At 64.9% G+C, this 57,212-nt stretch carries 49 protein-coding genes (1 of these 49 cut by a window edge); 43 read left to right on the top strand and 6 right to left on the bottom strand.

Annotation, left to right across the window (positions count from 1 at the left end):
• The first annotated feature begins 116 nt into the window (after positions 1-116).
• Both AC5PZ0_RS13190 and AC5PZ0_RS13185 read left to right on the top strand, forming a co-directional pair.
• Positions 117-1,163 (top strand): class I SAM-dependent methyltransferase, encoded by a 1,047-nt coding sequence (locus AC5PZ0_RS13190; protein WP_027593492.1) that lies wholly within the window; start codon positions 117-119, stop codon positions 1,161-1,163.
• 100 nt (positions 1,164-1,263) lie between these two features.
• A complete protein-coding gene (locus tag AC5PZ0_RS13185; RefSeq protein ID WP_493855147.1) occupies positions 1,264-1,959 on the top strand; it encodes a tRNA (adenine(22)-N(1))-methyltransferase in 696 nt (231 codons plus the stop codon).
• 1 nt (position 1,960) lies between these two features.
• Here the strand turns inward: AC5PZ0_RS13185 and AC5PZ0_RS13180 are convergent, their stop codons facing one another.
• Positions 1,961-2,224, bottom strand: a complete 264-nt coding sequence (locus AC5PZ0_RS13180; protein ID WP_238213487.1) for a DUF2790 domain-containing protein — start codon at positions 2,222-2,224, stop codon at positions 1,961-1,963.
• A gap of 125 nt (positions 2,225-2,349) precedes the next feature.
• Here AC5PZ0_RS13180 and AC5PZ0_RS13175 point away from each other — a divergent pair, with 125 nt between their 5' ends.
• The gene (locus tag AC5PZ0_RS13175; RefSeq protein WP_027593489.1) at positions 2,350-3,282 is read left to right on the top strand and encodes a LysR family transcriptional regulator; all 933 of its coding nucleotides are present in this window, start codon (positions 2,350-2,352) and stop codon (positions 3,280-3,282) included.
• A gap of 64 nt (positions 3,283-3,346) precedes the next feature.
• On the opposite strand, the gene AC5PZ0_RS13170 is transcribed toward AC5PZ0_RS13175, so the two are convergent.
• Together AC5PZ0_RS13170 and AC5PZ0_RS13165 are read right to left on the bottom strand one after the other, a co-directional pair.
• Positions 3,347-4,498 (bottom strand): acyl-CoA dehydrogenase family protein, encoded by a 1,152-nt coding sequence (locus AC5PZ0_RS13170; RefSeq protein WP_099429168.1) that lies wholly within the window; start codon positions 4,496-4,498, stop codon positions 3,347-3,349.
• Positions 4,499-4,514: 16 nt separating this feature from the next.
• A complete protein-coding gene (locus AC5PZ0_RS13165; RefSeq protein WP_493855146.1) occupies positions 4,515-5,585 on the bottom strand; it encodes an enoyl-CoA hydratase/isomerase family protein in 1,071 nt (356 codons plus the stop codon).
• Positions 5,586-6,123: 538 nt separating this feature from the next.
• On the opposite strand from AC5PZ0_RS13165, the gene mdcA reads away from it, so the two are divergent.
• From mdcA to qhpG, 32 genes are all read left to right on the top strand, one after another.
• Positions 6,124-7,785 carry a malonate decarboxylase subunit alpha gene (mdcA, locus tag AC5PZ0_RS13160; RefSeq protein WP_027593486.1) on the top strand — a complete coding sequence of 554 codons (1,662 nt, stop codon included), beginning with the start codon at positions 6,124-6,126 and terminating at the stop codon, positions 7,783-7,785.
• Positions 7,785-8,741: a triphosphoribosyl-dephospho-CoA synthase gene (locus tag AC5PZ0_RS13155; protein ID WP_493855145.1), complete on the top strand. Its 957-nt coding sequence runs from the start codon at positions 7,785-7,787 to the stop codon at positions 8,739-8,741. Before mdcA ends, AC5PZ0_RS13155 begins: the two co-directional genes overlap by 1 nt.
• 1 nt (position 8,742) lies before the next feature.
• Complete coding sequence (locus AC5PZ0_RS13150; RefSeq protein ID WP_085272968.1) at positions 8,743-9,042, top strand: malonate decarboxylase subunit delta; 300 nt, start codon at positions 8,743-8,745, stop codon at positions 9,040-9,042.
• On the top strand, positions 9,035-9,883 hold the full coding sequence (locus AC5PZ0_RS13145) for a biotin-independent malonate decarboxylase subunit beta (RefSeq protein ID WP_027593483.1): 849 nt from the start codon (positions 9,035-9,037) through the stop codon (positions 9,881-9,883). Before AC5PZ0_RS13150 ends, AC5PZ0_RS13145 begins: the two co-directional genes overlap by 8 nt.
• Positions 9,880-10,671, top strand: coding sequence for a biotin-independent malonate decarboxylase subunit gamma (gene mdcE / locus AC5PZ0_RS13140; protein WP_027593482.1), 792 nt, complete (start codon positions 9,880-9,882; stop codon positions 10,669-10,671). Before AC5PZ0_RS13145 ends, mdcE begins: the two co-directional genes overlap by 4 nt.
• Position 10,672: 1 nt before the next feature.
• Positions 10,673-11,287 (top strand): malonate decarboxylase holo-ACP synthase, encoded by a 615-nt coding sequence (locus tag AC5PZ0_RS13135; RefSeq protein WP_493855144.1) that lies wholly within the window; start codon positions 10,673-10,675, stop codon positions 11,285-11,287.
• Positions 11,284-12,204, top strand: coding sequence for a malonate decarboxylase subunit epsilon (mdcH, locus tag AC5PZ0_RS13130; RefSeq protein WP_275744827.1), 921 nt, complete (start codon positions 11,284-11,286; stop codon positions 12,202-12,204). The genes AC5PZ0_RS13135 and mdcH overlap by 4 nt, the downstream gene beginning before the upstream one ends.
• 62 nt (positions 12,205-12,266) lie before the next feature.
• Positions 12,267-12,689 (top strand): malonate transporter subunit MadL, encoded by a 423-nt coding sequence (gene madL / locus AC5PZ0_RS13125; RefSeq protein ID WP_027593479.1) that lies wholly within the window; start codon positions 12,267-12,269, stop codon positions 12,687-12,689.
• A gap of 2 nt (positions 12,690-12,691) precedes the next feature.
• The gene (gene madM / locus AC5PZ0_RS13120; RefSeq protein WP_027593478.1) at positions 12,692-13,456 is read left to right on the top strand and encodes a malonate transporter subunit MadM; all 765 of its coding nucleotides are present in this window, start codon (positions 12,692-12,694) and stop codon (positions 13,454-13,456) included.
• 270 nt (positions 13,457-13,726) lie between these two features.
• A complete protein-coding gene (gene mnxG / locus AC5PZ0_RS13115) occupies positions 13,727-19,594 on the top strand; it encodes a manganese-oxidizing multicopper oxidase MnxG (RefSeq protein ID WP_493855143.1) in 5,868 nt (1,955 codons plus the stop codon).
• 18 nt (positions 19,595-19,612) lie between these two features.
• Complete coding sequence (locus AC5PZ0_RS13110) at positions 19,613-21,604, top strand: cytochrome D1 domain-containing protein (RefSeq protein ID WP_493855142.1); 1,992 nt, start codon at positions 19,613-19,615, stop codon at positions 21,602-21,604.
• Positions 21,601-22,293 (top strand): SCO family protein, encoded by a 693-nt coding sequence (locus AC5PZ0_RS13105; RefSeq protein ID WP_050580734.1) that lies wholly within the window; start codon positions 21,601-21,603, stop codon positions 22,291-22,293. Before AC5PZ0_RS13110 ends, AC5PZ0_RS13105 begins: the two co-directional genes overlap by 4 nt.
• Positions 22,290-22,955, top strand: coding sequence for an SCO family protein (locus AC5PZ0_RS13100; protein ID WP_027593475.1), 666 nt, complete (start codon positions 22,290-22,292; stop codon positions 22,953-22,955). The genes AC5PZ0_RS13105 and AC5PZ0_RS13100 overlap by 4 nt, the downstream gene beginning before the upstream one ends.
• 173 nt (positions 22,956-23,128) lie before the next feature.
• Positions 23,129-24,619, top strand: a complete 1,491-nt coding sequence (locus AC5PZ0_RS13095) for an ABC transporter substrate-binding protein (RefSeq protein ID WP_493855204.1) — start codon at positions 23,129-23,131, stop codon at positions 24,617-24,619.
• Between the two features lie 12 nt (positions 24,620-24,631).
• On the top strand, positions 24,632-25,273 hold the full coding sequence (locus tag AC5PZ0_RS13090; protein WP_265969958.1) for a SurA N-terminal domain-containing protein: 642 nt from the start codon (positions 24,632-24,634) through the stop codon (positions 25,271-25,273).
• Positions 25,274-25,521: 248 nt separating this feature from the next.
• Positions 25,522-26,055 carry a response regulator gene (locus AC5PZ0_RS13085; RefSeq protein WP_172960411.1) on the top strand — a complete coding sequence of 178 codons (534 nt, stop codon included), beginning with the start codon at positions 25,522-25,524 and terminating at the stop codon, positions 26,053-26,055.
• 61 nt (positions 26,056-26,116) lie between these two features.
• On the top strand, positions 26,117-27,787 hold the full coding sequence (locus AC5PZ0_RS13080) for a GspE/PulE family protein (protein ID WP_099429180.1): 1,671 nt from the start codon (positions 26,117-26,119) through the stop codon (positions 27,785-27,787).
• Positions 27,768-28,562: a hypothetical protein gene (locus AC5PZ0_RS13075; protein ID WP_027593470.1), complete on the top strand. Its 795-nt coding sequence runs from the start codon at positions 27,768-27,770 to the stop codon at positions 28,560-28,562. Before AC5PZ0_RS13080 ends, AC5PZ0_RS13075 begins: the two co-directional genes overlap by 20 nt.
• A gap of 1 nt (position 28,563) precedes the next feature.
• On the top strand, positions 28,564-29,106 hold the full coding sequence (locus tag AC5PZ0_RS13070; RefSeq protein ID WP_099429181.1) for a pilus assembly protein: 543 nt from the start codon (positions 28,564-28,566) through the stop codon (positions 29,104-29,106).
• Complete coding sequence (locus tag AC5PZ0_RS13065) at positions 29,093-29,656, top strand: GspMb/PilO family protein (RefSeq protein ID WP_027593468.1); 564 nt, start codon at positions 29,093-29,095, stop codon at positions 29,654-29,656. Before AC5PZ0_RS13070 ends, AC5PZ0_RS13065 begins: the two co-directional genes overlap by 14 nt.
• Positions 29,656-30,165, top strand: a complete 510-nt coding sequence (locus AC5PZ0_RS13060; protein WP_454243866.1) for a hypothetical protein — start codon at positions 29,656-29,658, stop codon at positions 30,163-30,165. The genes AC5PZ0_RS13065 and AC5PZ0_RS13060 overlap by 1 nt, the downstream gene beginning before the upstream one ends.
• Positions 30,162-32,027 carry a secretin GspD/PilQ domain-containing protein gene (locus AC5PZ0_RS13055; RefSeq protein WP_027593466.1) on the top strand — a complete coding sequence of 622 codons (1,866 nt, stop codon included), beginning with the start codon at positions 30,162-30,164 and terminating at the stop codon, positions 32,025-32,027. Before AC5PZ0_RS13060 ends, AC5PZ0_RS13055 begins: the two co-directional genes overlap by 4 nt.
• A complete protein-coding gene (locus AC5PZ0_RS13050) occupies positions 32,024-32,497 on the top strand; it encodes a type II secretion system protein (protein WP_033694024.1) in 474 nt (157 codons plus the stop codon). Before AC5PZ0_RS13055 ends, AC5PZ0_RS13050 begins: the two co-directional genes overlap by 4 nt.
• 5 nt (positions 32,498-32,502) lie before the next feature.
• Positions 32,503-32,877 carry a type II secretion system protein gene (locus tag AC5PZ0_RS13045; protein WP_085272959.1) on the top strand — a complete coding sequence of 125 codons (375 nt, stop codon included), beginning with the start codon at positions 32,503-32,505 and terminating at the stop codon, positions 32,875-32,877.
• Positions 32,852-33,379 (top strand): type II secretion system protein, encoded by a 528-nt coding sequence (locus AC5PZ0_RS13040; protein ID WP_085272958.1) that lies wholly within the window; start codon positions 32,852-32,854, stop codon positions 33,377-33,379. The genes AC5PZ0_RS13045 and AC5PZ0_RS13040 overlap by 26 nt, the downstream gene beginning before the upstream one ends.
• Complete coding sequence (gene csgE, locus AC5PZ0_RS13035; protein ID WP_085272957.1) at positions 33,376-33,777, top strand: curli production assembly/transport protein CsgE; 402 nt, start codon at positions 33,376-33,378, stop codon at positions 33,775-33,777. The genes AC5PZ0_RS13040 and csgE overlap by 4 nt, the downstream gene beginning before the upstream one ends.
• Entirely contained in the window at positions 33,774-34,187 is a 414-nt protein-coding gene (locus AC5PZ0_RS13030; protein WP_027593461.1) for a curli assembly protein CsgF, read from the top strand. The genes csgE and AC5PZ0_RS13030 overlap by 4 nt, the downstream gene beginning before the upstream one ends.
• Before the next feature lie 34 nt (positions 34,188-34,221).
• Positions 34,222-35,073: a CsgG/HfaB family protein gene (locus tag AC5PZ0_RS13025; RefSeq protein ID WP_027593460.1), complete on the top strand. Its 852-nt coding sequence runs from the start codon at positions 34,222-34,224 to the stop codon at positions 35,071-35,073.
• A 495-nt stretch (positions 35,074-35,568) separates the two neighbouring features.
• Positions 35,569-37,479: a sigma-54-dependent Fis family transcriptional regulator gene (locus AC5PZ0_RS13020; protein ID WP_493855141.1), complete on the top strand. Its 1,911-nt coding sequence runs from the start codon at positions 35,569-35,571 to the stop codon at positions 37,477-37,479.
• A 1-nt stretch (position 37,480) separates the two neighbouring features.
• Complete coding sequence (locus AC5PZ0_RS13015; RefSeq protein WP_493855140.1) at positions 37,481-39,214, top strand: ABC transporter ATP-binding protein; 1,734 nt, start codon at positions 37,481-37,483, stop codon at positions 39,212-39,214.
• Positions 39,204-39,881, top strand: a complete 678-nt coding sequence (gene qhpE / locus AC5PZ0_RS13010; protein ID WP_493855139.1) for a subtilisin-like serine protease QhpE — start codon at positions 39,204-39,206, stop codon at positions 39,879-39,881. Before AC5PZ0_RS13015 ends, qhpE begins: the two co-directional genes overlap by 11 nt.
• Positions 39,874-41,166, top strand: a complete 1,293-nt coding sequence (gene qhpG / locus AC5PZ0_RS13005; RefSeq protein WP_493855138.1) for a flavin-dependent monooxygenase QhpG — start codon at positions 39,874-39,876, stop codon at positions 41,164-41,166. The genes qhpE and qhpG overlap by 8 nt, the downstream gene beginning before the upstream one ends.
• 36 nt (positions 41,167-41,202) lie before the next feature.
• Here the strand turns inward: qhpG and AC5PZ0_RS13000 are convergent, their stop codons facing one another.
• Positions 41,203-42,516 carry an alginate export family protein gene (locus AC5PZ0_RS13000; protein WP_493855137.1) on the bottom strand — a complete coding sequence of 438 codons (1,314 nt, stop codon included), beginning with the start codon at positions 42,514-42,516 and terminating at the stop codon, positions 41,203-41,205.
• A gap of 144 nt (positions 42,517-42,660) precedes the next feature.
• Complete coding sequence (locus tag AC5PZ0_RS12995; protein ID WP_027593454.1) at positions 42,661-44,154, bottom strand: aldehyde dehydrogenase family protein; 1,494 nt, start codon at positions 44,152-44,154, stop codon at positions 42,661-42,663.
• Between the two features lie 547 nt (positions 44,155-44,701).
• Here AC5PZ0_RS12995 and peaA point away from each other — a divergent pair.
• The 5 genes from peaA to AC5PZ0_RS12970 all read left to right on the top strand — a co-directional run bounded on the left by peaA (position 44,702) and on the right by AC5PZ0_RS12970 (position 51,029).
• Positions 44,702-46,267: a quinohemoprotein amine dehydrogenase subunit alpha gene (gene peaA / locus AC5PZ0_RS12990; protein WP_493855136.1), complete on the top strand. Its 1,566-nt coding sequence runs from the start codon at positions 44,702-44,704 to the stop codon at positions 46,265-46,267.
• 47 nt (positions 46,268-46,314) lie between these two features.
• On the top strand, positions 46,315-47,745 hold the full coding sequence (peaB, locus tag AC5PZ0_RS12985; RefSeq protein ID WP_027593452.1) for a quinohemoprotein amine dehydrogenase maturation protein: 1,431 nt from the start codon (positions 46,315-46,317) through the stop codon (positions 47,743-47,745).
• Between the two features lies 1 nt (position 47,746).
• Complete coding sequence (gene qhpC / locus AC5PZ0_RS12980; RefSeq protein ID WP_008091708.1) at positions 47,747-48,070, top strand: quinohemoprotein amine dehydrogenase subunit gamma; 324 nt, start codon at positions 47,747-47,749, stop codon at positions 48,068-48,070.
• A gap of 32 nt (positions 48,071-48,102) precedes the next feature.
• Positions 48,103-49,224 carry a quinohemoprotein amine dehydrogenase subunit beta gene (peaD, locus tag AC5PZ0_RS12975; RefSeq protein WP_027593451.1) on the top strand — a complete coding sequence of 374 codons (1,122 nt, stop codon included), beginning with the start codon at positions 48,103-48,105 and terminating at the stop codon, positions 49,222-49,224.
• A gap of 131 nt (positions 49,225-49,355) precedes the next feature.
• Positions 49,356-51,029, top strand: coding sequence for a fatty acid CoA ligase family protein (locus AC5PZ0_RS12970; RefSeq protein WP_493855135.1), 1,674 nt, complete (start codon positions 49,356-49,358; stop codon positions 51,027-51,029).
• 36 nt (positions 51,030-51,065) lie between these two features.
• On the opposite strand, the gene uvrA is transcribed toward AC5PZ0_RS12970, so the two are convergent.
• Entirely contained in the window at positions 51,066-53,582 is a 2,517-nt protein-coding gene (gene uvrA, locus AC5PZ0_RS12965) for an excinuclease ABC subunit UvrA (protein ID WP_493855134.1), read from the bottom strand.
• Positions 53,583-53,741: 159 nt separating this feature from the next.
• Between uvrA and AC5PZ0_RS12960 the strand changes: the two genes are divergently transcribed.
• The 3 genes from AC5PZ0_RS12960 to AC5PZ0_RS12950 form a co-directional block, all read left to right on the top strand.
• Positions 53,742-54,578 carry an RHS repeat-associated core domain-containing protein gene (locus AC5PZ0_RS12960; RefSeq protein WP_493855133.1) on the top strand — a complete coding sequence of 279 codons (837 nt, stop codon included), beginning with the start codon at positions 53,742-53,744 and terminating at the stop codon, positions 54,576-54,578.
• Between the two features lie 188 nt (positions 54,579-54,766).
• Entirely contained in the window at positions 54,767-55,942 is a 1,176-nt protein-coding gene (locus AC5PZ0_RS12955) for a M20 aminoacylase family protein (protein WP_027593448.1), read from the top strand.
• An 80-nt stretch (positions 55,943-56,022) separates the two neighbouring features.
• Positions 56,023-57,212: the 5' portion of a citrate-proton symporter gene (locus tag AC5PZ0_RS12950; RefSeq protein WP_027593447.1), read on the top strand. 121 nt of this gene lie beyond the right edge of the window; 1,190 of the gene's 1,311 nt are visible here — the first part of the coding sequence; its start codon is at positions 56,023-56,025; the stop codon falls past the right edge of the window.

Genomic DNA, 57,212 nt, shown 5'->3' with positions numbered 1-57,212 from the left:
CTTACACAGCACATCACGGCGAATGTCGTGGTGAGCGAATTAATCACCGGACCACCGCCCCCTCGGACCCGGACTTCCCTCGTCGACGGTGGCCTTCTTGCAGAGGAGGGCAGGTCATGGACGAGGCACGGCTTCACGAATTCATGGGCAAGCTGGTGGGTGACATGGGCGCTGCGGCGACCCTGGCCAATGTCATTCTGGGCGACGAGCTCGGGCTGTACCGGGCGATGGCCGACAGCCTGCCGACCACCCCCGACGCGCTCGCGGCCAAGACCGGTTGCCACCCGCGCCTGGTGCGCGAATGGCTCAATGCCCAGGCGGCGTCGGGCTACATGGTGCATGACAAGGGCAGTTTCGTGCTGCCCGAAGAACAGGCCATGGCCCTGGCGCTGGAGGATTCGCCGGCCTACATGGCCGGTGGCGCCGCGGTGGTGGCGGCGCTGTTTCACGACAAAGACAAGCTGGTTGCGGCCATGCGTGGCGACGGCGGATTAGCGTGGGGCGACCACCACCCGTGCATGTTCAGCGGCACCGAGCGGTTCTTCCGGCCGGGTTATCGGACGTTTCTGGTGGCCGAGTGGCTGCCGGCGCTGGACGGGGTAGTGGCGAAACTGCAAGCGGGCGCCAAGGTGGCCGATGTGGGCTGTGGCCATGGCGCCTCGACGTTGGTCATGGCCCAGGCGTTTCCTGCATCGACCTTTGTCGGCTACGACTATCACGGGCCATCCATCGCCACCGCCAACCAGCGCGCCGAAGAGGCGGGGTTGGGCGCGCGGGTGCATTTCCAGCAGGCCACCGCTAAGGACTACCCCGGCCACGACCATGACCTGGTGTGTTTCTTCGATTGCCTGCACGACATGGGGGACCCAGTGGGCGCGGCGCGCCATGCCTACCGTGCCTTGAAGGCTGACGGCACGGTGATGCTGGTGGAACCGTATGCCGAAGACTCGCTGGAGGGCAACCTGACGCCGGTTGGGCGCTTGTTCTACGCAGCGTCGACGTTTATCTGCACGCCGAACTCGCTGTCTCAGGAGGTGGGATTGGGGTTGGGTGCCCAGGCCGGGGAGGCACGGCTGCGGGCGGTGTTCGAAGAGGCGGGGTTCACTCGGTTCCGGCGTGCGACGCAGACACCGTTCAACCTGATCCTGGAGGCGCGTAAATAGCCGCTGCCCTTGCCGCAACCGGGCCATTCGGCTTTTACGCATTGTAATGCCGCGCCCTGATCGTCAGAATCGCGCCCGGTTGTCGAGCAAGGGGCTTACGTTGAACGAACAGACACTCTCCATGCGCCTGGAGCGCGTGGCGGCGCATGTGCCACACGGCGCGCGCCTGGCCGATATCGGCTCGGACCACGGTTACTTGCCGGTAGCGTTGATGCTGCGCGGCACTATCGAAGCGGGCGTGGCCGGTGAAGTGGCGCAGACGCCCTTTGCCTCCGCTCAGCGCAATGTGCGCCGCAATGGCTTGGAAGCACGCATCACCATTCGCCTGGCCGATGGGCTGGAAGCGATCGAAATAAATGACCGGATCTCTGCCGTCAGTCTCTGCGGCATGGGCGGCGACACCCTGTGCGAAATTCTGGAACGCGGCAAGCATCGCTTGAACGGCACCGAGCGCCTGATCCTGCAACCCAACGGCGGCGAGTGCGCGCTGCGGGGCTGGCTAATGACCAATGGCTATCGCATCGTCAGCGAAGAGTTGCTGCGGGAGAACCGCTTCGACTACGAAATCATCGTCGCCGAACCGTGTGAGGCAGTGGTGTATACCGCCGAAGAACTGTACTTCGGCCCACTGTTGATGCGCGAGAAAAGCCCAGCGTTCATGACCAAATGGCAGCGCATGTTGCGTCAGAAGCAGCAGACGTTGGCCAACTTCGAACGCGCCCGGGATGCAATCCCACAGGAAAAGCGCGACGATTTCGCCCGGCAAATCACCTGGATCAACCAGGTATTGGCCTGACTCACTGCTGCGAGCAGTTACCCATTTCCCGGTAGTTGATTTCGCGGGTGTGGCCTTGATGGTCGACGTAGACCATGTGCGCGGTGCCAACCTGGCAATCGGCTGCATTGCTGGCTGGGGTGATGGAGATGACTTTGGCCACATCCAGCGGCATGCCGTATTCGTAGTTGCTGTTGGCAACAGGCTGGTTAGACCCCGCGTCAGCCAAGGCGCCGAACGAGGCGAGGGCAGCGGTAACGGCAAGCACAGCGATCGAACGTTTCATGGCAGGTTCCTTTTTCGATGTTTTACCAATGATGCATTCATTGGTGATCCACAATAAATGGGCTAACCCGTGATAGATTCCTGCCTTGAACGTAAGAATAAGATTGAACAAGGAGCCCATCCCTCATGGACATGCTGCATGCCATGCGTACCTTCACCCGGGTGGTGGAGTGCGGCAGCTTTGCGGCGGCTGCCAATGCCCTGGATATTTCAGCGGCGCAGGTGTCGCGCATCGTTGCCGAGCTTGAAAACCAGCTACAGACCCGTCTGCTGCACCGCACCACGCGCCGTTTGCGCATGAGCGAGGCGGGCGAGCGTTTTCTTGAGCGCGCCCGGCAAATCATGTTGTTGACCGAAGAAGCCGTGGGCGAAGCGCGCGGCGCGCACCTCACGCCCCGTGGCCGCTTGCGCCTGCATTGCCCGCACGGCCTGGGCCTGCTGCTGATGCCGCTGGTGGCGGGCTACAACGCGCTGTGCCCGGAGGTGGTGGTCGAATTGACCCTGTCCCAACGCAACCCTGACCCGCTGGCTGAAGGGCATGACGTGGTGATCACCGTGGACGGGGCCTTGCCGGACTCGCAATTGATCGCAGTGCCCTTGGGCGACATCTTCAGCATCCCCTGTGCCGCGCCCAGCTACCTGGAAACCTTTGGGGTACCCGAGAGGCCGGAAGACCTGCATGATCATCGTTGCCTGCGCATGGCGTATCCGATGTATGAAGGCGACTGGGTATTCCCGCAAGGCGTCGATCAGTGCGTGATTGCGCCGCGAGACAGCTTCCTGACCAACGTAGCCGACGCCATGCTGCTGGCCAGCGAGTTGGGCATGGGCATCGGGCTGTTGCCGTTCTACACCGCCAGCCAGGCCATCGAGCAGGGGCGTTTGCGCCGGCTGCTGGCCCCGTATCGCCTGCGCGAGTGTGCGCTGTACGCGATCTACCCGTCGCGGCACTACCTGGATGCCAAGGTGCGTACCTGGATCGACTACCTCAAGGAACAGCTACCCGCGCTGTTCGAGGCCCATGCGCGGATAGTGGATGATGAGCGGTACTGGCGCTGAAACGGGCTGATTTAGCTGGAACCTGTGGGGCTGGCTTGCCGGCGCCCACAGGTTTGGCGACTCGCTACAGCGGATAGTGCTTGAGCTCCCGGGCAATCAGCATCCGCTGGATCTCGCTCGAGCCTTCGTAGATCTGCGTGATCCGTGCGTCGCGGTAATAGCGTTCCACCGGGTAATCCTCCAGGTAGCCATAGCCACCATGCACCTGGATGGCCATGGAACATACCCGCTCGGCCATTTCCGACGCGAACAGCTTGGCCTGCGAAGCCTCCGACAGGCACGGCTTGCCGGCGCTGCGCAAGCGGGCCGCATGCAGGATCAGCAGGCGTGCGGCATTCACCTGTACCTGCATGTCGGCCAGCAGGTTGGCGATGCTCTGGTGTTCGTTGATCGGCTTGCCGAACTGCACCCGATCACGGGAGTAGACCAGCGCGGCTTCGAACGCGGCGCGGGCGATACCCAATGCCTGCGCGGCAATGCCGATACGCCCACCTTCGAGGTTGGACAAGGCGATGGCCAGGCCCTTGCCTCGCTCACCGAGCATATTGGCAGCCGGGATGCGGCAGTTGTCGAAGGTCACCGCGCAGGTATCCGAGGCGCGGATGCCCATCTTGTGCTCGCTGCGGTCAACCTTGAAGCCAGGGTTGTCAGTGGGTACCAGGAAAGCCGACAGGCCTTTCTTGCCCAGTTCCGGGTCGGTCACCGCAAAGACGATCGCCAGGCCCGCTCGGCGGGCATTGCTGACAAACTGCTTGGACCCGTTGATTACCCATTCGCCCTCCACGCGTTCGGCGCGGGTGCGCAGGTTGTGCGCCTCGGAGCCGGCCTGGGGTTCGGTCAGGCAGAAGCAGCCAATCACCTCGCCCGTGGCCAGGCGTGGCAACCAAGCCTGTTGCTGTTCGGCTGTGCCATAAGCCAGCAACGGGCCGCAGCCCACCGAGTTGTGGATGCTCATCATCGCCCCGGTGGCGCCGCAGCCAGCGGCGATTTCTTCCACGGCCAGGGCGTAGGCGACGTAATCGGTGTAGCTGCCGCCGAAGGCTTCAGGCACCACCATGCCGAGCAGCCCCAGCTCGCCCATCTTGCGGACCACGCCATCATCGATCCAGCCGGCTTTTTCCCAGGCCTGGGCATGGGGCGCGATTTCGCCACGGGAAAAGTCCCGGGCCATGTCGCGGATCATGATCTGCTCTTCGCTCAGTTCCAGGTCTTGCATCTGTGTACTCCCGGGCTCACAGGCCTTCGAAGAATTGGTCGACCCGCTGGCGCTCGAGCTCGGCCAGGGTGGGCGGGTTCCAGCGGGGCTGCTTGTCCTTGTCGATGATCAGGGCACGCACGCCCTCGATGATGTCGCCGTACTGGAACCACTGGCGGTCCAGGTGCAGCTCCATGGCAAAGCACGCCTCAAGTGCCAGGTGGCGACCGCGGCGCAGCATTTCCAGCGTAACCGCCATGGCCAGTGGCGAGCGGCTTTCCAGCTGGTCGGCGGTTGCCAGGGCCCATGGGTGGCTGTCGCCGATGCTGACGGTGCGCAGTTGCTCGATGATCGCTGGCAGGTCGGGGAGGGCAAAAAAGTGGTCGATGACCGGGCGCAGCTTCTCCAGCGGCGCGTCATCCAGCACCTGAGTGCCGAGCTTGGCCAGCAGGCCTTGCAGGTCCTTGAGCGGGTGGTCGCCAAAGGTCAGGCGGTCCAGGCCCTGGTCGAGTGCGGTGAGTTTATCGCAGGGCACATGCCAGTCGGCGAGCCCGCAATACAGCGCGTCGGCGGCCTGGATCTGGGTGCCAGTGACACCGAGGTAAGTGCCCAACTCGCCAGGGAGGCGTGAGAGGAAATAGCTGCCGCCCACATCCGGGAAATAGCCGATGCCGACTTCCGGCATGCCCAGCCGGCTGCGTTCGGTCACCACCCGCAGGTCACAGCCTTGAGCCAGGCCCATGCCGCCGCCGAGGGTGAAGCCGTCCATCAGCACCAGCACCGGTTTGCGGTAATGATGGATGCACAGGTCGAGCGCGTATTCCTCGACGAAAAAGTCTTCATGCAGGCGTTCTGCGTTTTTGTAGCTGTCGTGCAGCGAGCGGATATCGCCACCGGCGCAAAAACCTTTTGGGCCCGCACCACGCAGTATCACTGCGCGCACCTGCGGGTCGTCTGCCCATTGCTCGAAGTGCTGGCGCAGGCTGCGCACCATATCCAGGGTCAGGGCATTGAGGCCGGCGGGGCGGTTCAGGGTCAGGTGGCCAATCTGGTTGCGGACTTCAGCCAAGACATGATCCGTTGCCGAAGTGTAAGCATGCGCGGTCATCGCGTTCTCCCTGCTTTGTTATTGATTTTCCAAGTGAAGTCTGGAGTTCGCTGGAGGATCACTGGATCCTGTCATGCGAATTTGTCGTGCACAATCGGCAAATCTGCAGGGGTGTTCTGCATTTTTGCCTTGTGTTCAGGTTAAGCCTTGCAGCGCCTGGGAGATCGAGCGCCGCCCGCGCGGCGCATCGCGAGCAACGCTCGCTCCTACGTTTGTTTCGGGCCAGTGCGGCCTGTGCCATTTGCGCGCGACCGCCTTGTTTGTCCGACACGATATCAAGGTGCGCACAAAGGGGCCGCGCGCCCATGCCACAGGAATAAATGGCCCGAAACAGATGTGGGAGCAGCCTTGTGCTGCGAAGCGCCGCGCGGGCGGCGCTCGATCTGCGCCCCCCCACTAATATCACGCCATACACCCCCAAGCCCACCCCACCCTCAATTCATTAACCTGAGCGTAACGATCACCCATCCAGCTTGATTGATGCACCCTCACGCCTCGCCCTAAGGTGGCTCCACGACAGCGAACCCGTGGAGTCACCATGACAACAACCAAGAATCCACCGCCGCAATGGTCGCGGCGGCGCGCCGAGAAGCAGCGCCGCCTCGACCGGGTCCGCCATCTCGCCGACGGCGTGGTGCTGCCCACCGCGCATATCGTCGAGGCACTGGAACTGTTACTCGCCCCCGGCGACCGGGTGGTGCTGGAAGGCAACAACCAGAAGCAGGCCGATTTTCTCTCCCGCTCACTGGCCAAGGTCGACCCGGCGCGGCTGCACGATTTGCACATGATCATGCCCAGCGTCAGCCGTGCCGAACACCTCGACCTGTTCGAGCGGGGCATCGCCCGCAAGCTCGACTTCTCGTTCGCCGGGCCACAGAGCCTGCGCATCGGGCAACTGCTGGAAGACGGCCTGCTCGAAGTCGGCGCCATCCATACCTACATCGAGCTGTACTCCCGGCTGCTGGTCGACCTCATCCCCAACGTGACCCTGGTCGCGGGCTTCATGGCCGACCGGGATGGCAACCTCTATACCGGCCCCAGCACCGAAGACACCCCAGCCCTGGTCGAACCCGCCGCCTTCAGTGACGGCATCGTCATTGCCCAGGTCAACCAATTGGTGGAGCGGGTCGACGACCTGCCGCGCGTCGATATCCCCGCGTCCTGGGTCGACTTCGTGGTGGTCGCCGACCAGCCGTTCTACATCGAGCCGCTGTTCACCCGCGACCCACGCCACATCAAGCCGGTGCATGTGCTGATGGCGATGATGGCGATCCGTGGCATCTATGAAAAACACCAGGTGCAGTCGCTGAACCATGGCATTGGGTTCAATACCGCAGCCATCGAGCTGATCTTGCCGACCTATGGCGAATCCCTTGGCCTGAAAGGCAAAATTTGCCGCAACTGGACGCTCAACCCCCACCCCACGCTGATTCCCGCTATCGAAACGGGTTGGGTCGAGAGCGTGCATTGTTTTGGTACTGAACTGGGCATGGAAGACTACATCGCCCAACGCCCGGACGTGTTTTTCACCGGCCGCGACGGCTCGCTGCGCTCCAACCGCATGATGTGCCAGCTGGCGGGGCAGTACGCTGTCGACCTGTTTATCGGCGCCACGTTGCAAGTGGATGGCGACGGCCATTCTTCGACCGTGACCCGCGGCCGCCTGGCGGGCTTTGGCGGTGCGCCGAACATGGGCCACGACCCCCGTGGGCGCCGCCACGCGACACCGGCCTGGCTCGACATGACCGTGCCCGAAACAATGCTCGAGCGCGGCCGCAAGCTGGTGGTGCAGATGGTCGAGACCTACCAGGAGGGCGGCAAGCCCACCTTCGTCGAAACCCTCGATGCGGTCGAAGTGGCGAAAAAAGCCGGCATGCCGCTGGCACCGGTGATGATCTACGGCGACGACGTTACCCACTTGCTCACCGAAGAAGGCATCGCTTACCTGTACAAGGCGCGCAGCCTTGAGGAGCGCCAGCAGATGATTGCAGCCGTGGCCGGTGTCACCGCCATTGGCTTGCGGCATGACCCCAAAGACACCCAGCGCCTGCGCCAGCAGGGCCTGGTGGCGTTGCCCGAGGACTTGGGCATTCGCCGAACCGATGCCAGCCGTGAACTGCTGGCTGCGCGCAGCATCGCCGACCTGGTGGAATGGTCCGGTGGCCTGTACAACCCACCCGCACGGTTCAGGAGCTGGTGATGAAAGTACTCGACCTGCAATCGCAAGGGCTGCTTCGCGAGCAAGTTCGCTCCTACAGGTATGTCACGGGCCTTGAAGCCATTGGGGGCTCTGTGGGAGCGGGCTTGCCCGCGAAGAGGGCTGAACAGACAACCGAAATCCCTCTGGCCGACCACCTGGCGGATTTGGCAGTAGAAGCCCTGATCGACGAAGCCGACCTGTCGCCCAAACCGGGCCTGGTAGACCGCCGCAGCAACGGTGCGCACACCGACATGACGCTGGCGTTGATGCATGCGTCGGCGCTGGCCCTGTGGCCGTGCCTGCGGCAGATGGCCGAAGCGGCCGGGGCCATTGGCGGCGTCGGCCAGCCCTTGCGCACTGCGCTAGGCCGCATAGGCCGCGAAGGCGAGGCCGCGATGCTGGCGACCACCGGCGGGGTGAATACCCACCGAGGCGCGATCTGGGCCCTGGGGCTGCTGGTGGCGGCCCGTGCCCTGGGTCCCCACGCTGACCCGTGCGCAGTGGCGGCCCGCGCCGGGCGCATCGCGCTGATCGACGACCCGGGCGCAACCTCGGAAGACAGCCATGGTGCCCAGGTAAGGCGCCGGTATGGCAGCGGCGGTGCCCGTGAACAGGCGCAATTGGGCTTCCCAGCGGTTATCGCGCATGGCCTGCCACAGCTGCAGCGCAGCCGTGCCTTAGGTGCCAGCGAAACCCACGCGCGGCTCGATGCCTTGCTGGCGATCATGGCGGCGCTGGCCGACACCTGCGTGCTTTGGCGCGCCGGGCCACAAGGGCTGGCCACGGTCCAGCAGGGGGCCCGCGCCGTCCTGGACGCCGGTGGCAGCGCCACGCTGGACGGGCGCCGGCAACTGCGCCTTTTGGATGAACACTTGCTGCAACTGAATGCCTCTCCGGGTGGCGCTGCCGATCTGTTGGCGGCCTGCCTGTTCCTCGACAAAGCCGGGAGCCTGTGACATGGAAACCCTGACCTTTCAATTTCCCGCCGCCGAACCGGGGCGCGGGCGCACCGTGGTCGGCTGCGTCAGCTCCGGCGACCTGGAAGTGCTGATCGAACCCGGCATCGCCGGCAGCTTGCAGATCCAGGTCGTGACGTCGGTCAACGGCAGCGGCGCGCGCTGGACGCAACTGTTCCAGCGCCTGTTCGAAGGCCGCCAATGGCCAGCGGTGAACATCGACATCCATGATTTTGGCGCCACGCCAGGGGTGGTGCGCCTGCGCCTGGAGCAAGGTTTCGAGGAGATCGCCCATGACTGACACCGAACGTTTGCTGCACAGCCGCAGCCTCGTCGAAATGGGCGCCCGCCAGCGCGCCCGGGCACTACTTGACCCAGGGACGTTCCGCGAGCTGCTGGGCCCCTTCGACCGGCTCATGTCACCTTGGCTGCCGCGCCAGGGCATCGTGCCCCAGGCCGATGATGGCGTGGTCATTGCCAAAGGCCGGCTGAATGGCCGCAATACTGTGGTCGCCGCTATCGAGGGTGGCTTCCAGGGCGGCAGCATGGGCGAGGTGGGCGGGGCGAAGATCGCCGGTGCACTGGAATTGGCCATCGAAGACAACCGCAACGGCACCCCGACCTGCGCCGTGCTGCTGCTGGAAACCGGTGGCGTGCGCCTGCAGGAAGCCAACCTCGGCCTGGCGGCAATCGCCGAGATCCAGGCCGCGATCATCGAGCTGCGCAGCTACCAGCCGGTGATCGGCGTGATCGCAGGCTCGGTCGGCTGCTTCGGCGGTATGTCCATCGCTGCCGGCCTGTGCAGCCACCTGCTGGTTACCCGTGAGGCGCGCCTGGGCCTCAATGGCCCGCAGGTCATCGAGCAGGAAGCGGGCATCGCCGAATACGACGCCAAGGACCGCCCCTTTATCTGGAGCCTGACCGGTGGCGAGCAGCGCCATGCCAGTGGGCTGGTCGACGGCTACGTGGCCGATGATGCAGATGCAATACGCCAGCAGCTTTTGCACCTGCTCGACACCCCCGGCACAGACCGTGCTCGCCGCCACGCCTGGTACCTCGAGCGGCTCTCGCGCCTCGGCGATGACTGCCCGCAACTGGATGCCGCCGCTGTACGCAGCCTCTACCAAGGAGAAGCCAAATGAACCGAGCCATGAACTGGCTGCCGGGCCTGGCCGGCGGGCAAGTGCTGCCGGGTTACCCCGCGTCGCTGCAGGTGATCGACGGCGAACTGGACAACCGCCTGGCACGCTTCATTGCCGTGGTGCCCGATGCGCACAACCCGTTCCCCCGGGCGCGTGCGGGCGAGGTCGGCTTGCTGGAAGGCTGGGGGCTGGCCAAGGCGGTGAGCGAAGCGGTCGCGGCAGACCGCGACGGCGAGAAGCGGGCCATCGTCGCCGTCATCGATGTGCCCAGCCAGGCCTATGGCCGCCGCGAGGAGGCGCTGGGCATTCACCAGGCGCTGGCCGGTGCGGTGCAGGCGTATGCCGAGGCGCGCTTGGCCGGGCACCCGGTGATTGGGCTGCTGGTCGGCAAGGCGATGTCTGGCGCCTTCCTCGCGCATGGCTATCAAGCCCAGCGCCTGATCGCGCTGGATGACGCTGGGGTGATGGTGCACGCCATGGGCAAGGCCGCTGCCGCGCGCATTACATTGCGCAGCGTCGAAGCGCTGGAGGCCCTGGCCGCCGAAGTACCGCCGATGGCTTATGACCTCGACAGCTACGCCTCGCTGGGCTTGCTGTGGCGACGTCTTGGCGTGGACAACGCCGAGACGCCAAGTGCGGCCGATCTGGCCAAGGTACGTACCTGCTTGGCCGAAGCGGTGCGCGATATCGGCAACTCGACCGACCTGTCATCGCGGCTGGCGGGCGAAAACCGGCGTGCCTCCCGCGAGGTGCGCGAACACTTGCGCCGTCAGTGGCAGGGGGCCTGAGATGAATAGCCCACGCGCGCACGACCTGTTGTGGGGGTTGCCCCTTTGCGCGCTGCCTGAAGATGCTCCGCAGTGGGCGCATCAGGTGGTGGCAAGCGGTCAGCCTGTGGTGGTGCGCCGCGCCGCCTGCGCTGACGGCTGGGTGGCGGTGGGCCTGCGCGGCCTGAGCCGGGATCAGCGGCTGGGCACACAGATGCGCCTGGCCGATATCCAACGCCTGCAAAGCCCTGAGGCCCTGCGCTGGCGAGCACCGAGCCCGTGGCCTGCATTGCAGGCGTTGGCCTCGGTGGCCCCGGTACTCGATACCACCGGGCTGGCCTGGGGGCCGACAGGTGGGGTGGGGTACCAACTCGCCACTGAGACTGGCGTGCTGCACCTGGCCAGTGACCTGGACGTGGTCGTGCGCACGCCGCACCCCCTGGCACGCGCAAAAGCGCGGGAACTGCTGGACATACTGGACTGCGCGCCATGCCGTATCGATGTGCAATTGGAAACACCGGCAGGTGCCGTCGCCCTGCGTGAGTGGGCCGGTGTTGCCCGCCGCGTACTGCTCAAGTCGCCCCATGGCGCGCGCTTGGTGGTCGACCCCTGGGCAGCCTGGGCGTGTGCGGCATGAGCAGCTTGTTCGCGTTCCCCGGCCAGGGTGCCCAGCAGGTAGGCATGTTGCACCGCTTGCCCGAGGGGGCCGGCCCACTGCTGGAGGAGGCTAGCGATACGCTGGGTCATCAGGTGTTGGGCCTGGACAGCGAGCAGGCATTGCAGAGCACCCGGGCTGTGCAGCTGTGCCTGTTGCTGACCGGGGTGGCCTGGGCGCGCCGACTGCTGCAGCAAAGTCCCGCCCCCGACTATGTGGCAGGGCTGTCGATAGGGGCGTATCCCGCCGCTGTCACGGCCGGTGCGCTGGCGTTCGCCGATGCCGTGCGCCTGGTTGCGCTGCGCGGTGAGTTGATGCAGCGCGCCTATCCGCAGGGGTATGGCATGACCGCGCTGAGTGGCCTGGACCTGGCCAGTGTCGAGCGCTTGCTGGTGGAGGCGGGCGGTGAGGTCTACATCGCCAACCTCAACAGCGAAAACCAGATCGTCATTGCCGGCAGTGAGGCGGCCATGGCTGCGGTGGCCCAACGCGCGCGCAGCCTGGGCCAGGGCGTCGCGCGGCGCCTGGCGGTCAGCGTGCCGTCCCATTGCCCACTGCTCGACGCCCCGGCTGCGGAACTGGCCCAGGCCTTTGCTGCGGTCGAACTGCGAAGGCCCATCATCACCTACCTGAGCGGCAGCAGTGCACGGCCGATCCACGACCCGCAACGCTTGCGCGACGACTTGGCCGGCAACATGGCGCGGGTGGTGGATTGGCGTGCCACGTTGCGCAACGCCTATGAACGCGGGGTGCGCCTGCACCTGGAAATACCACCGGGCAGTGTGCTCAGCGGCCTGGCCCGCCAGGTGTTCGCCAATGGCCGCGTGGTAGCCATCGAGTCCACTCGGCTGGACAGCGTCGACGCCTTAATGCGTCAGGAGGTGGCCGGCAACCGATGACCGTGCTGTGCAACGCGAAGGACAACAACAAGCAACTTCGACAACACCTGAGGACAACAACAATGATTATTTATGGTGTGGCTCTGCTGGCGGTGTGCACGCTTGCCGGCGTTATCGTCGGCGACTTCCTGGGCGTGCTGCTGGGCGTCAAATCCAACGTGGGCGGGGTCGGTATCGCCATGATCCTGCTGATCTGTGCGCGGCTGTACATGCACCGCCATGGCGGTATGAGCAAGGAGTGCGAGTTCGGCGTCGGCTTCTGGGGCGCGATGTACATTCCGGTGGTGGTGGCCATGGCGGCCCAGCAGAACGTGGTCACGGCCCTGCACGGCGGGCCGGTGGCGCTGCTGGCGGCCGTCGGCGCGGTATTGGTGTGTGGCGCGACCATCGCGCTGATCAGCCGCAGCCACCGCGGTGAACCCTTGCCCGCACTGGAGCCCACACCCGAAACACCTGTGCAGGTTGCCCCTGCAGGAGGGCGCTGATCATGTGGCCGATCATTGACAATGCCTTGGAACACAACGGCCTGATCACCGCGTTCGCGGTTGTCGGGGCGATCATGTGGTTGTCGGTACTGATGTCGAAATACCTGACGTTCGGCCGGGTGCACGGCTCGGCGATTGCCATCGTCATTGGGCTGGTGCTGGCCTGGGTTGGCGGTACCGTGACCGGCGGGCAAAAGGGCCTGGCGGACATGGCGCTGTTCTCTGGCATCGGCCTGATGGGTGGGGCGATGCTGCGCGACTTCGCCATCGTCGCCACGGCCTTCGAAGTGCAGGCCACCGAGGCGCGCAAGGCCGGGATGATTGGCGCCGTTGCGTTGCTGCTGGGCACGGTGCTGCCGTTTATCGTCGGTGCGGCGGTGGCCTATGCCTTCGGCTATCGCGATGCCGTAAGCATGACCACCATTGGCGCGGGCGCGGTGACCTATATCGTCGGGCCGGTGACTGGGGCGGCGCTGGGTGCGAGCTCGGACGTGATGGCCTTGTCGATAGCCACCGGGTTGATCAAGGCCATCCTGGTGATGGTGTTCACTCCAGTGTCGGCCCGCCTGCTGGCCCTGGACAACCCGCGTTCGGCCATGGTGTTCGGTGGTTTGGCTGGGACGGTGTCGGGGGTAACCGCAGGGTTGGCGGCCACGGACCGGCGGCTGGTGCCGTACGGCGCGCTGACCGCGACCTTCCATACCGGCTTGGGCTGCTTGATGGGCCCTTCGATACTGTATTTCTGCGTGCGCGGCTTGATGGGCTGACCCACCCTTCACGCCCTCTGTGTGGAGCAGCCTTGCGCTGCGAAGAGGCCCTTACTAGCGGCGACTATCTACGGTGTTGTCACCGACCTCTTCCCAGCACAGGGCTGCTCCTACCCGCAGCCCCATCCCCCGAATCGGGGAAAACCGCTGGGGAATCCTCCCCAATCTGTTTCGGTTAGCGCTGTAACTCACCAAAAAATATAACAATTCTCATCTGGCATATACCTTGCTTAACCTCCACGCAGAGACCCTGTGTTCCGGAGGTGCAGCATGTCGACCCCGCTCAAAGGCCCCGTCCTGTCATCCCTTGTCCTGGCCCTACTCGGCTGGGAAGCGACCAGCGAGGCAGCTGTGCAGTGCCAGCGCACCCTGGTTGCCAATGTGGTCGCACTGGACCAGCCGCTGATGTTCAACCGCCTTGGCGCGCAAAACGCCAATGGCATGATGTTCGCCCTGCGCGAAGATGTCGTGGACGAGCACCAGGTCCCGCTTGGCAAAGGCGGAGCCGCAGTGCCTGGCAAAGTCACCTTGCGCCCGGACAAACGCCCACGGCCAATCGTCTTGCGAGTCGCTGCCGGTGACTGCCTCACCGTCAACCTGACCAACCTGCTGGCCTACCAGGCCAACCCCAACAAGCACGGTATCGACCACGAAGAAAACGAGGCCGAAGGTGAGGAAGAAGACGGGCCGGAGACCGAGTTCGAAAATGAAGGCGGTGAGCACTTCGTTGCGGATGAGCAAGTCAGCGACCGCCACGTAGGTTTCCAGGTCAACGGCATGCAAGCCGTCAACAGCATTGGCGACATCGCCGCCAACACCGGCCGCAACGGCAACTTCCTGGTGTCGCCGGGCAACACCCGCAGTTACACGCTGTATGCCGAACGCGAAGGGGCCTTCGCCGCCACCAGCCAAGGCGCGACCTTCGGCGGCCAGGGCGGCGCCGGCAACGTTGCCAACGGCTTGTTCGGCCAGGTGGTGGTGGTGCCCAAAGGCGGGCGCACCTTCCGCAACACCCTGACCGAAGAAGAAATGCGCCTGGCCACCACCGGCCGTACACCTACAGGCCAACCTGTCATCGATTACCAGGCCCGTTACCCGCAGGCCGAGCCCTGGATCACCGAAGGCAAGGCCGGCAAGCCGATCATCGCCATGGTCGATGGCAACGAGATTCTCAACAGCGAGACCGATGCCATCGTCATGGGCCCCAACCCAGACGGCAGCTTCCCCCGTTCGACCTACCCACTGGAGAGCGTCAACAAGCGCAACCCGGCGCTGCCCAACCGGCTGGATGCGTTCCGTGATTTCGCCTCGCAGTTCGCCGACGAAGTGGCCGGCACCCAGGCCTTCCCCGGCTACTGGGCCGACCCGATCATGGGCCACGTGCTGGAGCCGACCCGCGATTCGTTCATGATCAACTACGGCTCGGGCGGGATGGGCGCCGAGGTTGTGGCCAACCGCCTGGGCGTGGGCCCGATGCATGACTGCCTGTCGTGCGCCTATGAGGAGTTCTTCCTCAGCGCCCACACCGTGGGCGATATCGGCACGCTGGTGGACGTGCCGGCCAACGTCGGCCTGGAGAACATCCGCCCCGGCGAAACCCCACCGGCCAATGCCGTGGGCGTCAAGGCCAGCATGGCCCTGTACCCGTCGGAGCCGGCCAACGTCCACCATAGCTACATTGGCGACTTCACCAAGTTTCGTAATACGCACAATGGTCATGAACAGCACATTTTCCACTTGCACGGCCACCAGTGGCTATTCAACCCCAACGACGACAACTCCGACTATGTGGACGCCCAAGGCATCGGCCCGGGCATCGGGTACACCTACGAGATCGCCAACGGCGGCTCTGGCAACCGTAACCGCGTAGCGGGCGATGCCATCTATCACTGCCATTTCTACCCGCACTTCGCCCAAGGCATGTGGGCCATGTGGCGGGTGCACGACGTGTTCGAGGAAGGTACCCGGCTGGAGGTCAGTGGCCAGGATGCAAACGGCTTCCACATCACGCCGTTTGCCCTGCGCAGTGGCAAGCCAGCCGTCGGCGCACGGGCATTGCCAGACGGTGAAATCATTGCCGGTACGCCGATCCCCGCCATCGTCCCGCTGCCGGGCAAAGCCATGGCGCCGATGCCGGGCAAGGTGGTCGTGGTGCCTAAGCTTGCAGAGCAGTGGGTGGCCGCAAATGAGCAGGACGATGATGAAGAGGAAGAAGAGGGCGACGATGACCATGGCCACGGGGCAGCTGCGCCCAAGGCTGTCGGCTCCTTGGCCCTGGTCGACCGTAGCGAAACCAACCGCAACGCCGACGGCACCTTGAAAAACCCAGGCTACCCGTTCTGGATCGGTGGCATGGAAAGCAGCGTCGGCCAGCGCCCACCGACCCCGCCGCTGGACATGCTCGACCCTGCGCTTGCCCAGCAACTGAAAAACAGCGGCAATGCCCTGTGGGCCAACCTGGACCCCAACCAGGTCGATGGCTGGGATGGTGGCCTGGGCCGGCACGCGCTGGATGGCATCTCGGCAGGTGGCGAAGCATTGACCACCACCACCAAGCTGGATTTCTCCAAGGTGGTGCACAAAGCCAAGCCGATCTACCTGCCGGAAGAGGGCACCGAAGTCGAACAGGCGGCCATGAAGTTTCACGCCAAGGCTGAGCACCCCAGCTATGCGCTGATGCCGGGCAGCCAGCCGGTGGCGCGCAACTTCCGCACCAATGGCGCCTTGCCGACGGCCGGGGCACCGTTCTTTGAGCCGTGCATGGACGACCGCGGCAAGCGCCTCACCCAGACCTCGGGCATAGGCGAGTTCGCCAGCGGTGAAAGCCTGACCGGCATGAGCTTCCGGGGTGCGTCTGCCTTCACCGCCGACCGCCCGCGCATCTACAAAGGCGCCAACATCCAGTTCGATGCGGTCTACAACAAAGTGGGCTACCACTTCCCGCAGGCGCGCATCATTGCCCTCTGGGAAGACGCCTGGCCAGTGATCACCAAGCAGCGCCCACCCGAGCCGCTGGTGATGCGCATGAACACCTTCGATTGCACCATGTACCAGCACACCAACCTGATCCCGTCCATTTATGAGATGGACGACTACCAGGTGCGCACCCCAACCGACGTGATTGGCCAGCACATCCACCTGCCTAAGTGGGACCTCACCGCGGCTGACGGTTCGGCCAACGGCTGGAACTACGAGGACGGCATTCTTTCGCCCGGCAGCGTGGTCGAGCGCGTGCATGCCATTCGCGCCTACAACGGTTGCACCGAAGGCGATAGCCGAGACGGCACCGCCGCCTGCCCAAGCGCCAAGCAGCACCCGTACTTCGGGCGCTTTGGCCGGGCCGACTGGCTGGGCGCGCGTACCGCCATGCAGCGTTGGTTCGCCGACCCTGTGGTCAACGTGCACAACGTCGACCGCGGCCTGGGCACCATCTTCACCCACGACCACCTTGGCCCATCGACCCACCAGCAACTGGGCCTGTACGCCACGGTACTGGCCGAACCTGCCGGCTCCACCTGGTACCACGCCGAAACCGGCGAGCAGCTGTACAACCCGGCTGCGCGCCAGGACGGTGGGCCAACCTCGTGGCAAGCAGTGATCAAGACCGGTGACCACGATGGCGACGGCAAAAACGACAGCTACCGTGAGTTCTTCCTCGAGTACAGCGACTTCCAGCATGCCTATGAAGCCGGCGTGTACGTGGGCGCAGGGCCGGACGGTATTCCCAATGGCCAGTCGTACCCGGCCACGGCCGACAGCTTCCGCTACGCCATCAACCCACCGGTACGGCAGAAAGCCTCGTCGCTGCTCGAATCGGTGGTCGAGTCGCGTGGTGGCCTGAGCCCTGGCTGCCCAAGCCGGCCGTGCCCACAAGCCATTTCGGTGGATGACCCAGGCATGTTCGTCGTCAACTACCGTAACGAACCGCTGGCCCTGCGGGTGTTCGACCCCAACAAAGTGGCCCCGGACGGCAAGCGCGGCATGCAGGCCGATGGCCTGGGCGGTGACCTGAGCTATGCCTTGCAGAGCCGCACCGACCGTGCCATCCCAGCGATGAACATGGCGCCCTCGGCGATCACTTCGGCGGTCGGCCCAACCGGTGGCACCACGGTGTTCCCGCCGCACATCAACACCGCCGGTAGCGAGCCCGGTGACCCGTTCACGCCGCTGCTGCGCACTTACTCGGGTGACAACGTGCGCTTGCGCATGCATGCCGGTGGCCATGAAGAGGAGCACAACGTCACGCTGCACGGCGTCAAGTGGCTGCAGAATGGCTCGGGCTTCGGCAGCAGCTCCAACTCGGGGTGGAAGGCATCGCAGATGATCGGCATCTCCGAGCAGCTGGGCTTCATGGCGCCGGTGTCGATGATTTCCAGCTCTGCGGCCACCAATGGCGACTACCTGTACTCGCTGGACGCGGCACTGGAAGGCTACTGGAACGGCATCTGGGGCATCATGCGCAACTACACCACCTTGCGCCCGGACTTGTTCCCGCTGTCGAACAACCCGCAGCCGGTGGCCATGCGCAACACCGTGAACTTTGACGGCATCTGCCCAAAAACCACCACCAATGCCAATGGCATTGGTACCCGCGCCACGGTCAAGCGCAGCTACGAGATCGTTGCCGCACTGGCCAACGACATTCTGGAGAACCGCCACGGGGTCAGCATCACCGACCCGGCCGGCGTCGGCCAGCATGTCGGTGGGCCGCTCAAGCCTGGCGGTGGCACGCTGGTGTTCAACAGCCGCAAGACCAGCATCCCGCAGGTGACCGTGGTGGATGAGGAGGACGGCACCACCTTCACCGTTGGCGGCCACAGCGCACCACTGCACGACCCGACCGCGGTGCTGTATGTGCGCAAGGCAGACCTGGACGCGACCACCGGCAAGCTTAAACCCGGCGTGCCGGTAGAGCCCCTGGTGCTGCGCGCCAACGCTGGCGACTGCATCAGCATCACCCTGGAAAACCGCCTGCCGCTGGTGATGCCAGATCTGCCAAGCACGGCCGTGATGCAGAACGTGGTCAAGCGTGACCGTAACGGCAGCGAAGGCTCCACGGCGTTCAACAACAACCTGATGCGGCCATCCAGCCATGTTGGCCTGCACGCGCAGTTGCTGGCCTACGACATCACCAAGTCCGATGGTGCCAACGTCGGCCTCAACCCGGTGCAGACCGTGCCGCCGCGTGCCGGCACCAGCGGTGCCTACCCGAGCAAGGTGTACCAGTACTACGCCGGGCACCTGGAGCGTGAAGGCAAGCCGGTGCTGCAACTGGGCCGCACGGTGGACAACATCAACACCACGGCGATCGAATTCGGCGGCCTGAACCTGACCCCGTCCGACTTCATCAAGCAACCGCAAAAAGGCCTGGTGGGCGCCATGAGCATCCTGCCGCAAGCCGCCACCTTCACCGAGGACACCGCCAGCCGTGCCCAGGCCACGGTAAAAGTCAGCGGGCAGCCGGACTACCGCGACTTCGTCACGGTGTGGCAGCGCTCGATGAACATGCGCTGGGCAGACGGCCGCCCCGTGGAAGGTATCGCTACTGAAGGCAATGGCGTGCCGGGCGATCCGAAGGACAACGGCAACATGGCCATGAACTACAAAACCGAACCGCTGTGGTTGCGCTTCGGCATGGCGCCGGACGCACCGTTCGGCCATGCCGACGGCAATGGCTTCGCCGATGTGCCAAACGCCCACATGGCCTACAGCAACGCCCTGGTCGGAGGCGACCCGCAGACGCCCGTGCTCTGGGCCAAGCCCGGCCAGCCGGCACGCAGCCATGTGCTGATGCCCAGCGGTGGCAGCCGTGGCATCACTTACCAGCTGGACGGGCACCTGTGGCCACTGCACGCCTACCAGGCCGAGAAGAACGACGCCGATGGTTACCCGATGAACCTGCCAGGCATCGGCTCGGTGCGCTTCGGTTTCAACCCGATGTCGATCTATATCGGTGCCCAGGAAAGCGTACTGCCGGCGGCGCACTTCAGCTTCATGCTGCCCAGCGCGGGTGGTGCCAATGCGGTGCCGGGGGACTACCTGTTCCGCGACTATGCCGCCTACGGCAACCTCTCGGGGCTGTGGGGGATTTTGCGGGTCAGCAACGAAGCGCCGCCCGCAACGGCTGCGCCACAATAACGACACGGGAGTGCGAGCATGAACAAGAAGACTCGCCCTGCTTACTTGGGGGTACTGCTGGGAGTGGCACTGATCGGCCTGGGCGTGGCGTATGAGCAGCTCTGGTGCGACCCACGCGAGCTGCTGCAGGAGCCTGCCGACCCGCAGGCCCTGCACCGGCTCAGCCGGGACGGGGTAACCGTGGAGTTCGAGGCGCGGCCGCTGGCCGGGGGCGAGCTGCGCGAAGGCGCCTTCGCCAACGTGCGCTTCAAGGTCAGCGACCAGGCCAGCGGCCAGCCGCTGTCGGGCATGGCGCCGGGGGCCTGGATCGACCCGGCCCAGTCGGCACCGGTCGGCGACCGCGACCAAAGCTGCAAGGCCCGCGTGGCGCTGTTTCTCAAAAGCAGCATTGGTGCCCGGCCATTGCTCGACCTCAACAGCTACTTTCTGTTGATGCTGAACAAGGACGCCAGCCTGACGGTCATCGACCCGACGGTTTCGGTGGGGGGCGTCACCAGCACCATGGCCCGTATCGAGCTGCCAGGCAGGCCCATGGACTGGGCGGCCACCGGCGACGACAAGCAGGTGTTCGTGTCGATCCCGGAGCGCGGCAAGGTGTCGGTGATCGATACCGAGACCTTCACCCGCGTGGCCGACCTGGATGCCGGCGACCAACCGACGCGGGTGGCGCTGCAACCGGACCAGCATCGGCTGTGGGTGGGCAACAACAGCAGCGACCCGGCCAAGGGGGGGGTAACGGTGATCGACGTGCCCGGGCGCAGCACCCTCAAGTCCTTCGCCACCGGCTCTGGGCACCATGAGATCGCCTTCAGCAGCGACTCGCGCTACGCCTTTGTCAGCAACCGCGACAGCGGCACCCTGAGCATCATCGACATCCCTGAAATGCGCCTGGCCAAGACCCTGGAGGTGGGGCCGCACCCGCTGTCGGTGAGCTACTCGGCGCTGTCCCAGGCGGTCTATGTGGTCGATGGCGAAGAAGGCACGGTGCGGGTCATCGATGCCCGCAGCCATCAACCGCGCCACACCGTCACGGCGGAACAGGGCCTGGGCCCGATGCGTTTTAGCAGCGACGGGCGCTACGGCATCGTGCTCAACACCCTGGAGAACCAAGCCTTAGTGATCGATGCCAGTACCGACACGCTCATCCACCGCATCCCGGTGGCGGCCGAACCCTACCAACTTACCTTCACCAAGGGCTATGCCTACGTCCGCGGCCTGGCCTCGCCCAAGGTCAGCATGATCAACCTGAGCAGCCTTGGGGAAGGGCGTTCGCCGATCGTGCAGGGCTTCGACGCCGGCCCTGCCGCGCCGCGCCAAGCCGGTGATCTGCCGCTGGCACAAGGGTTATCGGTGTCGCGTGACGACAACTCGGTGTTCGTGGTCAACCCGGTGGACAACACCACCTACTTCTACGCCGAGGGCATGAACGCGCCGATGTCGGGCTACAACAACCGCGGCCACCAGGCCCGCGCCGCCATCGTCGTCGACCGCAGCCTGCGCGAGGTGGCCCCAGGGGTGTATGGCTCGACGGTGAAGCTGCCGGCGGCCGGCAAGTTCGACGTGGCCTTCCTGCTCAACCAGCCGCAAATCATCCACTGCTTCAGCACCGATGTGGGCGAGGCGCCGAATGCCCGCAAGCACAAGGGCGCGCATGCCGAGTTCCTTGGCCTAGAGCAGCCTTTGCCGCAGCACAGCGCCTTCACCGCACGGGTGCGCATCGTCGGCGACGACGGTGAACCGCGCCTGGGCCTGAATGACCTGAGCCTGCGCTACTTCCTGGCGCCGTCGTCGATGCCGCGCAACCTGCGCCTGGAAGAAGTGGGCGAGGGCGTCTACCAAGCGGCCTTGACCCTGCCTGAAGCCGGCGCCTGGTACCTGCATGTGCAGTCGCCGTCGCTGGGCCGCAAGTTTGCCGAAGAGAATTACACCAGCCTGCGCGTCCTGCCGGCCTCGGCCTCCACGGCGTCCCAAGGGGACGCTTCCCAGATGCAAACCAGGAGTGTGCGATGAACGCCAAGCATGCTTTTACACGGCTGGGCCTGAGCCTGGCGCTGCCCCTGTTGTTGTCCAGCAACCTGGCCCTGGCCCATGCCGGGCATGACCACAGCGGCCATGCCGAGCAACCGCCCGCCGCGCGACAGGAGAAAGCCAGTGTGCGCTTTGCCGATGTCTCGCTGCTGGACCAGGACGGGATGCCTGTGCGCCTGGAGAAGGACCTGGTCGGCGATCACCTGGTGGTGATGGGCTTCATCTACACCAGTTGCACCACGGTGTGCCCGGTGGTGTCGTCGATCATGGGCAAGGTCCAGCAGCAGTTGGGCGGCCGTGTGGGTGAAGAAATCCACCTGGTGTCGATCAGCGTCGACCCCCAGCGCGATGATTCCAAGCGCTTGCAGAGCTACGCCAAGGCCTTCCAGAAAGGGCCGGGCTGGAGCTGGCTGACCGGTACGTCGTACGCCATCACCGAAACCCTCAAAGGCCTGGGCAGCTTCAGTGCCGACCTCAGCCAGCACCCGCCGCTGATTCTGGTGGGCGATGGCCGCAGCGGCCACTGGACGCGCTACTACGGCTTCACCGACCCGGCGGTACTGGTCGCGGAAATCAACCGCCTCAGCGCCCGCCGCGTGCATGCCAAGAGCACGGCCATCGCCGAACACCATGCCGACCACACCGGCGACCATAACGAGGTGCAACCATGAGCCATCTGATTTCACGCCGCGCCGGTATGCGCGGTCTCGACTGGCTGGTACTGGGCGGTTGCCTGTGGATTCTTGCCTCGGTCGCATTGGCCCATGAAGGCCATGCCCAGCAGGCGCCCGAGCCACAGGCAGCGCCCCAGGCGATGACCAGCGGCGGCGGCACTCGCGATGCCCAGACCTGGTTCACCGACACCGTGCTCAAGGACCAGAACGGCCGCGACCTGCGCTTCTACAGCGATGTGCTCAAGGACAAGGTGGTGATGCTTAACGTCATCTTCACCCACTGCACCGACGCCTGCCCGTTGATCACCCGCAAGCTGCGGGAGGTACGCGAGGCCATGGGGCCGGCGTTGGCCGGGCAGGTGACGTTCGTCTCAATCAGCAGCGACCCGCTCAACGACACCCCGGCGGCGCTCAAGGCCTTTGCCGAGAAGCAGGGCGTGGACGGCCCCAACTGGCTGTTCCTGACTGGCGACAAGGCCAGTGTCGACTTGGTACTGGGCCGCATCGGCCAGTTCCTGCCCAGCCCCGAACAGCATTCCACGCAGCTGATTGCCGGTGACGTGGCAGGCAAGCGCTGGAGCAAGATCCGCCCCGATGCGCCCCCAATGGCGATCGCGCAGCGCATGCAGCTGCTGGCCCAGCCGCTGGCAGGGCGGTGACGGCCATGAATGCCAGGACTGCATTGCGCTGGCCCCATCGCCGGCAAGCCGGCTCCCACAGGGTATGCACAACCTTCAGCGGCACCGCTATCCCTGTGGGAGCCGGCTTGCCGGCGATGGGGCCCGCGCAGGCAAGAAATGCCCTCATCAGGTCCCTGACCTTGCTCATCACCATGAGCCTATGCAGCACAGCCTTCGCCCTGGACCTCACCGAACACGAACAGGCCGGCAAGCGCCTGTACCGCGAAGGCCAGTCGAGCAGCGACGCACAATTGCTGGCGCGCGTCGGCTCCAGCGACATGAGTGTCCCTGCCAGCGTCTTACCCTGTGCAAGCTGCCACGGCGCCGACGGCCGCGGCCGCGCCGAAGGCGGTGTTCGCCCGCCGAGCCTCGACTGGCAACGCCTGGCCCTGGGCCAGGGCGAGCGGCAGACCAATGGCCGCAGTTACCCGCGTTACACCGACGCCAGCCTGGCCAGGGCGATCCAGCAGGGGGTGGACCCTGCCGGCAATCGCCTGGACGCCGCCATGCCGCGTTTCGATTTAACCCTGGCCGACCAGCGCAACCTCACCGCCTACCTCAAACGCCTGGCCGATGAGCGCGACCCGGGCGTGGAGGAGGGCGTGCTGCGCCTGGGCACCTTGCTGCCGGGCTCCGGGCCGCTGGCCGAAGCAGGGCACGTGGTGCGCGCAGTACTGGAAGACGGCCTGGCGCAACTCAACCAGCAAGGCGGTGTGCACGGGCGGCGCCTGGAACTGGTGGTGCTCGACCCAGGCAGCGACGCCGACAGCGCCGAGCAGGCCCTTCGCCAACTGCTGGACAAGGAGCAGGTGTTCAACCTGATTACCCCCCTGGCACCCATGCTCGACCAGCGCCTGACCGCGGTGTTGGCGCAGCAGAACGTGCCGCTGATCGGCAGCACCCCGCGCAGTGGCGGCAGTGCGCAGATCTTCGACCCGCTGCCGGGCTTGCCTGCGCAACTGCTGAGCCTGGCCGGCCACGCCCGTGACGCCTTGGGCCTCGCCCCAGATGGCTTGCGTGTGGTGTATGCCGGTGACGAGCAAGCGCCGCTGGCCGAGCAGGTGCGTGAACACCTTGTGCAGCAAGGCTGGGCCCCCGGCGCCCTGCAGCCCTTCGATGGCCAGGCGGTGGACGGCCAGGGCATCGTCTTCGTTGGCCGCGCCCAGGCCTTTGCCGAGTTGGCTGCCGCGTTGCAGGCGACAGGCCGTCAGCCTTACCTGTTTGCAGCGTCCAGCCAGGTGGTCGGGGCCGTGGCGAACTTGCCTGCGCAGTGGTCGCAACGCGTCTACCTTGCCTACCCATTCGTGCCCGAAGACTGGACCGAGCAAGGCCTGGCGACCCTCGCCGGGCTGCAACAACGCCAGGGCCTGGACCCGCGTCAGGCGTCCTTGCAGGTCAACACCCTGTGCGCCCTGCGCTTGCTGACAGAGGCCCTTAAACAGATCGGCCGAGATGCCAGCCGCGAGCAACTGATCACGGCCCTGGAGGGCCTGCACGACGTCACTACCGGCCTCACGCCAGCCCTGGGCTTCGGCCCCGGTCGCCGGCAGGGCATGGCCGGTGCCCACGTGGTGGCGGTGGCCTTGCCCGGGCCGCGCTTCACCTCGGTCACCCCGTACCGGCCAGTGCCGGACACCCCTTGAGCGGAGGTTGCCATGCGTACCCTGTTGCTGTGCCTGTTGCTGCTGGTCGCCAAGGCGAGTTGGGCCGATGTGCCGGCCGCGCGGGTAAACGGTGTCGAGATCGATGTGATGCGCCTTGAGCGCTACTTCACGGAGTACCTCGAAGCCCAGGGCCGCGCGGTGGCCAGCATCCGCAACCCGACCTTGTACAAGCGCCTGCGCGACCAGGCCTTGGACGAGCTGATCGACAAGGAGCTGCTGTGGCAGGAGGCCCAACGCCAGGGCATCGGCATCAGTGATGAACAGGTGTCTGCCCAGGTTGGTGACGTGGAGGCGGCGTTTGGCAGCCCGACAGTGTTTGAACGGCGTCTGGCGCAGGCAGGCTTCGATAGGGCAGAGTACGCTGATTACACCCGCCGCGAGCTGGCTGCCCAGCGGGTGTATGCCCAGCTCAGCGCGGTCGACGCGCCCAGCCAGGCCGAGGTGGAGGCCTTCTACATGGCCAATCGACAAAGACTGCAAGGAGCGCAGAACCAAAGTGATAACCCTTCTGTCATACGTGAACAGGGCCTGGTCTTGGCCAGGGCCTCGCTCATCGGGCAATTGCAGGCGCAAGCGCGGCAAGCTGTGCGCCAACGTTTGCGCGAATCCGCTAAAGTGGAAATCGCCGACTGAAGGCCCCGATGGCGTTTCCCCAAAGCTGGGGAATAACGACTTGGCAAAGTGCCATCAGGTCCCCCGGATGTGGGGAACCGGGCGAGCTCGCCTGCTCGCTGCGCCTGGGGTGTTTTCGGGCACCCTTGCCAGATCAACGACTTACAGTGGTGCAGCATGACTATTCACGCCTGGCACGAAGCCTGCTCAAGCCTTACCAAGGCCGCACTTCGCAGACCGGGAAACCGGGCAGTATTTGGGAGTCGACCTTGGTGAACAGAGTATTGGTAGTCGATGACGAACAGACTCTTGCGCAGAACCTGCAGGCGTATTTGCAGGCGCAAGGCCTGGAAGTTCATGTTGCCCACGACGGTGCCAGTGGTATCGAACAGGCTGAACGCCTGGCACCGCAAGTGATCGTGCTGGATTACCGCTTGCCCGATATGGAGGGTTTTCAGGTACTGGAGACCGTGCGCAAGAACAGGCAGTGCCACTTCGTGCTGATCACCGCCCACCCGACCGCCGAGGTCCGTGAGCGAGCCGCCGAACTTGGCGTGACCCATGTCCTGTTCAAACCGTTCCCGTTAGCGGAACTGGCGCGCGCGATCCTCGACCTGATGGGCATCGAGCGCCGGCGCAGGGCCACGGACAACCCGGCAGAAGGGTTCGTCGAACGACGCCAGACCAGGAACGAATCGTTCCCCCTGCAGTTGTACGATGGTAGCTGGGTACTGGCTGACCGCCGCCGTAATGGCGCCAAGCCCCCAGGTCCGGATGACGAACAACTGCTCACAGGGGAATAGCGGCGCCCGCTGCCCTGGCTGAGCCAGCCTGCGACGCGCCCCCTGAGCGGAGTCGCAGGCCATGCCCGAAGTACTCGAGATTGTCGGTTTTACACGCGAGCTGCTGGCCCAGGCCCGTCTGCAAGCCAGTGACGAGCGCCTGCTCAATTGCCTGGAGCGCCTGGCCAACGACACCCCGGACACCTTCACCCGCCGCCTCGGCATCACCCTGCATTACCCCGTGCTGCACAGCCAGGCGCTGCTGGCCAGCACCCCCCGCTTCGACAAGGTCAGCCTGGCCCAGTGCCTGAAACGCGAGTTCGTGCTGATCGAGCAGGGCGGCGAACTGCTGGGTGTGTTCGCCGACCCCTTCGACCCTGCGCGCCTGGCCTGGATCGACGATGTGCTGCAAGGCGCGCCGCTGTACCTGGCGCACGCCGCCGAGCTGGCGACGTTTCTGGCCCGCCATGAAGAAAGCTTCCACGCGGTCGATGCGCTTGACCACGACAGTGAAGCCAGCAGCGAAAGCGACCCGCTGCAACGCCTGTCGCTGACCAGCATCAGCGAAGACCAGAGCCGCGTGGTCAAGCTGGTCAACTCGACCCTCTACGACGCCCTCAAACTGCACGCCAGCGACATTCACCTGGGCATGACCGGCCAGGGCCTGACCATCAAGTACCGTATCGACGGTGTGCTCAACGGTGCCGGCAAGGCCAGCGGCAGCGCCTTCGCTGACCAGGTGATCTCGCGCATCAAGGTCATGGCCGAGCTCGACATCGGCGAGAAACGCGTGCCCCAGGACGGCCGTTTCAAGGTCGCCGTGGGTGAGCGGCAGATCGACTTCCGGGTCTCGATCATGCCCAGCATCTTTGGCGAAGACGCCGTGCTGCGAGTGCTCGACAAACAGGACCTTTCCGACAAGGTGAGCGGCGTGCAGTTGCAGGCCCTGGGCTTTGCCGACGAAACCCTGCGTGCCTTGCGCCGGCTGGCCGCCGAACCCTACGGCATGATCCTGGTCACCGGCCCCACCGGCAGCGGCAAGACCACCACCCTGTACGCCATGATCAGCGAGATCAACCACGGCGTTGACAAGATCATCACCATCGAAGACCCGGTCGAATATCAACTGCCCGGCGTGTTGCAGATCCCGGTCAACGAGAAGAAGGGCCTGACCTTTGCCCGCGGCCTGCGCTCGATCCTGCGCCACGACCCGGACAAGATCCTGGTCGGCGAGATCCGCGACCCGGACACAGCACAGATCGCCGTGCAGTCGGCCCTGACCGGGCACCTGGTGTTCACCACCATCCACGCCAACAACGTCTTCGATGTGATCGGCCGCTTCAGCCAGATGCAGGTCGACCCCTACAGCTTCGTCTCGGCGCTCAACGCCATCTTGGCTCAGCGCCTTATTCGCCTGGCCTGCCCGCACTGCGCCAGCGCCTGCGAAGTGGACGATGAAACCCTGCTGGCCTCGGGCCTGACCCGCGCCGCCGTCGCGGGCTGGACGTTCGTCCGCGCCCAGGGCTGTGGCCAGTGCCGTGGCAGCGGGTATCGCGGCCGCAGCGCCATCGCCGAGCTGCTGCACCTGGACGATGACCTGCGGCAGATGATCGTCGAACGCCGCCCCCTGTCGCAGATCAAGACTCTCGCCTGCCAGCGCGGCCTGCGCTTGCTGCGGGCATCGGCCCTGGACCTGGTCCGTGACGGCCGCACCACCCTTGAGGAGATCAACCGTGTCACATTCATTGCGTGATCGTGCTGCTCATAAATACTGTGCCGTGCTCGGCGCCGAGGGTGTTGGCCTGGGTTGCTGGAAAGGCAACCAGCACCAGTGGCTGGGCAGCCGCGAATTCAGCTGCGACGCCGCCCAACCGGCCTGGGAAGCTGCCGTCGAGGCGCTGGGCGCACTGCTGGCCGAGCACGCCGTACGCGGCGCCCAATTGCGGGTGTTGCTGTCGGCCCGCTACAGCCGCTTCTGCCTGGTGCCGTGGAGCGATGCCATTGGCCATCCACGCGAGCTGGATGCTTATGCGCGGGCCTGCTTCGAGAACCTCTACGGCCAGTCGCTGGGTGACTGGCGCATCGTCCTCTCGCCGGAGCCGGCAGGTGCCGCACGCATTGCCACGGCGTTGCCCGAGGCCTTGCTGCAACGGCTGCAGGCGCTGGGCCGGGAAAGCCGCCTGAGCCTGCGCTCGGTGCAGCCGTACCTGATGGCGGCCTACAACCGTTGTTCGGCGCAGCTGGCACAAGGCGACTTCCTGTTCGTCCTCGCCGAGCCGCGCCGCAGCGTGCTGTTGCTGGCTGCTGGCGGTGCCTGGCAGCAGGTGCTGGCGCAAGGCTGTGCCGATACCGACCAGGCCCTGCAAGCGTTGATCGAGCGTACCTGCGAGCTGTACGGCGAGCATCTGCCACGGGTCTACCTGCATGCGCCTGGCCGCGGCGACGTGCCGCAACTGGCAGCGGTGCAGCTGTGCCAGCCGGCCAGCGAAGCCGACCCCCTGTGCGCCATGTGGCGGGCGGTGGCCTGACATGCGCCGCCTCGACCTGGAATTCCAGCCCCGCCGCAATGGCGCCTTGGCTTGGTCGCTGCTGGCCCTGGGCTGTGCAGGGGTGGCCGCACTGGTGCTGCTGCAACACCACCTGCAGGGCGAGCAAGTCGACCTCGAAGGCCGCCTGCACAGCCTGGAGCTGCAACTGGGCCGGCGCCCAGCCACCGCTGCGCCGCAAAGCAGTGCAGCCAGCCGCGAGCAGGCCGAGCGCCTGGCGCAGATGCGCAATGTCTCGCAGCAGCTGCAACGGCCCTGGCAGCAACTGTTCGCCATGCTCGAAGCACTGCCGCAGGACGATGTGGCGCTGCTTGGCCTGACCCCGGACGCTCGCAAGGGCCAGGTCCGCATTGCCGCCGAGGCGCGCAACCTGGAGGCGATGCTGCAGTACCACCAGCGCCTGGAGGCCAGTGCCGAGCTCAGCGATGTTTCGTTGCTCAATCACGAGGTGATGGTGAGCCAGCCGGAGCACCCGGTGCGTTTCACCCTGACCGCCACCTGGGAGACCGGCCATGCGCGCCCCTGAACCGCTTAGCAGCCTGATCATTCAGGAGCACCTGCGCCGTATCGGCCCGGTGGGCCTGGCCGCCGTTGCCGTTGGCCTGCTGGTGGTCGGCGTGGCAGTGGCCGGCGTATTGCCGCAATGGCAAAGCGTGCGCGAACTGCGGGCCAGCGAGGCAGACGCCAGTGTGCAAGTGGGAAGGGTGCAACGCGGCGAGCTGAAAATCGCGGTCAAGCCCGAGCAGCAGGCCCTCGACACCCTGCGTCAGCAACTGCCCGGTCAGCCGCAGGCCAGCGAACTGATCGAGCGGCTGTATCACCTGGCCAGTGCCGAGCACATCAGCCTGGCACGCGGCGAGTACGCGCTGGGCATCGACCCGAAAACCCAGTTGGCGCGCTACCAGATCGTGCTGCCGGTCCGCGGCAGTTACCCGCAGATCCGTGGCTTCCTCAAGGGCCTGCTTGGCCAGCTGCCGACCTTGGTGCTGGAAGACCTTGAGCTGCAACGCAAACGCATCGGCGACAGCGAGCTCAACGCCCGCCTGCGCATGACCCTCTACCTGTCGAGGTCGTGATGAATACTCAACGTGGGTTGGTCTGGCTCGGGTTTTTTGGGCTTTCTGCCGCGCTGGCGTGGGCGCCTGGGCATTGGTTTGGCCAAGAGGATGGCGTCGCTGCCATCGCGGGCAAGCCCGCTCCCACAGGTTCCGTAGTTTCCCCCGAACCGGTGGGAGCGGGCTTGCCCGCGAATAGGCCAGAACAGGCCTCCACCGACCTGTTCCCGAGCCAGCGCTGGACCAAACCCAAGGCCCTGGCCACCGTCACCGAACAACCGATCATCGCCACACCCGTGGTGGTTGCCGCACCCACGGCACCGGCGTTGCCCTTCCAGTTCGTCGGCCGCCTGGGCGATCGCGACGACCTGCAGGTGTTTCTGCAGAGCGGCGAAAAACTCTACGTCGTGCGCCAGGGCGACGTCATCGAAGACACCTACCGCCTCGACCGGGTCTCGGCCAACGAGCTGAGCCTGGTCTACCTGCCTTTGCATCAGTCGCAGACCCTGTCTGTCGGGAGCGCACCATGAAGTCATCGAAGCTGTGCAAGCCTGCTCCGTTCCTGCTGTTGGCGCTGTGCGTGGCCATCGCCGGCTGCGGCTCCAGTGCGGTACGCGAAGACAGCGCAGAACTGATGAAGGAGGGGCAGTACGAAGCCGGCATCGCGCGCCTGGAAGAGGCCCTGCGTGAAGACCCGCGCGACACCGAACTGAACATCGCCCTGGCCCATGGCCGCCAGGCGGCAGTCGAGGCACTGTTGAGCCAGGCCGACAGCGACCGTATCCGCCACGACTTTGCCGGTGCGCGCATGGGCTACGGCCGGGTGCTGAGCATCGAGCCGAACAACCGCCGCGCCCAGGAAGGCATCCGTCAACTGGAGCTGATCCGCACCCTCGACGAACGTGTCGCCCTCGGCCAGGCGGCCCTGCGCCAGGGCGACCTGTTCGGTGCCGAGCGCTACATGCGCGAAGTGCTGCGCCTGGACCCGCAGAACCAGAAGGGCATGACCCTGCGCAGCGACATCGAGAACGTCCAGGCACGCACCGCGCAGCCCTTCCCGCAGCTGCGTAGCAAGCTGGAGCGCCCGGTCACCCTGGAATTTCGTGATGCCAACCTGAAGACCATCTTCGAAGTGCTGTCCCAGGTCGCTGGCATCAACTTCATCTTCGACAAAGACCTGCGCCCGGACATGAAGGCCACCATCTTCGTCCGCGACGTCCGCATCGAGGACGCCGTGGCCCTGCTGCTGGAGCAGAACCAGTTGCGCCAGAAGATCGTCAACGACAACACCCTGATGATCTACCCCGACTCGCCGCAAAAGGCCAAGGACTACCAGGAACTGGTCATGCGCACCTTCTACCTGACCAGCATCGACGCCAACACGGCGCTGAACATGGTCAAGACCATGCTCAAGACCCGCGATGTGTTCGTCGACGAGCGCCTCAACACCTTGACCATGCGCGACAGCCCCGACGCAGTGCGCATGGCCGAGAAGCTGTTGCAGTCCCAGGACCAGTCCAACCCCGAAGTGGTGCTGGAAGTGGAGGTTATGGAGGTGGCCACCTCGCGCATCCTCGACCTCGGCCTGCAATGGCCCAACACCTTCGGCGTGCTGACCTCCGACGGCAAACCGGTCAGCGTGCTGGACCAGTTGCGCGGCATCGACTCCAGCCGCATCAGTATCTCGCCGGCCCCACAGGCCAAGATCAACGCCCAGGACAAGGACATCAACACCCTGGCAAGCCCGGTGATCCGCGTCAGCAACCGTGAGCAGGCACGTATCCACATCGGCCAGCGGGTGCCGATCATCAGCGCCACCTCGGTGCCGTCGACCCAGGGCCCCGTGATCACCGAAAGCGTCACCTACCTGGACGTGGGCCTGAAGCTTGAGGTGCAGCCTACCGTGCACCTGAACAACGAAGTGGCGATCAAGATTGCGCTGGAGGTCAGCAACGCCACCCCACTGGAGGCCACGCGCCAGGGCACCATTCCGGTTCAGGTCGATACCCGCAACGCCCAGACCAGCCTGCGCCTGCACGACGGTGAAACCCAGGTGCTGGCCGGGCTGGTGCGTAACGACCACAACGCCAGCGGCAACAAGATCCCCGGCCTGGGCGACATCCCCGGCCTGGGCCGGCTGTTCGGCAGCAACAAGGACGACATGAGCAAGTCCGAACTGGTGCTGGCGATCACCCCGCGCATCGTGCGCAACCTGCCGTACCAGAGCCCGTCGGACATGGAGTTTGCCACCGGCACCGAGTCGAGCCTGCAAGTCCGCCAGATGGCGCCGCTGCCGCCAACCGATGTACCGGGCAATACGCCGTCCGGTGACACGCCGGTAGTGGAAAGCCAGATGGCCGTGGTGCCTGCCAACGGGAGCCCACGCCCATGAAACGCCGCATGCAAGGCTTCAGCCTGATCGAGGTGGTGCTGACCCTGGCACTGCTCGGGCTGCTCGCCAGCATGGCCGCGCCGCTGACCGAAACCGTGGTGCGCCGCGGCAAGGAGCAGCAACTGCGCGAGGCGCTGTATCAGATCCGCGATGCCATCGATGCCTACAAGCGCGCCTTTGACGCCGGCTACATCGAAAAACGCCTGGATGCCAGCGGCTACCCGCCCAACCTGCAGGTGTTGGTCGACGGGGTGCGTGATGTGCGCAGTGCCAAGGGGGCCAAGTTCTACTTCCTGCGGCGCATCCCCCACGACCCGCTGCTGGCGGCCAAGGAGGACGATGAGGGTGCCTGGGGCCTGCGTGCCTACGACAGCAGCCCTGACAGCCCACGGGAAGGCGAAGACGTCTTCGACGTGTATTCCAAGGCCCGTGGCAAAGGCCTCAACAATATCCCCTACGGGCAATGGTGACGGCCATGAAACGCAGCCGAGGCTTCACCCTGATCGAACTGCTGGTGGTGATGGCGATCATCGCCACGCTGATGACCATCGCCATGCCGCGCTACTTCAACAGCCTGGAGAGCTCCCGCGAGGCCACCCTGCGCCAGAGCCTGGCAGTGCTGCGCGAGTCGCTGGACCACTTCTACGGCGACACCGGGCACTACCCCGATTCGCTTGAGCAACTGGTCGAGCTGCGCTACCTGCGCAACACCCCGGTGGACCCGATCACCGAACGCAGCGATGCCTGGCAACTGGTGCCACCGCCAGAAGGTGTGGCCGGTGGCGTGGCCGACATCAAAAGCGGCGCTACAGGGAGGGCGCGTGATGGCAGCCTCTATGCTGAATGGTAAGGCCTGTGCCGGCTTCACCTACTTGGGCGTGCTGCTGCTGATCGCGGTCAGCAGCGTGGCCCTGGCCGCTACCGGGACGGTCTGGTCGAGTGCCGCCCAGCGCGACCACGAGCGCCAGTTGCTGTGGGTCGGCAGCCAGTACGCCCAAGCCCTGCGCAGTTACTACCGCGCATCGCCGGGGCTGGCCCAGTACCCCCAGGACCTGGCCGACCTGTTGCAGGACAACCGCTTCCCCGAAGCCAAGCGGCACATCCGCAGGCTCTACCCGGACCCGATCAGCAACAGCGACGACTGGGGCCTGCTGCGCTCGATCGACGGCCGCATCACCGGCGTGCACAGCCGCTCGGACGCCACCCCGTTCAAACGCAGTGGCTTTGCCGCCGAGTGGTCGGGCTTCGAAGGGCTGGAGCACTACAGCGACTGGCAGTTCGTCGCCGAGCAGGCGTTCGCCGACAGCCCCAACGGTGCCCAGCCCCATGCCGGCCCGGGAGACACGCCATGAACCGCCTGGCTGCGCTGTGCCTGAGCCTGTTGCTGGCGAGCTCGCTGAGCAGCGCGCTGAAGGCGGCTGAAGAGGACGAGATGATGGGCTTTATCGTCGACAACACCATCTCGCACATCGGCCACGATTTTTACTACTACTTCGCCGACCGCCTGCGTGCCACCAGCCGGCTGGACTTCAACCTGGTAGTGCGCGAACGCCCGGATGCCCGCTGGGGCAGCCTGATCACCGTGGAGTTCGAGCGCGACGTGATGTACCGCCGCTTCCTGCCACCCAACACCACGGAACTCAAAGAAGAGGCCGTCGCGGCCGCCGACCTGGTCAAGCAGCAGATCATCCAACGCAAGTTGCAACGCCTGCTGCAGGACACCACCGATCTGGAGAGGGACGAGCTATGAAAACCCGCATTCCCCGTTGCATCGCCGCCTGCCTGCTGGCCAGCGCCTGTGCTGCCCAGGCCACCGAGCTGGTGTACACCCCGGTCAACCCGGCCTTCGGCGGCAACCCGCTCAACGGCACCTGGTTGCTGAACAACGCCCAGGCGCAGAACGACTACGACGACCCCGACCTCAAGGACCGCGCGTCTGCCTTCTCGGGCACCTCGGCCCTGGAGCGCTTCAGCAATCAGCTGGAGTCGCGGATGTTGTCGCAGCTGCTGGACAACATCAGCAATGGCAGCACCGGAAGCATGGCCACCGATGCCTTCCTGATCGACGTTATCGACGATTCAGGGGCGCTGAGCATCAAGGTCACCGACCGCGCCACAGGAGAAATTTCGATCATTGAGGTCAGCGGCCTGAACCCCTGAGAGGGAAAGGCATTTATGTTGGGGAGAGAACACCATGAAACGTCTGCTGAGCACGCTGCTAATCCTCACCGCCCTTGGCCTGCAAAGTGGTTGCAGCCTGCGCGAACCCATGTCGGCCGAACAGGACTCGGAAACCCCGACCCTGACCCCGCGCGCCTCGACCTATTACGACCTGATCAACATGCCACGCCCTAAAGGCCGGCTGATGGCGGTGGTGTATGGCTTCCGCGACCAGACCGGGCAGTACAAACCCACCCCGGCCAGTTCGTTCTCGACCAGCGTCACCCAAGGCGCGGCGAGCATGCTGATGGACGCCCTGAGCGCCAGTGGCTGGTTCGTGGTGCTGGAGCGTGAAGGCCTGCAGAACCTGTTGACCGAACGCAAGATCATCCGCGCCTCGCAGAAGAAGCCGGATGTTGCAGAGAACATCATGGGCGAACTGCCGCCGCTGCAGGCCGCCAACCTGATGCTTGAAGGCGGCATTATCGCCTATGACACCAACGTGCGCAGTGGCGGGGAAGGGGCGCGTTACTTAGGCATAGACATCTCCCGCGAGTACCGCGTCGACCAGGTGACCGTGAACCTGCGCGCAGTCGATGTGCGCACCGGGCAGGTGCTGGCCAACGTCATGACCAGCAAGACCATCTACTCGGTTGGGCGCAGTGCCGGGGTGTTCAAGTTCATCGAGTTCAAGAAGTTGCTGGAGGCGGAGGTGGGGTATACCACCAATGAGCCGGCGCAGCTGTGCGTGCTGTCGGCGATCGAGGCGGCGGTGGGGCATTTGCTGGCGCAGGGGATCGAGCGGCGGTTGTGGCAGGTGGCGGGGGATGCGGGGGATGGCAAGGCAACGGTGGACAAGTACCTGAGTCAGTATCAGCAGCCGTGATCGACCTTGAGGGCCTCTTCGCGGGTGAACCCGCTCCCACAGGTACTGCGTAGCCTTTGAGATCAAGCTATTCGCCGACAGAGGTTTGGCGCCTGTGAGATCGAGCGCCGCCCGCGCGGCGTTTCGCGGGGCAAGCCCGCTCCCACATCTGTTTCGGGCCAGTTACTCCTGTACCTATGGCGCGCGGCCCCCGGGGTGCATGGCTGGAGATAGATGAAGGACCGCAGCGCTACCCTCGATATTGGATTGGCAAATACAGCGGACAGAGGTGAGCTCACTGGAGTGACTGGCCCGAAACAGATGTGGGAGCGGGCTTGCCTCGCGAAGCGCCGCGCGGGCGGCGCTCGATCTCTGCCCGCACACAAAACCCAAGCCATGCACTTCCAGCCATGCCCCAACCCATCAACCAGATGACGCCCAGCCTTTTCTCCCGCACACTGCGAAAAATTCCCTAGCCTGTACCCCGCCACTTGCGGGGCGCAGCCGGAGTAGAAAATGGCGCGACAACTAATAACAAACGCCCAAGACCCGCTACACGAATCCCGCCAGGCCCGGCTCAAGCTGGCCAGCGAAGGCGAGCTGCCACTGGGCATGCTGCGCGATGAAATCGACGCGTCCTGGCGCCGCAGCCTGGGCCATGGCCTGGACTGCCTGCAAGGCGAGCAGGTCGGCCTGGGCCTGGAGCAAGGCCATGACCTGCGCATGCTGTTGGAGCGCAACCGCTTGCTGGTCGATGCCGTCACCCCCGAGCTGGATTACTTGGTCTCGCGCCAGGGCAAGGCGGGCATCATCATCCTCGGTGATGCCCAGGCCAATGTGCTGGCCATCGAAGGCCAAACCCACGTGCTCAGCCGCGAAGGCCTGCGTGACCTGCACCCAGGCAGTTGCTGGAGCGAATCCCTGCGTGGCACCAATGCCATCGGCACGGCCGTGGTAGAAGGACGGCCGACCTTGATCAACTGCGGTGAACACTACCTCGATCGCCTCAGCCCGTTCTCTTGCACCTCGGTACCGCTGCGTGACCCGCGGGGCGAGGTGATCGGTGTGCTCGACATCACCCGCGAAGGCGTGATGGCGCAACCGCAGGACAGCCTGTCAACGCTGATGCTGGCGGCCGGCAACATCGAAGGCCGGCTGTTCGGCCTGTGCCACCCCGAGCAACTGGTGCTGGCCTTCCATAGCCGCCCGCAGTACCTCAACAGTGCCTGGCACGGTCTATTGGCATTGAGCCTGGACGGCGAAGTGCTGGCGGCCAACGACAGTGCCTGCCAATTGTTGCAGGTGCCGCGCCAGGACCTCATTGGCCGGCGTAGCAGCGACCTGCTCGGCGAGCGCTCGCCAGCCTTCATCGCCCGGCTGTGGCAGGGCGGTGTCAGCAGTGTGCAGACGGCCAAGGGCGAGTTCTTCTTCCGCGCGTTGCAACTGCCACGTCACGGCCAGCTGAACGGCAGCGTGGCGGTGAGCAAGCCGGCGCTGGCCAACACGTCACCCGCGCTCGATGCACTGGCCGGTGGCGACCCACGCCTGGCGCGCAACCTGCGCATGGCCCGCCAGGGCCTGGGCAATGGCCTGCCGGTGTTGCTGCTGGGTGAGACCGGCACCGGCAAGGAAGTCGTCGCCCGGGCCCTGCACCAGGCCAGCCCGCGGGCCAACAAGCCGTTCGTGGCGGTCAACTGCGCGGCCATTCCTGAAGGGCTGATCGAATCCGAACTGTTTGGCTACCGCGAAGGGGCGTTCACCGGCTCGCGCCGTGGCGGCATGGTCGGGCGGCTGATGCAGGCCCATGGCGGCACGCTGTTCCTCGACGAGATCGGCGACATGCCGCTGGCCCTGCAGGCCAGGCTGTTGCGGGTGCTGCAAGAGCGCCGCGTGGCGCCGCTGGGCGCGGGTGACGAGCAGGACATCGACGTGGCGCTGATCTGCGCCACCCACCGCGACCTCAAACGCCTGGTGCTTGAACAGCATTTTCGCGAAGACCTCTATTACCGGGTCAATGGCGTCTCGCTGCGCCTGCCGGCCCTGCGCGAGCGTGACGACCTGGCCGGGATCATCCAAGGGCTACTGGACAAGTCCGGCGCCAAGGGCGTGAGCCTGGACCCGGCACTCAGCGCCTTGCTCGAAGGCTTCGACTGGCCAGGCAACATCCGCCAGCTGGAGATGGTCGTGCGCACCGCGCTGGCCATGCGTGAGGACGGTGAGCAGGTGCTGACCCTCGATCACCTCACCGATTGCCTGCTCGATGAACTGGCCAGCGGCACGACGCCGTCCGGCAGCCTCAAGGACAATGAACTGGAGTTGATTCGCAGCGCCCTGGGCCGCCACCAGGGCAACGTCTCGGCAGCCGCCGAGGCCCTGGGTATCAGCCGGGCGACGCTGTACCGCAAGCTCAAGCAGTTGCGTAGCTGACATGGGTGGTTTGTTTGCAAGGCTGGTAGAGACCAGCGACCCTGTCCTCATACGTCAGGCGTTGGCCTGGCTGTATGGTTTCGTCCGCCCCCATCGACGCGCCATCGGTGTGCTGCTGGGCTTGTCCTTGGGCGCGTCACTGCTGGCCCTGGCGCAACCCTGGCTGGTCAAAACCCTGATCGACGAAGGCCTGTTGGCCAAGGACTACCAGACCCTCTGGCACATGGCGGCGATCATGATCGCCGCGGGCCTGCTGGGCACCGTGCTGGCCGGGGTCAACCGCTACCTGCATACGCGATTGTCCGGGCGCATTTTGTTCGCGCTGCGTGATGACCTTTACCGCCACCTGCAACAGTTGTCGCCGACCTTTTACGGGCGGCGGCGCATCGGCGATATCCTTTCGCGGCTGGATGGCGACGTCGCCGAAATCCAGCGCTTTGCCGTGGACTCGCTGTTTTCAGCGGTGTCTGCCGTGATCGGGCTGATGGGGGCGGTGGCCTTGATGCTGATGTTGTCTTGGCAGCTGTCGCTGTTGCTGGCGCTGCTGATCCCGATCGAGGTGCTGTGGTTGCGCTGGATGCGGCGCAAGGTCGAGCGCGAGGTGCGCAGCCTGCGTGAGCGCTCGGCCGATGTGTCGTCGTTTCTGGTCGAGACACTGCCGGCCATGAAGTTCATTCAGGCCGCGGGCCAGCAGGGGCGCGAAGCCGGGCGCCTGGACCAGTTGGGTCAGGGCTACATGAGCCAGTTGCTCAAGGTGCAGGTGACCGAGTTCTTTACCCAGGCGATACCCGGCACGCTGACCTCCTGGTGCCGCGCCTGCGCCTTTTTGGTAGGCGGCTGGTGGGTGATCCAAGGTACCTGGCAACTGGGCGCGCTGATCGCGTTTTCCACCTACATGGGCATGGCAGTCGGGCCGGTGCAAAGCCTGTTGGGCTTGTATGTGGCGGTGCAGCGCATGGCCGTGAGCTTGGGCCGGGTAATGGAGCTTAAGCAAGAAGCCGTTGCCGTGCGCCAGGCGGACACGCCACAGCCGATACCAGACGGGCCAGGTGAATTGCGCCTGGAGGCCTTGCACTTCGCCCATGACGGGCGCCAAGGCGCGGTGCTGAGCGACGTGAATATCTGCGTGCCGGGTGGCCTGAAGGTCGCCATCAGCGGCGCCTCTGGGGTCGGCAAGTCGACCTTGATCGATCTGTTGCAACGGTTCTACGACCCGGACGCCGGGCGCATCCTGCTGGATGGCACCGACCTGCGCGAACTAGACCTGGCGGCGCTGCGTCGGCGCATTGCCGTGGTCAGCCAGGACATCGTGCTGTTCCGTGGCACCCTGGCGCAGAACCTTGCCTACGGGGTGCCCGAAGCCAGCCGTGCGGAACTTGAACGGGTGGTGCGCCTGGCGCGCCTGGACAGCCTGGTCGAAAGCCTGCCCTTGGGGCTGGACGGGCTGTTGGGCGAGCGTGGCCAGCAGCTGTCTGGCGGGCAGAAGCAACGTATCGCCATTGCCCGCGCGGTGTTGCAGGCCCCTGCGATCCTGGTGCTGGACGAGGCCACGTCGGCGGTAGACGAAGCGACCGAGCGCGAAGTGATCGCGGCCATCGACCAGCTGTTTGCCGGGCGCACGCGCATTCTTATCAGCCACCGAGCCTCGACCCTCGCCGATGCCGACTTGCATTTGCACCTGCATGATGGGCAACTGAAGGTGTTGCCCCAGGAGGCTATCAAGCATGGGCAATGAGTTGCGTGTCGGGGTCATCGACAGCGGTTGCACGTCGGCCCAAGCACTGGATTTGCTGGGCGCACGACGCTTCTGGCTTGAGGAAGGCCAGCTGCGAGAAGGCGAAGCGTTGCCCGACCAACTAGGCCACGGCAGTGCCGTTGTTGCAGGCCTGCTGCGTGAGTCTGGCCCGGTGCCGCTGTTGCTGGCCCAAGTGTTTTCTGCGCAGGCGAGCACCAGTGCGTTGCAGGTGGCCGCCGCATTGTTATGGCTGGTGGAAGAGGGGGCGACGCTGATCAACCTCAGCCTCGGCCTGCTGCAGGACCGGCCCGTGCTGCACCAGGCCTGCGCCGAGGCCCAGGCGGCTGGCGTGCTGCTGTGCGCCTCCAGCCCGGCGCAGGGTGGGGCGGTGTACCCGGCCAGTTACCCGGGCGTGATTCGCATGACCGGCGATGCGCGTTGTGCACCGGGGCAGTGGTCCTGGCTGGGCACTGCACAGGCGGACTTCGGTGGCCATGTCGGCGCCGGTGGCCTGGCAGGGGCAAGCCTGGGTTGTGCTGCGCTGAGCGGGCGCGTTGCAGCGTTACTGCGTGAGCGGCCCGGCCTGGGGCGGCAGCAGGTGTTCGACTGGCTGCGTGCCCATGCCGCATTCAGCGGCCCTGAGCGGCGAGGTGCCAAGGATGAGTGAGCCGCACATCGTGGTGCTGGGTGCCGGGCCTGCGGGGGCCGCCACGGCAATCGGCCTGCGCCGCCTGGGCTACCCGGTCACGGTGGTGTCTGACTGGCGCCGCTTTGCTGCCGTGGAAGGCGTTTCGCAGCGGGTGCTGGAAGGTCTGCGCCACGCGGGCCTGGGCGGGGCCCTGAGCGAGGCGGCGATGCCAGCGACACGTCAGGTGCGCTGGAATGGCGAGCACCTGCAGATGAACCAGGAGTTTCTGCTCGACCGGCAACGCTTCGACCGTGCCTTGCGTGATGACCTTGCACGGGCGGGAGTGACGCTGGTTGAAGGGCGCATCCGTGAGGTGGCGCATGCCGAGGGTCATCAGGTGCGCCTGGACGACGGGCAAACGCTGCAGGCTGAATTTCTGGTTGAGGCCCGTGGGCGCCAGGCACCGTTGGCAGCTGACCGCATGCGCGGACCTGAGACGATCAGTTTGCTCAACGTCTGGCATGACGCCCTTGGCGCACCGGCTTCGGCGGTGGAAAGCCTGGATGACGGCTGGGCCTGGATGGCCAGGTTGGCCGATGGGCGCTGTTATTGGCAGATTACCCTCGATGCCCAAGGGGTGCCGACCAAGGCCGTCCTGCCTGAGTACTGCGCCACACGGCGCCGTGACTCGGCGTTAGTGGCCGAACTGTTTGGGGCGCAGGCGATGGAACCTGCACAGGTACATGCCCGTAGCAGTACGGCGATACTGGCCGGCGAATGCGTGGGGGATGACTGGATACGGGTGGGGGATGCTGCAATGGCGGTTGACCCACTATCGGGGAACGGGATTTTCCAGTCGCTGTCCTCGGCGCTGCAGGCGCCTGTGGTGATCAATACCCTGTTGCGACGGCCCGAGCGGGCTGCGCTGGCTCGCCAATTTCATCAACAGCGGGTTGAGCAGTTGTTCATGCGCTTTGCCCGTATTGGGCGGGATTTTTATGGTCAGGAGCAGACACGCGCCGGGCTGCCGTTCTGGGCGCGTCGGCGGGGTTGGCCCGATGCCCAGCCGCTGCATTTGGCGGCCGATTGGCAGTCAGTGCAGGTAGCGCGCAGGCCGGTGTTGCGTGATGGTTTTGTGGATGAGGCCGAGGTGGTAGTGACGGCGGATCAGCCGTTGGGGGTTTGGCATTTACAGGGGGTGGAGCTGGCGCCGGTGTTGCGCGCGGTGCTGGCTGGTCAGGCGTTGGATGAGGTCATGAACAGCCACTCCGAGGCGCAACAGATGATGCTGCGGCGGTGGCTGGCGGAGCAGGGCAGGCCCTGAGACCCAGGGGCCGCACAGCGGCCCCAAGATCCTCAGTCAGAAGAACGTCCCAACCACCAACTGCATATAGGTCCCGGTATCGCGGCTACCCATCTGCGTACCGCCATTCGCCGCACTGCGCTCCGGCTTGTAGAACCCCACCAGCGGGCTGATCAGCAGGTGGTCGTTGACCATCCATTCCACATACAGGTCCAGCTCACGCCCACCCAGGTTGCCAGGGTCGGTGTCGAGCGTATCAAAATCAAAATACAGCGCCCCCACCGTCAGGTTGTCACGCGGCTTGCCTTTGAACGCGACGTGGTGCACCTGGCTGTTCTTGTTGAAGGGCCCGGCATAGTTGGCGGCCACCTCGCCCTGAAACCAGGTGCCGTAACCGCGGCTCAGGCCATAGAACAGCGGGTCGAAGTCTTCCGAAAAACGGCTGTAGCGGTAGGTGGCGGTTGGCGTCCAGGGCAGTTCGGAAAACGTCCAGTTACCCTCCAGGTACCAAGCGTTCTCGCGCCCGCCTGTGCGGTCTTGGGTGACGTATTCGCCGGCCAGTTCCAGGTCCTTGACCCCCAGGTTACCGCGCCCGCGAAGGCTGACTGTGTCCATGCCGTCGCGGTGCTCCAGGCCCATGATCTGCGCGTAGCGCTGGTCGACGTCGAGGCCGCGGATCCAACTGAGCCCGACTGTGCCAGCGTCGGCGACATGCTCGATGTTGCTCACCGCCATCGACGTGTCGGCCTGGTAATGGTTGTCGGATTTGAGCCACATCAGGTCGCCACGCCAGCCTTGCTTGCCGCCCAGGCGCAGCACGGCGGTGCGGTCGAAGGCTTTGCGTGCGGCCAGGTAATAGGCGCCGCCGCGGTCGAAGTTGGCGCCCAGGTCGACCTTGCCCAGGTTGACCGGGTCGCCCTGGATCAGGAAACCATCGCCCAGGGTCACCACCTGACGGCCACCGGAGAGGTCGATGCCATCTTCGCCCAGGGCCGGGAACAGGTTGGCTGAGCGCCAGCCCAGGTACAGGTCTTCGAGGGCGGTGCGGCGTTCGTCGCCGAGGGTCAGGCCTGCAGCGTCGCCATCACCCCAGGTGGCGGAGCTGAGCAGGTTGACGGCGCCATACAGTGCGCCGCTCTCGGCCAGGGCCTGGCTGCCGCTTAGGCCGTATTTGACGTAGCCCTCGCGCCAGTTGCTGCTGCCAGGTTGGCGGTTGCCGGCCTGGTTGTAGCTTTCGTCGCTGTGGAAGACGCCGAACAGGGCTTCGAGGTCGGCGTTGAGGGTGGTGCCGTTTTGGTTGTAGAGCTCGTGGGCTTGGGTGAGGGTTGGGGTGAACAAAAGTGCCAACATGCAGGCGAGCGTGTGCTTCATGGTGTGCTCCATGTTTTTGTTGTTGTGTTGTGTTGTGTTGGGTTGCCTGTGCCGGCCTTTTCGCAGCACAAGGCTGCTCCTACAGGGACCGCGTGCTTTTGTAGGCGCAGCTTTGTGCGGCGAGGAGGCCGGTTTAGGAAAAGATCAGAGCTTGATCAACACTGACTTCAGCTCGGTGTAATACTCGATGGCCGACGCGCCCATCTCGCGGCCGACGCCTGACATCTTGTAGCCACCAAACGGCAACGCCGGGTCGAGTGCGCTGTGGCAGTTGACCCACACCGAGCCCGACTTGATACGCGGGATCATCCGGTGCACCGCCCCCAGGTCGTTCGACCAGATACTCGCCCCTAGCCCGTAGGGGTTGTCGTTGGCCATGCCAATCACTTCGTCGAGGTCATCGAAGGGCATCGCCACCAGCACCGGCCCGAAGATTTCTTCCTGCACCAGGCGATGACGCTGGTCGACATCGACGATCACCGTTGGCTTGACGAAGTAACCTGGCCCGAAACCTTCGCCGCCGCAGGCAATGGTCGCGCCCAGCTCGCGGCCGAGTTCGATGTAGCCGGTGACCCGGTCCTGCTGCTTGGCCGAGATCAACGGGCCCATCTGTACCGAAGGGTCCAGCCCGCTGCCCAGCTTCATGCCATTGGCGATACCGGCGATGTCGGCGATCACGTTGTCGAAGTGCTTGCGGTGCACATACAGCCGGGAGCCTGCGCAGCACACTTGGCCCTGGTTGAAGAAGATAGCCGTGGCAGCGCCGGCAGCGGCTTCCTGCAGGTTGGCGTCGGGCATGACGATGGTCGGCGATTTGCCGCCCAGTTCCAGGGTGACGCGGGTCATGTTGTCCATGGCCGCTTTGCCGATCAGCTTGCCGACCTCGGTGGAGCCGGTGAAGGTCAGCTTGTCGACGCCGGGGTGGCGGCTCAGGGCTGCGCCGGCATTCAGGCCGGTGCCGGTGATCACGTTGAACACGCCTGCCGGGTAGCCGGCTTCCTCGATCAGCTCGGCCAGTTTCAGTGCGGTCAGAGGGGTTTCGTCGGCCGGTTTGAGCACCACGGTGCAGCCCGTGGCCAAGGCTGGGCCCAGCTTCCAGCAGGCCAGCAGCAGCGGGAAGTTCCAGGCGACGATGGCACCCACCACGCCCACCGCCTCGCGGCGGACAAAGCCGTGGAACTGGTCGTTGGGCATCAAAGGCATCGAGGCTTCGACGGTGCTACCCTCGATCTTGGTGGCCCAGCCGGCCATGTAGCGCAGGAAGTCGATGGCCAGTTGCACGTCCATGACCTTGGCCACTGCGGCGCTCTTGCCGTTGTTCAGGCACTCAAGCTCCGCCAACTGTTGCGCGTCACGCTCCATCAGGTCGGCCAGGCGCCACAGCATGTTCTGCCGCTCACGCGGGCGCAGGCGGCTCCAGGGCGAGTCGTCGAAGGCTTGGCGCGCGGCCCGCACGGCGCGGTCGACATCGTCGGCGTCGGCGGCGGGTACTTCGCCCAGCACCTCGCCGGTGGCCGGGTTGCGGAACGACAGGGTGCGACCGCTGGCGGCGTCCTGCCAGTCGGCGCCGATGCGCATTTTCAGTTTGCGTTCGAGGAAGGCGCGGGTGGCGGGCAGGATGGGCAGTTCGGAAAGCATGGGGCGGTGCCTCTTGTCATTGGGTGTGCCGGGCACAGGCGCAATGGGCGTGCCAACCTGAGCAGATGGGGTTAAAACCTTGTAGTTATTGGGTTTTGCCTGAGTGCAAGGTTGTGATTGCGGGCGTGCGCTGTTGCACATTGAGACGGTGTGAGACGGTTGTGGAACAGTGGCTATACAGGCCTCTTCGCGGGGCAAGCCCGCTCCCACAGGGATAGAGCCGAATTCAGGTGCTGCGGCGTTTCGGTGAGATCAAGCCCGCAGGATAGAGCCGAACTCAGCCGCTGCGCCGTTTCGGTGGGAGCGGGCTTGCCCCGCGAATGGCCTGCAGAGCAGGCCCTGTCTCAGGATGAAACACCCTGTCGCGAAATGGCACGCTTCGGCTCTACCCCGGCGTGCCTGCGCAACCACGCGAAACCTACTAAGAGGCTGAAATACAACAACTTTCCAGCAAGTGGCACAGTTTCTGTATCACAACTGTCACATGCACACCTGCTGTACCAAAGCGTGCGAGAACGATAAGAACAACAACCGTGGAGGTCTGACCTTGAAGACGACTCGACTCCGCCGGCATGCGGGCAAACTGGCGCTGGTCGCCGCCGCGCTGCTGAGCACCCAGGCCATGGCGGCCGAGCAGGGCCCTAACCTGTTGCAAACCAAGTGCATGGGGTGCCATATCCCCGAAGGCAACGACACCTACAGCCGTATCAGCCATCAGCGCAAAACGCCGGAAGGCTGGCTGATGAGCATCGCCCGCATGCAGGTCATGCACGGCCTGCAGATCAGCGACGATGACCGGCGCACCCTGGTCAAGTACCTGGCCGACAAGCAGGGGCTGGCGCCCAGCGAGACCGATGGCGTGCGCTACGCCATGGAGCGGCGGCTTAACACCGTCGAACACTTCGACCAACAGCTCAGCGAAACCTGCGGCCGTTGCCACTCCGGTGCCCGCGTTGCCCTGCAGCGTCGCCCGGCCCAGGAATGGGAACACCTGGTCAACTTCCACCTCGGCCAATGGCCGTCTCTCGAATACCAGGCCCAGGCGCGTGACCGCGACTGGCTTGAAATCGCCCTCAAGCAAATGGTGCCGGACCTGGCCAAGCGCTTCCCGCTCGACAGCCCGGCCTGGGCAGAATGGCAACAGGCCAGGCCCAAGGCCGATGCCTTGCCAGGGCAGTGGGCGTTCAGCGGTCACATGCTGGCCAAAGGCGATGTCCGTGGGGTGATGACGGTCAGTGCAGGGGAGGCTGACACCTTCAAGGTCGAGGTCAAAGGCAGCTACGCCGACGGCACGCCGTTCAATGGCAGCGGCTCGGCGATCCTCTACAACGGCTATGAATGGCGCGGCAACGTGAAGGTGGGCGACAGCAACCTGCGCCAGGTATTCGCGGCACTGGATGGCGAAATGAAAGGCCGCATGTACGAGGCCGATCACGACGAGCGCGGCCTGGATTTCAATGCAGTGAAAGATGGCAAGGCACGCCTGCTGGCGGTGCAGCCAGCATTCATCAAGGTGGGCAGCGAAAGCGAGATCACCCTGGTCGGCAGCGGCCTGACGGGCAAGCCGGAACTGGGCGCAGGTGTTGAAGTGACAGAAGTGCTGGAGGCCACCCCGACCCTGGTGCGGGTCAAGGCGCGCGCGGCGGCAGACGCCAAGCCAGGCCAGCGAGACGTTGCAGTGGGCGCACTCAAGGGCGTCAACCTGGCGGTTTACGACAAGGTCGACGAGGTCAAGGTGGTGCCGGCGTTCTCCATTGCCCGCATCGGTGAAAACGGCGCGTCCGTGCCGAAGGTGCAGGGGCGCTTCGAAGCCGAAGCCTGGGGCAAGGACGCCAGCGGCCAGCCGCTGCGCATCGGTTACCTGCCCGCCCAATGGAAGGTCGAGCCGTTCAACGAGCGTGCCGTCGAGGACGAGGACGTCAAGTTCGCCGGGCAGATGCAGGCCGACGGCGTCTTCGTACCCGGCGGTGCGGGGCCTAACCCGGCACGCAAGATGATGACCAACAACGCTGGCAACCTGAAAGTCATCGCCACCCTGGCTGACGGCGGCCAGACCGGCGAGGGCCACATGATCGTCACCGTCCAACGCTGGAACAACCCGCCCTTGCCATAAGGCAGGTGTGAACGCGTTTTCCAACGGATCGATTATCGGAGGTCGCCATGGGCGCACTATTGAACCTGGTCGAACGCAACCTGCACGAAGTGCAGGTGGATGCCGACCGCATGCTGTTCCACATCCCTAGCAGTTCGCTGTTCGCCACCGACGCGGTGACCGGCGGCATCATCGACACCCTGCGCCAGCAAGGCTGCTCCGCCGAGGAGCTGATGCAGCGCCTCGGTCAGCAGTTTGCCGGCGCCGACATCCAGGACACCCTGCGCGAGCTGATCGCCCTGGAAGTGGTCAGCGACGGCTCACCACTGACGCCGGAAATCGCCCTCAAGCAGGTCGAGCGCACGGCGTTAAACACGGTCGTGCTCAACGTCAACACCGGCTGCAACCTCAGCTGTACCTATTGCTACAAGGAAGACCTGGACAAACCCTCTGCCGGCAAGAAGATGAGCACCGCTACCGCCGAGGCCTCGGTGGAGATGCTGCTCAAGGAGTCCCCTGACGAGCAACGCTACAGCGTGGTGTTCTTCGGCGGCGAGCCGTTGTCCAACCGGCCTTTGATCGAGCACATGGTCGCTTACTGCGAGCGGCGTTTCGCCGAGGCCGGCAAGCAGGTGGAGTTCATCATGACCACCAACGCCACCTTGCTCACCGAAGAGATCATCGACTGGCTCAACGCCCACCGTTTCGGGCTGTCGATCAGCATCGACGGGCCGAAGACCGTGCACGACCGCAACCGCATCACCGTGGGCGGGCAGGGCACCTATGACGTGGTGCGGCGCAAGGCCGAGATGCTGCTGTCACGCTATACCAGTCGCCCGGTGGGGGCACGGGTCACCCTGACCCGTGGCATCACCGATGTCGAGACCATCTGGAATCACCTGTTCAACGAGATGGGCTTTGCCGAAGTCGGCTTCGCCCCGGTGACCTCGGGCGACCTGTCGGCATTCAACCTCACCAGCGACGAACTGGTGCAGGTGTTCGCCAACATGAAGGCCTTGGGCCGTCGCTACCTGGAAGCCGCGCTGGAGCACCGCAACATCGGCTTTTCCAACCTGCACCAACTGATCACCGACATCCACGAGGGCCACAAGAAGGCCCTGCCGTGCGGCGCCGGGCTGAAAATGCTGGCGGTAGACCATGAAGGTGAATTGAACCTGTGCCACCGCTTCACCGGCTCCAGCCTGCCGACGTTCGGCAACGTGCACCAAGGTGTGAAGCAGGCCCAGCTCAATGACTTCCTGTCGCAACGCCTGGACCGCAGCAACACCGGCTGCGAGAGCTGCCGTATTCGCAACCTGTGCTCCGGAGGCTGCTACCACGAGAGCTATGCCCGCTACGGCGACCCGCAGCACCCGACCTACCACTACTGCGAGCTGATGCGCGACTGGGTCGACTTCGGCATCGAGGTCTACAGCCGCATCATGGCCGCCAACCCGGCCTTCATCGACCGCTACATCACCCCGCGGAAGGCGCACTGACATGAAGCACTTGAAGCCCCTGAACAACAAGGCGCGCATCCTCGAACAGGCCGCTGCCGAAGACCGTGTCGAAGAAGTCATGGCGATGAGCGCGGTGGCAGGCTGTACCGCCACCACCGACCCGGGTTGGGAAGTGGACGCCTTTGGTGGCGTGAGCTCGCTGTGCCAGCCCATGGAAGCCGACCTTTACGGCTGTTCCGACCCTTGCTGGTGGCCAGCGCAGGTGCCAGACATGATGAGCACCTACCAGGACTGGAACGCCCAGGCGACCAACTCCCAGGACGACTGGCGCAACCTCGGCACCGTGTTCCCGAAAGACAAGTGACCGGCCCAACAAGAATGACAAGGGGAAACCGCATGAAACCTGGACTCTGCGCGCAGCTCGCGCTCACCGTCGCCGCCACGGCCAGCGCCTGGGCGGTACAGGCTGACGACACCGGGCCGGCCTTGAAGGCTGGCCATGAATACCTGATCGTGACCAACTACCCGAACAACCTGCATGTGGTGGATGTGGCCAGCGATGCGCTGTACAAGAGCTGCCGCATGCCCGATGCGTTCGGCCCCGGCACCGCGATGATGGCGCCGGACAACCGTACCGCCTACATCCTCAACAACCACTATGCCGACATCTACGGCATCGACCTGGACACCTGCAAGACCACCTTCCACGCCAACTTGTCCAGCGTGCCTGGGGAAGTCGGCAAGTCGATGTATTCGTTTGCCATCAGCCCTGATGGCAAAGAGGTGTATGCCACCGTCAACCCGACCCAGCGCCTGAACGATCACTATGTGGTCAAGCCGCCGCGCCTGGAGGTGTTCCGCACGGCCGATGGCCTTGATGCGAAGCCTGCGCGTACCTTCCCGATGCCGCGCCAGGTTTACCTGATGCGGGCCGCCGACGATGGCAGCCTGTTCGTGGCGGGCCCGGACATCTACAAGATGGACGTGCAAACCGGCAAGTACGAGGTGGCATTGCCGCTGCGCACCTGGAACCGGCCCGGCTACAGCGCCCCGGATGTGCTGTATTTCTGGCCGCATCAGAGCCCTCGGCACGAGTTCTCGATGCTCTATACGATTGCCAAGTTCAAGGACGAAAAGCAGGACCCAAATACCGCCGAACTGCTCTACGGTTACCTGAGTGTCGACCTGAAAACCGGCAAGACCCACACCCAGGAGTTCGCCGACCTGACCGAGCTGTACTTCACCGGGTTGCGCTCGCCGAAGGACCCGAACCAGATCTACGGCGTGCTCAACCGCCTGGCGCGGTATGACATCAAGGAACGCAAGTTGATCAAGGCGGCTAACCTTGAACACACCTACTACTGCGTGACCTTCGACAAGAAGGGCGACAAGCTGTACCTGGGCGGCACCTTCAATGACCTGGCGGTGTTCGACCCCGAAACGCTGCAGAAGGTGAAGAACATCAAGCTGCCGGGTGGGGACATGTCGACCACTACGCCGCAGGTGTTTATCCGCTAGATACAGGGTGAACTTACCGGCCTCTTCGCAGCACAAGGCTGCTCCTACAGGCTACCGCGTTCCACTGTAGGAGCAGCCTTGTGCTGCGAAGAGGCCGGTTCAAACAACACAAGAACAACAAGAGAACGCCCATGCCCCAGCCAAGCCACTCCCAGGGCAACCAGGACAAACCCCTGCTTACCCACTGCATAGGCGACGCCTTCGACACCACCGTGGCCCGCTTTCCCGACCGCGAAGCCCTGGTGGTCCGCCACCAGGCCTTGCGCTACACCTGGCGGCAACTGGCCGAGGCGGTCGACCAGCACGCGCGCGCCCTCATGGCATTGGGCGTGCAAGCCGGCGACCGCCTGGGCATCTGGGCGCCCAACTGTGCCGAGTGGTGCATCACCCAGTTCGCCAGCGCCAAAGTCGGAGCGATCCTGGTCAACATCAACCCAGCCTACCGCGCAAGCGAGCTGGACTACGCCCTGGGCCAGGCGGGTTGCCGCTGGGTGATCTGCGCCGATGCCTTCAAGACCTCCGACTACCATGCCATGCTGCTGGGCCTGATCCCGGGCCTTGCCGAGGGCCACCCGGGCGCACTGGCCTGTGAGCGGTTCCCCGAATTGCGCGGGGTCGTGAGCCTGGCCGCCTCACCGCCACCGGGCTTTCTCGCCTGGCATGCCCTGCAGGCCCGCGCCGACGCCATCAGCGCCGAGGCGTTGGCCACCCGCCAGGGGCAACTGCACTGTGACGACCCGATCAACATCCAGTACACCTCCGGCACCACCGGCTTTCCCAAGGGTGCCACGCTGAGCCACAGCAACATCCTCAACAACGGCTACATGGTGGGCGAAAGCCTGGGCTTGACCGAGCACGATCGGCTGGTGGTGCCGGTGCCGCTGTACCACTGTTTCGGCATGGTCATGGCCAACCTGGGTTGCATGACCCATGGCAGCACGTTGATTTACCCCAACGACGCCTTCGACCCACTCGCCACGTTGCGCGCAGTGGCCGAGGAAAAGGCCACCGCGCTGTACGGCGTGCCCACCATGTTCATCGCCGAACTGGACCACCCGCAACGCAGCGACTTCGACCTGTCGAGCCTGCGCACCGGCATCATGGCCGGCGCGACCTGCCCGATCGAAGTGATGCGACGGGTCATCGACGAGATGCACATGGCCGAGGTACAGATCGCGTACGGCATGACTGAAACCAGCCCAGTGTCCTTGCAGACCGGTGCCAATGACGACCTGGAGCGCCGCGTGACCAGCGTCGGCCGCACCCAGCCACGGTTGGAGAACAAAGTCATCGATACCGATGGCCGCACAGTGCCGCGTGGTGAAATCGGCGAACTGTGCACCCGCGGCTACAGCGTAATGCTGGGGTACTGGAACAACCCCAAGGCCACGGCCGAGAGCATCGATGCCGAGGGCTGGATGCACACCGGTGACCTGGCGGTAATGGACGAGCAGGGCTATGTGCGCATCGTCGGGCGCAGCAAGGACATGATCATTCGGGGCGGCGAGAACATCTACCCACGTGAGCTGGAAGAGTTCTTCTTCACCCATCCAGCGGTGGCCGATGTGCAGGTAATTGGTGTGCCCTGCAGCAAGTATGGCGAGGAGATCGTCGCCTGGGTGCGCTTGCACCCGGGGCATGCAGCCACTGAAGACGAGCTGCGTGACTGGGCGCGGGCGCGGATTGCGCACTTCAAGGTGCCGCGCTATTTCCGCTTCGTCGATGAGTTCCCGATGACGGTGACCGGCAAGGTGCAGAAGTTTCGCATGCGCGAGATCAGCATCGCGGAACTGTCGGCGGGGTAATGGCATGGGCACCGGCGAGGCCGGTGCCCAGCACCGCTACAACGCCTTGGCCAGGAAGCTGGCGGTACGGCTTTCAACGCACCCGGCGACGGCCTGCGGTGTGCCACTGGCCACGACCTTGCCCCCCGCATCCCCAGCCCCCGGCCCGATATCGATCACCCAGTCGCTTTGCGCCACCACGCGCATGTCATGTTCGACCACCACCACGCTATGCCCGGCATCCACCAGACGGTTGAGTTGTACCAACAACCGGTCGATATCCTGGGGATGCAGCCCGTTGGTGGGTTCATCCAGTACATACAACGTCGCCCCGCGCGCCGTGCGCTGCAACTCGGTGGCCAGCTTGATGCGTTGCGCTTCACCGCCAGACAGCTCCGTAGCCGGTTGGCCCAGGCGCAGGTAACCCAGGCCGATATCCTGCAGCACTTGCAGGCTGCGCCGTACTGACGGCTGTTCGGCGAACACCGCCAGGGCGTGTTCAACGGTCAGTTGCAGCACCTGGGCGATGTTCATCCCTTGCCAGGTCACCGCCAGTGTCTCGGGGTTGTAGCGGGCACCGTGGCAGGTTGGGCAGGGCGCGTAGACACTGGGCATGAACAACAGCTCGACGCTGACAAACCCTTCGCCCTCGCAGGTTGCACAACGGCCCTTGGCGACGTTGAAGGAGAAACGCCCGGCATCGAAGCCTTGCGCCTTGGCGTGGTCGGTGGCAGCAAACAGTTTGCGCACGGCGTCGAACAGGCCGGTGTAGGTGGCCAGGTTGGAGCGGGGTGTACGGCCGATGGGTTTCTGATCGACCTGCACCAGGCGCTTGATGCTGCCCAGCCCTGCCTTTACCCGGCCGCTGCTGGTTTGTTCGGGGTCGTCCTCCAGGCTCTGTTCTTCGCGCTCGGCAGGCTGTTCGGCATGGCCCAGGTGCGCGCCGACCAGCTCCAGCAGCGCCTGGCTGACCAGGCTGGATTTGCCCGAACCGGAAATACCCGTCACGGCGGTGAAGCACCCCAACGGGAACTGAGCGCTGAGGTTGTCGAGGTTGTTACGGGTGATGCCTTCCAGCGCGAGCCAATCCTGCGCCTGGCGCGGTGTGCGAACGGCCTGGGCGTGCTCGCCGAACAGGTAGGCGCGGGTGCACGATTGCTCGACCCGGGCGAGCCCCTCGGGCGGGCCGCTGTAAAGGATGGTGCCGCCGTGTTCGCCGGCGGCAGGGCCAACATCCACCAACCAGTCGGCGCGGCGCATGGTGTCGAGGTCGTGCTCCACCACATAGACCGAGTTGCCGGCCTGTTTCAGGCGCTGCAAGGCCACGAACAAGGCCTCGCTGTCGGCAGGATGCAAGCCGGCCGATGGCTCGTCGAGCACATAGATCACGCCGAACAGTTGCGAGTTGAGCTGGGTGGCCAGGCGCAGCCGCTGCAGCTCGCCTGAGGACAGGCTCGGGGTACTGCGCTCCAGGGCCAGGTAGCCCAGCCCGAGGTCGAGCAGGGTGTCGATGCGCTCCAGCAACTCATGGGCGATACGTTGGGCGGCCAGGCGTTTTTCCAGGGTCAGGCCGTCCTGGTTCTGTTTCAGGTAGGCCGGCGCCGCCACCGTGCGGAACACCTCGGCCAGCGCCTGCAACGAGAGGTGCGACAGCTCGGCGATGTCCAGGCCTGCGAAGGTCACGCTCAGCGCTTCGCGCTTGAGGCGTTTGCCCGCGCACAGCGGGCAGGGGCTTGGGCGCATGAACTGCGACACGCGCTTGCGCATCTGCGCGCTTTGCGAGTGCATGAAGGTGTGCAGTACGTAGCGCCGGGCGCCGCTGAACGTGCCCTGGTAGCTGGGCTCCTGCTTGCGCTTGAGGGCGGCGCGGGTTTGCGCCGGGGTCAGGCCGGCGTACACCGGGGCGGTGGGGGTTTCTTCGGTGAACAAGATCCAGTCGCGCTGCGCTTGTGGCAAGTCGCGCCAGGGAATATCGACGTCATAGCCCAGGGTTACCAGGATGTCGCGCAGGTTCTGGCCCTGCCAGGCCATGGGCCAGGCCGCCACCGCGCGCTCGCGGATGGTCAGTGAAGGGTCCGGGACCAGGGTTGCCTCGGTCACTTCATAGACGCGGCCCAGGCCGTGGCATTCGGGGCAGGCGCCCTGGGGGGTGTTGGGCGAGAAGTCTTCGGCATACAGCATCGCGTGCCCGGCTGGGTAATGGCCGGCGCGCGAGTAAAGCATGCGGATCGAGCTGGACAGCGTCGTCACGCTGCCCACTGAGGACCGCGCGCTGGGCGTGCCGCGTTGCTGTTGCAGGGCCACCGCTGGCGGCAGGCCTTCGATGGCGTCCACATCGGGCACGCCAACCTGGTCGATCAGGCGCCGGGCATAGGGCGCGACGGATTCGAAGTAGCGGCGCTGGGCTTCGGCATACAGGGTGGAGAAGGCCAGCGAAGACTTGCCAGAGCCCGATACGCCGGTGAACACCACCAGCGCGTCGCGGGGGATATCGACATCGATGTTCTTGAGGTTGTGCTCGCGGGCGCCACGGACGCGGACGAAACCGTTTGGGGTGGTTTGGCTTGGGGGCATGACGCAGTCCTAGGCTGTGGCTGAACGGTGCGCCAAAGGTACCAGTAACAGCAAAGACAGTGCCCGGGAAATGATTCCCTTCAGTAGTTCTGGGAGTTATGTACGCCAATTCATATGAATAGCCTGGCCCTCTAAACACAGGTTGAGCAGGCTCGAAACATGCAAACAACGTCACTATCACCCAATGATAAGCAACCCTCGCTCCGGATGTTCAGGGCCCCCCCATTACGGGCTTATGCGCCCTATGGTTATCACGTGGGCAGGGGCGGCCCACGCTTAGCGTTTGTCGGAGAACCGAATGCGCTACTGCCAAAGGGTTATCTGATTGGCAACGGCAAGCGTGCCTATGGTACAGGGCTGATGCGCTTTTACAGCCCGGATGCTTTTAGCCCTTTCGGCCGAGGTGGGCTCAATGCCTACGCGTACTGCTTGGGGGATCCTATCAACAATGTCGACCGTGACGGCCATTCCGCTACGCGCATACTCGGCCAGGGGACAGGCTTGGTATGGGGAACTGTGGGTATGTTGTCTGCGTTGAATAAAGCCTCGAAAACTATCGTCAGAAGATCGGTTGCCAAGGCCCAAGGGAGGCCTGTGCCACCGGAATACGATGCATCGAGCCGCACTAACAATGCATTGATATTCAATGGAGGGTTGGTGAGTACGTTGACAAAAGTCCCTGGCGTTGCGATGGCCTATGCATTTCCAATGGGTTCGATAGCGAGTGAGGCATCCACGCTAGTCGGCATAGGGGCTGCATCCGTGGCAGGTGTGGGCAAGTTGAGACAGTTGCACACCGATTTAACGTCGACGATTCAAGAGGCCACGGCGAACAGGCTCCCACTGCCTGAGCTGTTCTGGGAGTCACTGAAAGAAGCTGCTGGCTGGAATCGCATGCGTGGTCAAGAGTCGGCAATCCTTAGCCCCATGCCAGAGAAGGTCCTGTTGGTACAAATCAAAACAGTGAGGGGCGGCGCTCAATCTCCTAGGCGCTGAAGATCTCACCCCGTACCCCTGGCGGCCCGCATGCAATCCCTCATGCCCAGTTCCACCCTGTGGAACCACATTCGATTGTGCTCCCCCCATCACTCGCGTTTATCTGTCAGCCAACACGACCTGCCTTCCCCGTCGTGATCTCAACGCGAACAACAAGAACGGGAATTACCCGCGCAAGGAGATTCCGCATGTCTCGACATCAACACATCCTGGCCTGGCTCAATGACGTGGCCAGCGACCTGCACGCCATCCGTCACGACATCCATGCACACCCGGAACTGGGTTTTGAAGAAAACCGCACCTCAGCGCTGGTGGCCCGGCTGCTGCAAGCGTGGGGCTACGAGGTTCACACCGGTATCGGCAAGACCGGCGTGGTGGGGGTGCTGCGCAACGGCAGCAGCCCACGCAAGCTGGGGCTGCGCGCCGACATGGACGCGCTGCCGATCCATGAGGCCACCGGCGCGGCCTACAGCAGCCGGCACCAAGGCTGCATGCACGCCTGCGGCCATGACGGCCACACCACCATGCTGCTGGGCGCTGCGCGTTACCTGGCGGCGACCCGGCAGTTCGATGGCACGCTGACGCTGATCTTCCAACCCGCCGAAGAGGGCCAGGGCGGCGCCGAGGCGATGCTCGCCGACGGCTTGCTGGAGCGCTTCCCCTGTGATGCCCTGTTCGGCATGCACAACATGCCGGGGCTGCCGGCAGGGCACCTGGGCTTTCGCGAGGGGCCGATGATGGCCTCGCAGGATTTGCTCAGCGTAACCCTTGAAGGCGTAGGCGGGCATGGCTCGATGCCGCACCTGACCGTCGACCCGCTGGTGGCAGCGGCCAGTGTGGTGATGGCGTTGCAGACGGTGGTGGCGCGCAATATCGATGCCCAGGAAGCCGCGGTGGTTACTGTGGGGGCACTGCAGGCGGGCGAGGCGGCCAACGTGATTCCGCAGCAGGCAGTGCTGCGCCTCAGCCTGCGGGCGTTGAATGCCGAAGTGCGGGCGCAGACCCTGGCGCGGGTACGCGCGATCATCGTTAGCCAAGCCGAGAGTTTTGGCTGCAGCGCCAGCATCGAACACCGGCCGGCGTACCCGGTACTGGTCAACCATGCCGCAGAGAACGCCTTCGCCCAACAAGTGGGCGAGGAACTGCTCGGTGCCGACGCGGTGGACGGCAACACCCGCAAATTGATGGGCAGCGAGGATTTCGCCTGGATGCTGCAACGTTGCCCAGGCGCCTACCTGTTCATCGGCAATGGCTTGTCACGGCCGATGGTGCACAACCCGGCCTATGACTTCAACGACGACATTCTGCTGACCGGCGCTGCTTATTGGGGCGCGCTTGCCGAGCGCTGGCTCGAACCCGCCTGACCTTTCTTTGACGACTGCCGCTGGAACCTGGGCGCGGCTGTGCCTGGGTCATCACCCAACAGATGAATGGAGTGTTCCCTATGCAGACTTCGAGCACAGGCGTGTCGCGTACCCGGCAGGTGGTCGCTGCCGTCATCGGCAATGCGCTGGAGTGGTATGACTTTATCGTGTACGGCTTCCTGGCGAGCATCATCGCCCGGCAGTTCTTCCCCTCCGACGACGAATACGCCTCGCTGCTGATGGCCCTGGCCACCTTTGGTGTGGGCTTTTTCATGCGCCCGGTGGGCGGCGTGCTGCTGGGCATGTACGCCGACCGCAAAGGCCGCAAGGCGGCCATGCAGATGATCATCCGCCTGATGACCGTGTCCATCGCCATGATCGCCTTTGCGCCCAACTACCTCGCCATCGGCATGGGCGCACCGTTGCTGATCGTGGTGGCGCGCATGCTCCAGGGCTTCGCTACAGGGGGCGAATACGCCAGCGCAACGGCGTTTCTGGTAGAAAGCGCACCCGCCCATCGCAAAGGCCTGTATGGCTCCTGGCAACTGGTGGGGCAGTGCCTGGCGGTGTTCTCGGGGGCGGCGATGGTGGCGTTGGTGACGCACCTGTGCACGCCAGAGGCGCTAGACAGCTGGGGCTGGCGAATCCCGTTCGTGCTTGGCCTGCTGATTGGCCCGGTGGGGCTGTGGATTCGCAAGCACATGGAAGAACCCGAAGAGTTCCTCGAGGCGCGTAAACAGGCCAAGGGCCAGGCGCCGGGCCTGTGGCAGGTACTGCGTGAACACCGCCGCAGCCTGCTGGTGTCGATGGGCCTGGCGTGTGGCGCCACGGTATCGTTCTACGTGGTGCTGGTGAACATGCCGACCTTCGCCCACAAGAACCTCGGGTTGCCGCTGGACCAGGTATTGCTGGTGCAGATGCTTGCGGTGGGGCTGATGACCGTGGTCATCCCGCTGGCGGGGGCCTTGTCTGACCGGCTGGGCCGGCGCCCGGTACTGATGGCCTTCACCCTGGCCTTCTTCGTGATGGTCTATCCGCTGTACGTGTGGGTGGCGGCGGCGCCATCGATCGAGCGCCTGCTGGTGATGCAGCTGCTGCTGTGCACCGCCATCGGCGGGTTCTTTGGCCCGGCGCCGACTGCCCTGGCCGAGCAGTTCCCGGTCGAGGTGCGTTCGACCGGGGTATCGGTGGCCTACAACGTGGCGGTGATGGTGTTCGGCGGCTTTGCGCCGCTGATCGTTACCTGGCTGAGCAAAGCCCTGAACACGCC

The sequence above is a fragment of the Pseudomonas sp. 5.2 genome, assembly GCF_059025405.1.
Note: the sequence above shows the minus strand (reverse complement) of the source record. Positions and strands in the feature narration are given on the sequence as shown.

Excerpts from the sequence above, each read along its gene's own strand:
- AC5PZ0_RS13190 (WP_027593492.1), top strand. The coding sequence starts at position 117 with ATGGACGAGGCACGGCTTCACGAATTCATGGGCAAGCTGGTGGGTGAC.
- AC5PZ0_RS13180 (WP_238213487.1), bottom strand. The coding sequence starts at position 2,224 with ATGAAACGTTCGATCGCTGTGCTTGCCGTTACCGCTGCCCTCGCCTCG.
- AC5PZ0_RS13175 (WP_027593489.1), top strand. The coding sequence starts at position 2,350 with ATGGACATGCTGCATGCCATGCGTACCTTCACCCGGGTGGTGGAGTGC.
- AC5PZ0_RS13170 (WP_099429168.1), bottom strand. The coding sequence starts at position 4,498 with ATGCAAGACCTGGAACTGAGCGAAGAGCAGATCATGATCCGCGACATG.
- AC5PZ0_RS13165 (WP_493855146.1), bottom strand. The coding sequence starts at position 5,585 with ATGACCGCGCATGCTTACACTTCGGCAACGGATCATGTCTTGGCTGAA.
- mdcA (WP_027593486.1), top strand. The coding sequence starts at position 6,124 with ATGACAACAACCAAGAATCCACCGCCGCAATGGTCGCGGCGGCGCGCC.
- AC5PZ0_RS13155 (WP_493855145.1), top strand. The coding sequence starts at position 7,785 with ATGAAAGTACTCGACCTGCAATCGCAAGGGCTGCTTCGCGAGCAAGTT.
- AC5PZ0_RS13150 (WP_085272968.1), top strand. The coding sequence starts at position 8,743 with ATGGAAACCCTGACCTTTCAATTTCCCGCCGCCGAACCGGGGCGCGGG.
- AC5PZ0_RS13145 (WP_027593483.1), top strand. The coding sequence starts at position 9,035 with ATGACTGACACCGAACGTTTGCTGCACAGCCGCAGCCTCGTCGAAATG.
- mdcE (WP_027593482.1), top strand. The coding sequence starts at position 9,880 with ATGAACCGAGCCATGAACTGGCTGCCGGGCCTGGCCGGCGGGCAAGTG.
- AC5PZ0_RS13135 (WP_493855144.1), top strand. The coding sequence starts at position 10,673 with ATGAATAGCCCACGCGCGCACGACCTGTTGTGGGGGTTGCCCCTTTGC.
- mdcH (WP_275744827.1), top strand. The coding sequence starts at position 11,284 with ATGAGCAGCTTGTTCGCGTTCCCCGGCCAGGGTGCCCAGCAGGTAGGC.
- madL (WP_027593479.1), top strand. The coding sequence starts at position 12,267 with ATGATTATTTATGGTGTGGCTCTGCTGGCGGTGTGCACGCTTGCCGGC.
- madM (WP_027593478.1), top strand. The coding sequence starts at position 12,692 with ATGTGGCCGATCATTGACAATGCCTTGGAACACAACGGCCTGATCACC.
- mnxG (WP_493855143.1), top strand. The coding sequence starts at position 13,727 with ATGTCGACCCCGCTCAAAGGCCCCGTCCTGTCATCCCTTGTCCTGGCC.
- AC5PZ0_RS13110 (WP_493855142.1), top strand. The coding sequence starts at position 19,613 with ATGAACAAGAAGACTCGCCCTGCTTACTTGGGGGTACTGCTGGGAGTG.
- AC5PZ0_RS13105 (WP_050580734.1), top strand. The coding sequence starts at position 21,601 with ATGAACGCCAAGCATGCTTTTACACGGCTGGGCCTGAGCCTGGCGCTG.
- AC5PZ0_RS13100 (WP_027593475.1), top strand. The coding sequence starts at position 22,290 with ATGAGCCATCTGATTTCACGCCGCGCCGGTATGCGCGGTCTCGACTGG.
- AC5PZ0_RS13095 (WP_493855204.1), top strand. The coding sequence starts at position 23,129 with ATGAGCCTATGCAGCACAGCCTTCGCCCTGGACCTCACCGAACACGAA.
- AC5PZ0_RS13090 (WP_265969958.1), top strand. The coding sequence starts at position 24,632 with ATGCGTACCCTGTTGCTGTGCCTGTTGCTGCTGGTCGCCAAGGCGAGT.
- AC5PZ0_RS13080 (WP_099429180.1), top strand. The coding sequence starts at position 26,117 with ATGCCCGAAGTACTCGAGATTGTCGGTTTTACACGCGAGCTGCTGGCC.
- AC5PZ0_RS13070 (WP_099429181.1), top strand. The coding sequence starts at position 28,564 with ATGCGCCGCCTCGACCTGGAATTCCAGCCCCGCCGCAATGGCGCCTTG.
- AC5PZ0_RS13065 (WP_027593468.1), top strand. The coding sequence starts at position 29,093 with ATGCGCGCCCCTGAACCGCTTAGCAGCCTGATCATTCAGGAGCACCTG.
- AC5PZ0_RS13060 (WP_454243866.1), top strand. The coding sequence starts at position 29,656 with ATGAATACTCAACGTGGGTTGGTCTGGCTCGGGTTTTTTGGGCTTTCT.
- AC5PZ0_RS13055 (WP_027593466.1), top strand. The coding sequence starts at position 30,162 with ATGAAGTCATCGAAGCTGTGCAAGCCTGCTCCGTTCCTGCTGTTGGCG.
- AC5PZ0_RS13050 (WP_033694024.1), top strand. The coding sequence starts at position 32,024 with ATGAAACGCCGCATGCAAGGCTTCAGCCTGATCGAGGTGGTGCTGACC.
- AC5PZ0_RS13045 (WP_085272959.1), top strand. The coding sequence starts at position 32,503 with ATGAAACGCAGCCGAGGCTTCACCCTGATCGAACTGCTGGTGGTGATG.
- AC5PZ0_RS13040 (WP_085272958.1), top strand. The coding sequence starts at position 32,852 with ATGGCAGCCTCTATGCTGAATGGTAAGGCCTGTGCCGGCTTCACCTAC.
- csgE (WP_085272957.1), top strand. The coding sequence starts at position 33,376 with ATGAACCGCCTGGCTGCGCTGTGCCTGAGCCTGTTGCTGGCGAGCTCG.
- AC5PZ0_RS13030 (WP_027593461.1), top strand. The coding sequence starts at position 33,774 with ATGAAAACCCGCATTCCCCGTTGCATCGCCGCCTGCCTGCTGGCCAGC.
- AC5PZ0_RS13025 (WP_027593460.1), top strand. The coding sequence starts at position 34,222 with ATGAAACGTCTGCTGAGCACGCTGCTAATCCTCACCGCCCTTGGCCTG.
- AC5PZ0_RS13020 (WP_493855141.1), top strand. The coding sequence starts at position 35,569 with ATGGCGCGACAACTAATAACAAACGCCCAAGACCCGCTACACGAATCC.
- AC5PZ0_RS13015 (WP_493855140.1), top strand. The coding sequence starts at position 37,481 with ATGGGTGGTTTGTTTGCAAGGCTGGTAGAGACCAGCGACCCTGTCCTC.
- qhpE (WP_493855139.1), top strand. The coding sequence starts at position 39,204 with ATGGGCAATGAGTTGCGTGTCGGGGTCATCGACAGCGGTTGCACGTCG.
- qhpG (WP_493855138.1), top strand. The coding sequence starts at position 39,874 with ATGAGTGAGCCGCACATCGTGGTGCTGGGTGCCGGGCCTGCGGGGGCC.
- AC5PZ0_RS13000 (WP_493855137.1), bottom strand. The coding sequence starts at position 42,516 with ATGAAGCACACGCTCGCCTGCATGTTGGCACTTTTGTTCACCCCAACC.
- AC5PZ0_RS12995 (WP_027593454.1), bottom strand. The coding sequence starts at position 44,154 with ATGCTTTCCGAACTGCCCATCCTGCCCGCCACCCGCGCCTTCCTCGAA.
- peaB (WP_027593452.1), top strand. The coding sequence starts at position 46,315 with ATGGGCGCACTATTGAACCTGGTCGAACGCAACCTGCACGAAGTGCAG.
- qhpC (WP_008091708.1), top strand. The coding sequence starts at position 47,747 with ATGAAGCACTTGAAGCCCCTGAACAACAAGGCGCGCATCCTCGAACAG.
- peaD (WP_027593451.1), top strand. The coding sequence starts at position 48,103 with ATGAAACCTGGACTCTGCGCGCAGCTCGCGCTCACCGTCGCCGCCACG.
- AC5PZ0_RS12970 (WP_493855135.1), top strand. The coding sequence starts at position 49,356 with ATGCCCCAGCCAAGCCACTCCCAGGGCAACCAGGACAAACCCCTGCTT.
- uvrA (WP_493855134.1), bottom strand. The coding sequence starts at position 53,582 with ATGCCCCCAAGCCAAACCACCCCAAACGGTTTCGTCCGCGTCCGTGGC.
- AC5PZ0_RS12960 (WP_493855133.1), top strand. The coding sequence starts at position 53,742 with ATGCAAACAACGTCACTATCACCCAATGATAAGCAACCCTCGCTCCGG.
- AC5PZ0_RS12955 (WP_027593448.1), top strand. The coding sequence starts at position 54,767 with ATGTCTCGACATCAACACATCCTGGCCTGGCTCAATGACGTGGCCAGC.